Raw genomic sequence first — 56,039 nt, forward strand, 5'->3', positions numbered from 1 at the left:
CCAGCGCGGCGAGCTCCTCGTAGGAGGGCGCGGTCTGGTCGGAGGAGGTCACGGGTTCATCGTTGCAGCCCAGGGGTCCCTCTCGCAGGCGAACCGATCAACTCACCCAAAGACCTGAACAGTCACGTGGCCTTGAGCCTGATGCGAAGGAGGGGGTGGAGCTCCTAGCGCAGCGGCTTGCTGATGCGGCTTCTGTCAAGCATCTGGGTGAACCAAGGGTTGAGGATTCAGGGATTTCCCGAGTCCTGGATCATGCCGAAGGGCGAATTATGGTCTGGTACCAAGAGCATAGGAGGATGTGTGTTGTTCTGATTCTCAGGGTTCAATTCTGGCCGATTGAGAATGACAGTTAGCAGTCAAGGCAGTTCATTGTGCAAGCTCTTCCACTGCTCGGCCGATCTCGAAGACGCCCCTTTCCTCGAAGGGCTTACCGACAATCTGCATTCCCACCGGGAAACCCGACGCCGAACCGGCGGGCACACACAGGACCGGACAGCGGTTGGCTATGTTGAACGGCACGGTCATGTGCGCCTCCCAGTAGTGCTCCAGCTTGCGGTCCACCCCGTCGGGCTGGTCAGTGACCGTCAACCCGTCCAAGTACTCCCCGTCCGCCTCCAGGGCCCGGACCGCGGAGGCCGGGGTCAACAGCGCGTCGACGCCCTGGAGTGCGGCTGACAGCTCCGTCTGGATTCGGTGCTCCGCCGCTATGGTGTCGAACAGGGTGCGGCGCTCGGCGTGCTCACGGGCCACCCGGATAAAGCGGAGCGTGTACTCCTCCGCGGTGTGCTCCCGACCGGCGAGGAGACTGCTCATCCCTTCCGCCAGCAGGTGGCCGAAATGCGCCATGCTGATGTCGCGGATCTGGTCTGTCGTCCAGGGAAGGTCGACGTCGACGATGTCCGCGCCGGCGGCCTCGAGGGAGCTGACAACGTGGTCGACCTGTTCTCGCACGCCGCGTTCGACCGGGTAGTTGCCCAGGGTGGGGGAGTAGGCCAATCGGCGGTCCCGTACAGCGGAGAGTGCCTGTTCTCCGGTCAGTGCCCCGATCTCCGCGGACGGCAGAGTGCTGTGGTCGGAGGAGTGCTGCCCCCGGATGACGTCGGTCAGCAGGGCGGTGTCGGCCACGCTTCTCGCCATGGCGCCGTCACCGCGGTACCAGTCCGCGGCCAGCGGCCCGGCACCCGGAACCGTCCCGTAGGGCCCCTTGTACCCGACATTGCCGGTGAAGGCGGCGGGGATGCGGGTCGATCCCGCGATGTCGGAAGCGGTCGCCAGGGGCGTCATACCGGCCGCCAGGGCCGCTGCCGCACCGCCGGAGGATCCACCGGGTGACAGCTGGCGGTCCCACGGGTTGCGGGTCACGCCCCAGATCTTGGAATGGGTCACGGTCGCACAGGAGAACTCCGGCGACGTCGTCCTGCCGTGGATGATTCCACCGGATCGGCGGATGCGCGCGACGATGGGGTGGTCGTCCTCGGCCACGGCGTCCGCGTAAGCGAGCATTCCCTGGCTGAGGGAGCGGCCCTTCAGCGCGTGCTTCTCCTTGGTGGCGACGGGCAGGCCCATGAGCGGAAGAGCGTGGCCTGCCGGACCACCGGAGGCGCCGGTCTCCCCGCCACGGGCATAGAAGTCGTCCGCGGCGCGCGCCTGATGACGGGCTTGGTCGTCCAACACCTCCATGAAGGCATTGAGCGGCAAATCGTGGCGGGAGTCCGCGGAAATGCGCTCCAACAGGATGTCCAGGTACTCGCTGGGTGCCAGCTCCTTGGCGCGAAACAGCTGCAGCACCTCGGTCGCGGGAAGTGCGGCGAGTTTTTCGTCGGCTGAAACCGGAGGCTCAACCGGCACCTGAGTATCTTCTCCACCGAACCCGTCATTCATGCGGCAGCCGACCCCCGGGTTCCGTCCGGGACAGGTCACCGGTCACCATGCGCGCGGTGACGTTGGTCAGTACCCGGAGCCCGGTGACCAGGTCAGCGTCGTCGGTGAATTCGCGTTCACAGTGCGACACCCCGTCGACGGACGGCACGAAGAGCATCACCGTCGGTGTCACCCGGTTCAACGCCACCGAGTCATGTCCCGCCAGGGTGGCAAGCACCGCGGATTCCTCGCCCTCCTGCCGGGCCGCCTTCTGCCCCAGGTCCACCGCGTCCCGCGGGAACTGCTGGACCGGCCGGATGTCGAAGTCCTCGGCGTCGATCGTCACGTTCCGCCTGCCCGCAAGGCGCTCCATGCGGTCGAGCAGCAGTGCACGGGCCTTGGTGACGTCGGCCTTCTCGTCGGCGCGGATATCCACCACCAGGTCGACCTGGCGCGGTACCACGATGGGTGAGTTCGGTTCGACGTCGAACTTGCCGACCGAGGTCACGATGCTCTCCGGTGTGAATTCGTCGACGAGCTCCTCCACCATGATGACCACGTGTGACGCCGTCACGAGGGCGTCCCTGCGGTCGGACATCAGGGTGGCACCGGTGTGCGACTGCTCCCCGGTGACCCGGACCAGCAGTTTCTGGGTGTGCCAACTGCGGTCCACGACGCCGATGGGGATCCCGGCCCGCTCCAGCCGCCGGCCCTGCTCGATGTGCACCTCCGCGTAGCCTGCCAGCGGCAGGTCCACGGCGCCCCCGCGCCGGTGCGTCTCCGCCAACGCCTCAGAGACAGTCACCCCGGCCGGATCCACGGTTCGCAGCGCGGTCTCGAGGTCCAGCAGTCCCACGAACACCGAGCTTCCCATGATCGAGGGCGGGAAGCGCGCCCCTTCCTCGTTGAACCAGTCGACGACCGCGATGTTGGCCCGGGGCGCCAGGCGTTCGTCCTTCACGGCCCGGTCGAGGGCGTCGGCCGCGTGCAGCGCCGCGACGACGCCGTAGGTCCCGTCGAAGCGGCCTCCCCGCGGCTGGCTGTCCAGGTGCGAGCCGACCAGCACGTACGGCGCCCCGGGGACCCATTCCTTGGTCGCGAAGATATTGCCGATCCCGTCGGTCAGGACACGGAACCCCCGCGCGACGGCTTGCTCCTCGAACCAGTCCCGTACCGCGCCGTGGGGTGCGGTGGCCGCCTGGCGGTCGATTCCGCCGTTCTCCGTCGCGCCGTAGCGCGTGGTGTGGTGGAAGTCGGCGAGGAACCCGTCGGGGTCCAAACCGAAGAGGTCGTGGCTGGTGGGGTTGTTGGTCACGTTGCCTCGATCCGTCATGGGTGGTCGCTCCGCTGGTCCGGCTTCTCACTGGGTTCAAGTGTGTCCGGGTCGTCCTTGGACTCCCATTCCTCGCGGTCGAAGTCCCGCTTTCTGGCGAGCACCTTCCGGAGGATCTTCTCGTCGCGGGGCTTCGTGAACAGGCTGACGGCAACGAAGGTGATGATGTTCAGCAGCAGGGACAGGAGTCCGCCGCCGCCCTCGGAGAACGGCCCGGGTGCCCACTCGGGGAGCGCGGTGAACAGCACCAGCGTGGCGACACCGACGATCAGGCCCGCGGTGGCGCCCACGACGCTGGAACGCCTCCAGAACAGGGCCCCGACCGTCGGAACGACGACCTGTGCGAGGCCCGCGAAGGCCACCAAGCCGATGGTGACGAGCAGACCCGGGATGTAGAGCGCCATCACGTAGGCCAGGGCGGAGAAGCCGAGGATGGCCCAGCGCCCGACCCAGACCCGTTTCCGTTCCGGAAGGTCCTTCTGGATGTAGCGCTCGTGGAAGTCGACCGTGTAGCTGGCCGCCATCGCGTGCACCTGGGAGTTGGCGGTGGACATGGCGGCGCCCGCACCTGCGGCGATGACGAGGAGGGCGAGGATGAGCGGCGCGTGGTCCAGGAGCACCGTCGGGAGGACGTGGTCGGGATCGTCGACGTCGGGGTCGAGCAGCACGGCGGAGTTCCCGATCAGCATCGAACCGATGTAGGCGAAGGCCATGAGGCCCACGAGGAACGGCATCAGGTCGAAGATGCGCGCGCTCTTCGTGGCGTACATCCGGGTCCACATCTGCGGCCCCATCAGCGCGCCGATCGGGGTGATGAGGAACATGGCCACCCACGTCATCCACACACCGTCGCCCAGGACGAGGTGCTCCGGCTGAACCTGTTCGATCTCGTCGAACATCGTGCCCATGCCGCCGACTTCCCCGACGACGAAGACCCCGCGGCGATGAGGCCGAGGAAGATCGCCACACCGTAGAACACGTCGGTCCAGGCGATCGCCCGGACCCCGCCCGCCCAGACGTAGACGATGATGACCAGGTAGAAGAGCAGCGCGCCGAGCCAGAACGGGATCACGCCGTTGGAGGCCACCTCCATGAGGTAGGCGCCGCCGGTGAGCTGGATCTGCAGGTGGGGGAGGGTGAAGACCAGCAGGATGACCGCGATGAACGTGCCCAAGTGCTTGGAGCCGTACAGGCCGACGAAGAAGTCCCGCGGTGTGACGTAGTTTCCGCGTTTGCCGTGGAACCAGACGCGTTTGCCGATCCAGTAGAACATGACGCCGAAGAGGACGTTCCACACCAGGGCCGTCCAGTACAGCGGACCTTCGGTATAGAAGCTCGCGTTGGATCCGAGGAAGGCGAAGGCGCTCCACCAGGTCGCGGTGACGGTGAAGAACACCGCGAACGAACCCATGGACCGCCCCTGGACGAAGTAGTCGTCCGCAGTGGCCGTGGATTTCCGTGACGCCAGCGTGCCGATGATGAGGGGGACCACCAGGAAGCCTGCGATCACCAGCACGCCCAACACGTTCTGTGTGGTCATGGCTTCGGACCCTCCTCACCGGAGTCGGGAGAGTCCTGCTCCTCGAGTTCCTCGGGTCGGGGGCAGGCCCCAGCGGACCTTGTACGCCACGAAGAGCACAGCGCAGAGGGCGGCCCAGATGACCATGTTGAACCCGTAGATGAACGGCATTCCGAGGATTCTGGGTTCGGTCACGTCGTGGTAGAAGAGGATTCCGGGGAACTGCAGAACAGCCAGACCGATGATGATCAGGCTCCACAGGGTGATCGTGACGGGTGTCGGTGTTTTCCTCTTCCTGGTCATGGGCGCGCCTTTCGGTGGGATGCAGATCCAGGATTGTGCCGGGCCGAGGTGCAGAATTCATCAGCGGAGCCGAGAGGGTGATCGAGAAAGCTGCATGGGCCCGTCGGAATATCATGTTCTGCCCGCATCGGCCCCGGAGGTCACCCGTGCCGTGCCGGTGCTACAACTCCGCCCAGGAGGATGGAGGGGGCGGAGCAAGTGTGACGCCATGCTCCCCGACCAGCGGGGGAGGTCACCCTAGCAGGATGTTAGCGGCTTCTGTCCTTCTCTTACGCACTGCAAGGACACGGGTGAACGCGGCTGTGGCAGGGCAGCGAGGGAAATTCGGTGGCGGCTGGAGCAGGAGCTAGGGAGACTAGCGGGCATGGTTTCGATATTGCAGAACGTGGCGGTTGACTGTGCGGATGCCTACGAGCTGGCTCGGTTCTGGAGCAGGGTGACGGGCCGTCCCCTGTATCCGGAGGTCGAGCCGGGTGACTGGGAGACTGAGGTGCTGCTGGCGGAGGGTCCGGTGCTGCACTTCAACCGGGTGCCCGAGACCAAGGAAATCAAGAACCGGATCCATCTGTGTCTGCGCCCTGAGACCTCGCGTGAGCAGGAAGTGGAACGGCTGCTGGGGATCGGTGCCGCCTTTGTCGCCGATTGCCGAAATCCCGATGGCTCCGGATGGGTGGTCCTGGCCGACCCCGAAGGCAACGAATTCTGCGTTCTTCGCAGCGAGTCCGACCGGGCCGCTATGGATTCCTGAAACTCACGCATTATTCCTGCCAGTCCCGTATGGCATACGGCCACCACCGCCGACATCGGTCGCACCGCCAGAGAGTGGCAGTCCACCGGTGCCCCGGTGCGCCCCGATCCCGCCAACGCGCGGGTCTACGCCGAGCGCTTGGACACCTACCGGTTGCTGGCCGAGCGCCTGCGCCCGGTGTTCGGTTGACCGGTGCGCACTGACCCGACCGAAGGGGCAGTCCCCGGGGTGGGGAGAAGCCTCCGACGATGAGCGGTGCTTGATAAGTTACAATACTGTATTGTAAAATCCCAAGTATGGTGCACAACGCTTCCCAGCCCGGCCGCCCTCGGAGTTCGGAGGCCGACCGATCCATCCTCGAGGCCGCTTCGGACCTGATGATCGAGTACGGCATCGCCGGGGTCAGCATCGATCGGGTCGCCAGGCGCGCGGGGGTCACCCGCCCGACCGTCTACCGGCGCTACTCCGGCAAGACGGAACTACTCATCGCGGCGATCCACCGGGCTTTCCGGTACCAACCGGAAGAGCTTCCCGAGCCCCGCGACATCGAAGAGATGCTCCGATGGTGGGCCCATGCGATCGAGGGGCCGGAGAACGCACGCACACGCCAACTGGTGGTGCGCCTCATGTTCGCGATCCGCGACCACCCGGAGTTCGTCGAGACGTTCCACAAGCTCAGCACCGAGCCGCGCAACGCGATGATCCGCTCGGTCCTGAAGCGGGAGAAGGAACACGGACGGTTCCCCGACGACACCGACCTGGAGATCGTCCGCCAGATCCTCACCGGGGCCGTCGCACTCCACCTGACCACCCACCCCGAAGGCAGCACGGTTCGCCAGGCCGAGCAGCACTTCCTGGCCGTGCTGCGTGAGACGCGGTTCCGCCCGCGGGGCCGCGAGCCCCAAGTGCGTGACCGGCCGACCACCGACACCTGAGGCCTCAGCCGCGGTCTTACCGAAAGGAACCGCCATGCCACACGCCACGAGTCCCCGTATCCCGCCACTCGCGCTCGACGAGATGGACGCCGAACAGCGCCGCCTCGCGAGGCTGGGAGCCGACACCGTCATTCAGGTGCTGGCCCGTACGCCGGAGCTGATGCAGGCCTCCTCCGCCCTCGGCGGTTTTCTGCTGGCCCAGGGTAAGTTGCCCGCGCGCCTCCGAGAGCTGGTGATCCTCCGGGTCGCCCTGCGGTGCGACGCTCCCTACGAGTGGGCCAACCACCTTCCCGCCGCGTTGGGCGCGGGCGCCAGCGAAGCCGAGGTCGACGCCCTCTCCGACTCCGCGGCGCGCTGGGCTCCGGCCGATGACGCAGTACTGCGCGCCGTCGACGAGATCTGCGACGACGTGTTCGTCTCCGACAGGACGTGGGCCGACCTGTCCGCCACCCACGATGATCCCGAGGTCATCGAACTGCTGTTCCTGGTCGGCTATTACCGGATGATGGCGGGTTTCCTCAACTCCGCCGGTGTGGCGGTGAAAGCCGACCAGCCCGGTCTGGGTGAGCGGGCAGAAACGACGCGCCCGCCGATCGCGCACGAGGTGCCCGCCGCACACGTCAACAGTGGCAAGACCGGTCCGGACGGGACCTGGAACATCACCTTCGCCCACCCGGCGGGGAACAGGGAACTCGTCCTCACCCTCGACACCACGGGAGGTACCGTGGCCGGCTCCATCCTCGACAACCAGGTGGGGGTCACCGTTCCGATTACGGGCGGCACCGTCGAAGGCAACCAACTCACCTGTACGGCCGAGCTGACCGAGCCGGCACGGGTGGAGATCAGTGTCCAGGGAATGATCGACGGCGACACCGTCACGGGCTCGGTCACCGCTGCCGGTTTGACCTTCTCGTTCTCCGGTACCCGGGCCGCCTGACCGACTGGTGGAAACATGTGACAAGCACTCCCACCGAATGGCCTGTGTCCGACCGATCCGTGCGAGCCCCCGGCCCTCCCCGGGGGGAGTTCACCCGGCGGCTGGAACGGCGGAGCCGTAGCCGACGGAGAACTTCCGGTTGGCCAGACTCGGGTTCTTGGCCCGGACCTCCTTGACGCGCTCCGGGTGCAGGACCGCGGACACCACACCGGGGCTCTCACCGGCGGAGGCCACAAGGTGGCCCATCGGGTCGATGACGGCGCTCCGGCCGGTGCAGGTGGGCCCGGTCTGGCCGCTGGCCAGGACGTAGACGGTGTTCTCGATCGCCCGGGCACGGGTGAGCGTCGTCCAGTGGTCCTCCTTGGCGGGCCCCACGGCCCACGCCGCCGGGACGATCAGCGCCTGCGCGCCGGCGTCGACCAGGAAGCGGGCCATCTCGGGGAAGCGGACGTCGTAGCAGGTCATGACCCCGAAGGTGACCCCGCCCAGGGTGAACGTCACCGCCTCCGGGGTGTGTGCCCTGATCCGGTCCGACTCCCGGTAACCGAAGGCGTCGTAGAGGTGGACCTTGTGGTAGGCGCCCTGGAGGGAGCCGTGCGGGTCGACGACGAAGACGGTGTTCGAAGGCCGCCCCCCGGCAGCGCCCTGGGCCTCCGTCATGCCGACGACGACCGTGATGCCGCTCGCTCTGGCCTGTCGTGCGATCGCTGTCGCGAAGGGACCGTCGATGCTCTCCGCCGCTCCTTCGGCGTCGGCGTCGATGTCGGGATCGGACCACATCGCGTTCTCGGGTAGCACGACCAGGGATGACCCCTGCTGAGCGGCCTGCTCGATCAGGTCGGTGGCCGCGCTGATGTTGGCTGCCTTGTCCGTGGTCGCGTTGAACTGTCCGACGGTGACGATCATGACGATTCTCCCGGTGGGTTGGCTGGCTTCAGCGCAGGGCTCTCTTGAGCCCGAGAAGGCGCTCGATGAGGACGACGAAGACGATGGAGATACAGATGACGACCACGGAGATCGCGGCGATCTGGGGGTCCGTCCGCTGCTCCACGTACCGGAAGATCTCCACCGGCAGCGTGGTCGCCTCCGGACCCACGACGAACAGCGCGATCACCGCCTCGTCGAAGGAGATGATGAAGGCGATCGCCGCTCCCGCGAGGATCCCCGGCGCGGCCAAGGGGAGCGTGATCCTGCGGAAGGTCGTCCACGAGTCCGCTCCCAGGACCCTGGCCGCCTCCTCACACGACATGTCCGCTGAGGAGAGCGCGATCATCGTGGTCCGGATGACGTAGGGGATCGTGATGGCTAGGTGGGCGATCACCAGCCCCGGATAGCTCCCGGTGAGGCCGAACGGCGTCAGCGCGAGGAGGAGCGCCAGGCCCAGGACGACCGTCGGAACCAGGAGTGGTGCCAGGAAGAGGCCGGAGACCAGGTTGTTCCCGCGGAACCGGTGGCGCGCCAGCGCGAGTGACGCGGGTACCCCGATCAGGGTCGCGACCAGCGCGGTGCAAGCGCCCACGATGAGGCTGACCTGCAGCCCCCGCATGAAGTTCTGGTTGTCCGCCAGCGCCGCGTACCACTCGAGCGTGAACCCCTCCGGTGGGAACCCGAGATAGGTCTGGGTGTCGAAGGAGATGACGAAGACGACGATCACCGGCGCGAGGAGGAACAGGTACAGCAGGAAGATGACCGCTCGCCACACGGTGCGGGGGATCCACAGGGGAACCCGCCGGGGCCTCGGTGGGACGGCTCGTTCTCTGGGGCGATCGGGTGTGATCGCGGTATCCGACATGTGTCTTCACCTGCTCCCTCAGTGCTCGAAGCGCCGGACTACGCGAAGGTAGATGCTGGTCAGCAGCGAGAACACCGCCAGAAGGATCATGGACATGGCCGCCGCCATCGGCCAGTTGAGCGTCTGCATGGCGTGGGAGTAGATCTCGGTCGCCAGCACGAAGACCCGTCCTCCGCCCATGAGCGAGGGTGTGACGAACGAGCTGATGGCCAGCACGAAAACCAGGAGCCCGGCGGTGAGGACCGCGGGCAGCGACAGCGGGAACGTGATCCGCCAGAAGGTCTGCCAGCGGTTCGCTCCGAGAGACCCGGCAGCCTGCTCCAGGTCCACGGAGATACTGCCGAAGCCCGCGACCATGACCAGGATGGCGTAGGGCATCAGGATCTCCACCAGCGCGATCACCACACCCGTGAAGTTGTTCGACAGTTGCAGGTGCGTATTCGTCAGGCCGGTTCCCAGAAGGAACTGGTTCACCACCCCGTCGTTGCCCAGGAGCACCATCCACCCGTAGGTCCGGACCACCTGACTGGTCAGCAGGGGCGCGACGGCCAGGGCCAGCAGCAGCCCGCGGAACCTCGACGGTGTCCTGACCAGGAACAGGGCCACGGGATAGGCGAGGACCAGGGTCAGCACGGTGACGAGGACACCCATGTACAGGGTGTTGAACGTGACCTGCCACGTGAAGCTGTCGGTCAGCGCGGCGACATAGGTATCCAGGGTGACGGTCTCGACGATGGCCCCGGCCGCCCCGCCCTCGTTCAGGGACATGCGGGCCACCCACAGCAGCGGGATGACGAAGGAGATCGCCAGACCGAACAGTCCGGGCAGGAGCAGCACCAACGGCACGGAGGCGCGCGGGCGGGCGCGCCTTGGGCGCACATCCTCGATGGTGTCGGCGAGCGCCATGACCGGCTCCTCAGGTCGTGATATCGAGTTTGGCGAGCAGGGCGTCCGCGGCGGACAGGGCCGGGAGCTTCTCCCCGGCGTGGATGCGGCGCAGGAGTTCCGGCTCATTCGCGTCCGAGGACCTGGCGGCGTCGAGCACGGACCGCAGCTGCTCCGGATCGGCGATGATGAGACCGTTGTCGTCGCCGATGACGATGTCACCGGGGCGCACGGCGACGCCGCCGCAGGAGACGGGTACGTTGATGCCCCCCGCGTTGATGCCGTGCAGTTTGGTGGTCAGCACGGAGGTGCCCTTCGCGTAGACCTTGAGCTTGGTCTCGGCGAGCGCCTCGCGGTCGGTGCAGACGCCGTCGACGACCACGCCGTGCGCTCCCGACGCGCTCACGGCGTTGCCCACCACCCCGCCGACCGGCGCGTGCAGCTCGTCCCCGCCGGTGTCCACCACCATCACGTCTCCCGGACCCAGCAGCGAGGTCGCCTTGTGCACGAGCGTCGAGTCCGTGGCGGTGATGCGCACGGTGACGGCGCGCCCCACGAGCATCCCGCTGCCGGCTTGCCGGGAGATCCGGGAGTCACAGAAGCCCTCCTCCAGGAAGTGGCCCAGCGTGGGCGGATCGATGTCTGCTACGGCCTCCGCCAGACCTGTCGGTAGCTTAGGGGCGGAGGTATTGATGACGATGGGCACGGTGCATGTTCCTTTCGTGTGGCACTTGCGCCGAGAACGGTTCTCGCGCAGGATTCGCGGGTGCGGAGGTCTGAGCGTTCCCAGGCCGGACTGTGTCCGGGGAGCTGTTCCGGTACCGGACACGCTGATCCGGACACGCCGGTAATGCGGGCCCGGCGCCCCGGCCGGGGGCGTCAGTGGTTGACGGCCGCTCCGAGGCCCAGGGAGGCGTCGTCGGCCGCCTCGCCGAGGATCAGTGCGTCGAGCGGGTCCCACACGACGTCCACCTCGGCGCCGGTCGCGAAGGTGCTCCCGCCGGTCCCGGTCAGGGACTCGGCAGTGATCTCCCGGTCGCCGACGGCGATGGTGTAGGAGAGGATCTCGCCCCGGTAGGAGCGGTCGGTGACCCGTCCGCGCAGGTGGCTGCCCTCTCCCGAGGCCGGTTCGGAGGTCGCGGTCACGTGGTGCGGGCGTACGAGCACGGTGACGCTCTGACCGGGCGTGAGTCCCGACACCCGGGGGTGCGTGGCCTGAACGGACCCCACACCGGGCACGTCCACGGTGGCGGTCTGCGAGGCCCGCTCGGTGATCTTTCCGGTCAGCAGGTTGGCCCGGCCGATGAAGTCGGCGACGAAGCGGTTGGCGGGCCGCTCGTAGATCTGCTCGGGCGAACCCACCTGCTCGACCTTGCCCTCGCTCATCACGGCGATCACGTCGGCCATCGAGAGTGCCTCGTCCTGGTCGTGCGTGACGAACACGGTGGTCACGCCCAACCGGTGGACGATCGAGCGGATCTCGCTGCGCATCGCGTCCCGGAGCTTGGCGTCCAGGTTCGACAGCGGCTCGTCCAGCAGTAGCGCCGCCGGTTCGACGACCAGGGCACGGGCGAGGGCGACGCGCTGCTGCTGCCCGCCGGAGAGCTCCCTGACCCGGCGGTTGCCGAGGTGTCCGAGCTGCACCATGTCCAAGGCGTTCCGCACGCGCTCCAAGCGCTCCGGTTTGGGAATCTTGCGCATCTCCAACCCGAAGGCCACGTTGCGGGAGACGTCCAGGTGCGGGAACAGGGCGTAGGACTGAAAGACCATGCCCATGCCCCGGCGGTGGACCGGCACCTCGGTGACGTCGGCGCCGTTGACCTCGACCCGGCCGCTCGTGGCCTGGATGAGCCCGGCGATCATCCGGAGCATGGTGGTCTTGCCGCATCCGGAGGGACCGAGCAGGGCGAGCAGCTTGCCCTGCTCCAGGGAGAGGGACACGTTGTCGACCGCGGGGACCGACTGCCCGGGGTAGGTCTTGGTCAGGTCTGCCAGGCGCAGGTGGTCCGCGCGCTGTTCGCGGGTGTCACCGTTGGTCGATGGACCCATCTCAGCCTCCGAGGATTTCGCGGCGCCACACTTCGGTCCACTCTTCGTTGTGCTCGGCGATGTAGTTCCAGTCCACCTCGATCGCCCGCTCCACGCGCTCGGGTGTCTCGGCCGTACGCTCCGCCACTTCCTCGGACAGCTGGACCTCTTCGTTGGTCGGCGCGTAGTACATGGCCTCGCTGAACGACTGCTGTGCCTCGGGGCTCAGGGCGTAGTCGATGAAGGTCTGTGCCGCCAAGGGCGAGTCCGACTCACTCACCAGGTTGATGGAGTTGGTCTGGGCGAGGCTGCCCTCTTCGGGCGTGACGACGCCCAGGTTCGAGTCCGGCTCCTCGGAGAAGTACTGGCCGCGCGCGTTCCAACCGATGCCGATGCTCCCCGTGCCGTCGTTGACCATGGTGTAGGCGTCCGGGCTCGGGGTCCACGACTGCACGGCTGGCGCGAGTTCGGCCAGCCGGGAGATACCGGGGTCGATGGTCTCCTGGTAGTCGGCGCCCTCGAGTTCGCTGAGGAGCACCATGAGGCCGATGCCCTGCAGGTCCGGGGCCGCCTCGATGACCACGTCGCCGCTGTACTCCTCGTTCCAGAGTTCGTCCCAGGAGGTCGGCTCCTGGTCGAGCTCCTCCTGGTTGTAGATGAGCACGAGGTTGTCGTTGGTGACCGGCGGGCCGAAGTTCCCCTCGATCTCCGATTCGGACTCTCCGATGTCCTCCATGTTGGGGACCAGCTCGGGGTCGAGCTCCTCGAAGACCCCCTCGTTGTTCGCGGTGTTGGCGATGGAGATGTCGAAGATGGCGACGTCGTTGGTGGGGTTGGACTGTTCGCTGCGCAGCGTGCCGAGCATTTCCGCGGCCGAGGCGCCGGGCACGTAGTCCACCTCGATGTCGGGGTACTCCTCCATGAAGGGCTCGATGACGGCCTCGGTGTAGTTGTCCTCCACAACGCCCGAGTAGCCCAGGACGGTGATCTGGCCGCTGGTGCTGGAGTCCTCGACCTCCTCCTGCGTTCCGCACGAGGAGAGGATCAGTACTGACAGGCTCGCCGTCGCCGCGCAGGCGTACGGCAAGGACGGCGTTCGCTTCTTGTGCATGACGAATGGATTCCTTTGATCCCTACCCGTCGAAGGGCAGATCGCGCGAGAGTTGGCTGCTGCTCGTCGGGAGCGTGGAGAGTCCGTCCAGGTGGAGGCTGATCTGGCGTTCGTAGGACGTGCGGATGTGGTGGCGCACGGCCTGCTCGGTCCTCTCCGGGTCGCCCGCGTAGAGCGCGTTGATCAGGTCCTCGTGGTGCTGGGCGACGGTCGCCAGGCCGCTGCGCTCGTGGGCGACGTACCAGAGGCGCAGGGAACTGCAGTTGAGCCGGTCGACGGCCTCGGTGAGGAACTTGTTGTTGGATCCCCGGGTGATGGCGATGTGCAGGGCGTGGTCGGCTTCGATGCTTTCGTACACGTCGCCCTCTTCCGTCGCGCGCTGCAACTCCTCGAAGCGCTCCTTGACCATCCGGTGCTGATCGGGTGTGGCACGTGAGGCGGCCAGCACCGCTGCCGGTACCTCCATGACCATGCGGGATTCGTAGAGCCTGTGGACGTCTTCGAGGGACAGGCTGCTGACGTAGGGCGTCCGGTGGGCGGGCCAGCGGATGAACTGCTCCTGAGCGAGGCGCTTGAGTGATTCCCGGATCGGTGTGCGCCCGACCTCGATGATCGCGACGAACTCGGATTCCTCGATGGGCTGGCCAGCCGGAACCTTCCCGGTGACGATCATCTGTCGAAGTACCCGGTAGGCGTAGTCCGCCTTGGTCCTCGAACCACCCGCCATGCCGTCCTGCCTCTACGCCTCGATGTACTCTGAATATATTGAGTGTGTATCGACACCCTGATGTGTGTCAACAGTCACATCGTGGGATTTGGGGGTGTCCGAGTCCCATTGGTGGACAGTGCGGGAGCTTCGAAGCCCGTGGGCCTAGGCTTGCGGGCGTACGGACAGCGCTGACAAGGAGTACTGGATGCCCCCCACGAATCCCTCCGCCGACCGCGAGATCGATACCGAGGTCCCCCACTCCGCGCGGGTGTGGAACTACTGGCTTGGCGGCAAGGACAACTATCCGGCCGACCGAGCGGTGGGGGACCAGGTCAAAGAGGTCTTCCCCGGCATCGTCGAGATCGCCCGCCTCCAGCGGGCCTTCCTGGGGCGCGCCATCACCCACCTCGCGGGGGAGGCGGGCATCCGGCAGTTCCTCGACGTCGGCACGGGCCTGCCCACCGCCGACAACACGCACGAGGTGGCCCAGCGGGTGGCGCCCGACGCGCGCGTGGTGTACGTGGACAACGACCCCTTGGTGCTCACGCACGCGCGCGCTCTGCTGACCAGTACCTCTGAGGGCGTGACCGACTACGTGGACGCCGACCTCCGCGACCCTCAGCGGGTGCTGGCGGAGGCCCGGCGGACACTGGACTTCGGTCGGCCGGTGGCGCTGATCTTGATGGGGATCCTGGGGCACCTGCCCGACCACGAGTCCGCGCGCCGGATCGTCACCGAGTTCATGGCCGCGCTGCCGTCCGGCAGTTATCTCGTGCTGGCCGACGGCACCGACACCGACGAGTCCTCCGTCGAAGCGCACCGGCAGTACAACGAGAATGCTCCGCTGCCCCACAACCTGCGTGCCCCGGAGGAGATCCGGGCGTTCTTCGACGGTCTGGAGCCGGTCGAGCCGGGCATCGTGGCCTGCACCCGCTGGCGCCCGGAGCCCGTGGACGTGGGCGCTGTCCGCGACATCGCCGAGCTGTGCGCGGTGGCCCGCAAGCCATAGCCCCGTCATCCGGGAGGCTCATCGGTCAACTTCACCCGAGCCCTAAAGGGCCAGGCTTGGAGGTAACGCCCAACTGGCTGCTGGGTTGGCTCCGCCGTCCAGGCACACCGCTATGGGGTGCCAGAGGCGCGTGACTCACGCCCCGCGTCCCTCACGCTCTCGCCTCGGCGGGCGATCACCTGGGAAGCGTTCCGGTCTGCGTGGGCAACGACCCCGCACCCCCGGCAGATAAAACGGGCCTGGTCGACCCGGTTGGCCTTCTCGATGTGGTGGCACTGGGCGCATTCCTGGCTGGTGTACGCCGGATCGACGTACACCAGCCGAACGCCGGCGCGACGGGCCTTGTACTCAAGGAACCGGCCGAGCTGGGCGAAGGCCTAGGAGTGGAGCGTGACCCGTTGGGGCTTCTTCAGCCGTACCCTCTGCCGGATGCCGCCCAGGTCTTCCAGGGCAACACCCTTCGAGGTGCGTTCTGCCTCGGTCACGATCTTCTTCGAGACGATGTGGTTGACGTTCGCGGCGTGCCGCGCCTCTTTGCGGGCGCGGGCTTTCAGGCGCCGCTTCGCGCTCTTGGTCCGCTTCTTCTGGAGCTTGGCCCGTAGGTCGAGCTGCCGCTTGCGGTGCCGGTTCAGGCCGCGCCCGGCGGCCCGGTAGCCGGTGGACGTGGTGGCGATGTTCGCGATCCCAAGGTCCACGCCGATAAAGCCATCCGGCTCGTAGGGCTCGGCTTCGGGAACCTCGCAGGTGGCAATCAGAAGCCACATACCGTCACGGTGGACGAGGTCAGACTCGCCCTTGCGGTACTCGGCGAGGATCTTGCGGGCCTGCTCGGAGCAGGAGAACCGCACGCCCCGGATGCGCCCGGATGTGGTCCACATACTGACGGTCTGTTCGTCCACCTGCCAGGAGAGGCACCGGTCGTCATACGGTTGGGCCGCGTGCGGGCGGAAGGCGATCGGTTTCGCCTCGACCTTCCTACGCCGCTTCGAGCCCGGCTTGCCGAGGTTTCCGGCCCGGATGTTCGCCTTGAGCGTCGAGTACGCGTCGGCGACCTTGCGCAGCACATGCAGCGCGGGCTGAGCCGACAGGCCCCGCTCTTTCAGGTCGCGGTAGGCCAAGCCCTGCAACGCCTTGCGGGAGAACTCGCCTCGCTCATGTGCTTGTCCGGACAACCAGTTCGCGGCCTCGTTCGCCGTGTACAGGGTGCGCTCAAGAGCCGACGCCACCTCGGGTGTCGGCATCAAGCGAACCTGCACGACGATCTTCATACGAGCACTTTAGCATCGTGTCCATGTCACCTCGATGGGAACCAAACCCTGATATTCGCAGGGGTCGTAGCGTCGTCTTCACCCTCCATGCGCATCTTGTCTTCGTCCCGAAGTCCCGGCGCGGAGTCTTCACCGACGAGATCCTGACCCGCTGCGAGGAGATCATGAGACAGGTGTGCGCCAAGGCGAACGTGGAGCTGCGCGAGTTCAACGGCGAGCGCGATCACGTCCACCTGCTCATCGATTACCCGCCGCAGGTCAAGCTGTCGACGCTGGTCGGCTCGCTCAAGGGCGTCTCCGCCCACTACCTGCGCAAGGAGTACGCCGACCACATCAAGCGGTACCTGTGGGGCGGACACTTCTGGTCCCCCTCCTACTTCGCTGCGTCGGCAGGTGGCGCACCAATCGCCGTGGTGAAGGAGTACATCGAGAACCAGAAGCGCCCCGGCTGAGATCAACAGTGCAGACCCGTTCTTCGGTACGGGTCACCCCTATCCAGAGAAGCTATTCCTCCCGAGCCCTGAAGGGCCGGGATTCCTGGCTAGATCACGTTGAAAGAGTTGACCTCAACTAATGTTTAGGTCACATGCTGGTGGGCCACCCGGCACACAGCACCGGTGCCGGACGACCACGTCTCGGACGGAGCACACCATGACACGGCAAGACACGATCCTGGTCACCGGAGCCACCGGCAACGTCGGCCGCCACCTCGTCCCCGAGCTGCACGCGAGCGGCGCCCGGGTCCGCGTCCTCACCCGCACCCCCGAGACCGCGAACGCACCCGCCGGGGTTGAGGTCTTCGGCGGTGACCTCTCCGCACCCGAAACCCTCCAGCCCGCTCTCGAGGGCGTGGACACCGTCTTCCTCCTCTGGCCCTGGTACTCCGCCGACGGCGCCGACGAGGCCGTGAAGGCCATCGCCCGGCACGCGCGGCGCGTCGTCTACTTCTCCTCCCTCTCGGTCACCGACGACGCCACCCCCGAGGAGAACGGCGTGTGGGGCCAGATCGAGGCACTGATCCAGGCCTCCGGCCTGGAATGGACCTTCCTGCGCGTGGGCGGACTCGCCGCCAACGCCTTCCAGTGGGCCGACCAGATTCGCTTGGACGGCGTGGTCCGGGCCCCCTACGGCCGAGCCGGACGCACCCTGATCCACGAACGGGACGTCGGGGAGGTGGCAGCGCGGGTCCTGACCGAGCGGGGACACCTCGGCGCCGCCTACGATCTCACCGGGCCCGAGGCCCTCACCCAGGCCGAACAGGTGCGCGTGATCGGGGAGGCGGTCGGACGCCCGGTACGCTGGGAGGAGCAGCCGGTGGCGGAGGCCCGGGCGGAGACCCTCGCTGCCATCGGGGACGAGGCCTTCGTCGACGTGGCACTGCGCTACTGGGAGACCCTGGTCGAGACCCCCGAACCGGTCCGGCCGGGGGTCCGGCAGGTGACCGGAAACCCGGGGCGCACCTTCCGTGCATGGGTGGACAACCACGTGGACGACTTCCGCCCCCTCACGACCGCGCAGCTCGCCTACCGCTACAAGGCAGCCTTCGAAGGCGAGGCGGAGATCGGGGACGCCCTGCGCCTCATGGCGCCGGAGATGGTGCGGGTGGCACCGCTCGAGACCGGCGGCGCACCCGTCGAGGTGCGCGGGACCGACGACATCCTGGCCAACGCCGAGAGGCTGGGGGCGGACTACGAGTTCCACGCCGTGCACATCGAGGGCCCGTTCCTGGCCGAGAACCAGTTCGCCCTGCGCTTCACCTTCGACGAGACCCACCTGCCGACCGGTGTGCGCGGCACGACCACCAAGATCAGCCTCCTCACCGTGCGGGACGGCAGCCTCGTGCGCGAGGAGGTGCACTACTTCGACGAACCGCAGGCCACGTGAGGGTCACTGTCCGCTGCCATGCGGGAGTACCGCTCCGGTGTACCGACCACCGATACTGCGACCACTGTTCCCGGATTAGGATGGGTGGCGTATCCGGAGGGCAGTGACGGAGGGTTCTGTGGCCGACGAGCCGGTGACCGTGTGGGAACGCCGCCGCCGAGGAGAGCGGGGGCCGGCGCCCGAACGCGACCGCGACCAGATCACGGAGGTCGCCGTCACCCTGGCGGACGAGGGCGGCCTGGCGTCCGTGTCGATGCGCCAGGTGGCGTCGCGGCTCGGCACGGGCCCCTCCTCCCTCTACCGCTACGTCGCCACCCGGGACGAACTCCTGGACCTGATGGCGGACAGCGTCGCCGCGGAGATCGACGTGACCGTACCGCTCAGCGGTGACCCGGTAGCAGACCTGAGCGGCTTCGCCCGGCGGTCCAAGGCCGTGCACCTCGCCCACCCCTGGCTGCTGGACCTGCCCCCGGAACCCGGCCGGATCGGCCCCAGGGGTGCCGATCTCGTCGAGTACGCGCTCCAGGCGATGGCCCCCACGACGCTGTCGCAGCGGGCGCGGCTGGAGACCTTCGGGCTGCTGAACGGCCTGGTGACCCTGTTCGCCCGGACCGAGATCAGCCGACGGAATTCACCCACCGACCGGCAGGCCGCACACGCCGCCTTTCTCGCGAAGACGGCCGCGGACGGTCGGCACCCGTACTTGGCCGAAGCCGTGGCAGTGGCACAGGAACCGGAGGACGAGCCCGACGCCGTCTTCGAGCGCATGATCCGCGGTGTCCTCACCGGGCTGGTGCGTTGACACGCACAGGGGAAACACGACGATCCCCGCCCCACAAGGGGTCAGGTCTCCTCGGAGGCGAACGAATCCACCGGATCAGCGACTACTCCCGCTCAACCAGCTGAAGAGCGTAACGGTCCGGTCCCAGCGGCCCCAGGCGATGAAGGCGAACAGGACGATGAGGATGACCGGGGTGAACCAGACCCCGGCGCTGATAACGGTGACCTCGTAGACGAACGCGCCCACCATCAGAGCGATGAAGGCGAGGGCGGTGAAGCCGGAGAGCAGCGGGATCAGCAGGGCGATGGCACCGGCCAGCTCCAGGGCGCCGATGAGGTACATGAACCAGTCCCCGTAGCCGATCGCATCGAAGGTCGGCTCCGCGGACGGGTGGGCGATCAGTTTGGGCAGGGCGCTCGCACCGGCGAAGAACACGGCGAGCAGGACCTGTAGTACCCACAGGGTGATGTTGAGGCCCCGCCCGGGGCCAGCGGTGGCGGTACGGGGCTCGTGCTGCCTGGTCATGGTCGGCTCCTGAAACAGGGGTGGGCAGTTTCCCCGGACTGACTCGGAGCGGCGGGGAGAATCATCGGTCGGGGCTGTCGCACACGTGTGGCGCGGCGGCTGTGCGCCGCCGCGCCACGGGCGAGGTGTTTTGTGTGCCGGGTCAGATGCTCCGGAGGGGAGCCGTCGGCCGTGGTGGAGTTATCCGCTCACGGTCAGGTCGGAGCTCCCGCTGCTTTCGTAGCCCTCGGTCGCGAGGATCATGTAATGGCTGAAGCTGCCCAGTTCCAAGCCGGCGTCGGTCCACGCGTCGAAGTGGTTGCCGCTGGTGATGGTGCCGCCCGTGCGCGGTGACTGGCGGACGCTCCAGTACTGGGGGAAGGTCGCCTCACCCTCGACGGACGGGGCGTCGTAGCGCATCGTGCGGTACATGTCGTACGTACCGCCGTCGCTCTCCATCGTGCCCATGTCGTCCCCTTCGGGACGGTAGGTGCCGAAGTTGTCGACGACGTAGTACTCCACGAGCGGGTCGGACGTCCATCCGTAGAGGCACAGGTAGCCGTTGCCGGACGGGCTGAAGCTGCCGGAGTAGTTGACGCTCCTGCGGCCGCCGGTGCTCCAGCCCTTGCCGCAGACGAAGTTTCCGGTGTCGGTCCAGGAGGTGCTGTAGCTGCCACCGGAGCCCAGGGTCATCGAGACCGAGCCGCCGCCGTCGGTCCAGAACGAGTAGAAGAAGCCGTCGTGGGTGCCGGTCTCGTTCTCGGTGATGGTCTGGGCGTGGGCGGTACCGGGCAGCATCAGCATGGGCGTGACCAGCGCCAACGTGCTGGCGCCGCCGATGAGGGTTCTGCGGCTGATGGAGTGGGCGGGGGTGTGTTCCATGGACTTGTCTCCTCCATGCGGGGCCTGGTGGGGGCCAGGCGGCGTGGCACGCTCAGGAGCCCGCGGGTGGCCGGGGGGTGGTCACCGTGGGTCGGTGTCGTGCGACGCGGCGGGGTAGGCGGGTTGCCGTGGAGGACCATCGTTGAGCGTCCCCATCATGTTGTCAATAATTTCCGGAAGATTCCCGGAAAATTAACCACCATTAAGTGAAGGGCTGTGCAGTTCAGCGCGCTTTCCGGTCGCGAGTGGGTGACACAAAGGTCGGTTTCGATGAGAGTAGCTGGCCTAGTCCGGTTCAGGCTTCCGAAAAGTTTCGGCCTGCGGTCGGTTCGGAGCCGCGCTGGGTGACGGCCTCGCGCTGCGGGGTGCATGGCGTCTCCCGCGGAATCGCGTTCCTTTTTCTTCTGATGTGAGCGCATTTCAGCTGCACAGCGCCACGCCTGAGAAAGGAGGGGCAAAGGGGGCTCTGGGGTCGAGTCGGGGCGGCTTCTGCGGGTATCCAGGCCGCGAAGTTCTCGCGCCCCCGCTCTTGCGAGGAAAGGACACCCATGAGACCTCCCCGTCCCCCATCCCTCCTGAGGAAACTCGGAATCCTCCTGGCCACGGCCCTGCTCCTGTCGGTACTGGCGCCGGTCGGCGCGGTCGCCGACGAACGGTCGGCCGCTTCGGTCAATCTGCGCACCCCCTTCGACTGCGGCCAGGTCTGGAACGCCAATACCCGCACCAACCACAATCCCCAGCTGGCCGTCGACTTCCAGCGTTCGGACGCGCAGGGCCAGAACGTGCGCTCCAGCGCCGCCGGGACCGTGACCACGGTCGAGGACTTGGGCGACGAGAGCTACCTGCCTTATTCGAGAGTGCTCCGGCCTTCAGGCCGGGGGTGAATCGAATCAGAGCTCCCACCCGCTCGTCTGTCGGCAGGGGCGGGCGTTCTGGTTTTGTCGTAGGCGGGTGTGATGATGCCGGGCATGCAGCTCAGGTATGCCTTCCGCGTGTACCCGGACGCCGGCCAGCGCACCGCACTGGCCCACGCGTTCGGGTGCGCCCGCGTGGTCTACAACGACGCCCTGCGCACCCGCGAGACCGCACGCGCCCAGGGCCAGGCCTGCCCCAAGAGCGGCGAGCTGTCCAAACTAGTGATCACCGAGGCCAAGAAGACCGCCGAACGCGCCTGGCTGGGCGAGGTCAGCACCGTAGTCCTGCAGCAGTCCTTGCGTGACCTGGACGCGGCCTGCCGCACCTTCTTCGACGGCCTGGCGGGCAAGCGCCCCAGGATGGGTGCGCCCCGGTTCAAGTCCCGCAAGGACCACCGCCAGTCGGTCCGCTTCACCGCCAACGCCCGGTGGAAGATCACCGACCAGGGCAAACTCGCCCTGCCCAAGATCGGCGAGATCAAGGTGAAGTGGTCGCGCGCCCTGCCCTCGGCCCCCGCCACGGTGACCCTCATCAAGGACTCCGCAGGCCGGTACTTCGCCTCGTTCGTGGTCGAGACCGACGACAAACCTTGGCCCGAAACCACAGACGATGTTGGCATCGATCTGGGGCTGGGCCACTTCGCTGTCCTGTCGGACGGCACCAAGATCGACAACCCCCGGTTCCTGCGCCGGGCCGAGAAGAAGCTGAAGAAGGCCCAGCGGAACCTGTCCCGCAAACAGAAGGGATCGGCCAACCGGGCCAAGGCACGGGTGCAGGTCGCCCGCGGCCACACCAGGGTCGCCGATGAGCGCCGCGAGTTCCACCACCAGTTGTCCACACGCATCATTCGCGAGAACCAAGCGGTGTACGTGGAGGACCTGTGTGTGAAGGGGCTCGGGCGCACCCGGCAGGCTAAGAGCGTGCACGACGCCGGGTGGTCGGCGTTCGTGCACATGCTGGAGTACAAAGCGACCAGGTATGGGCGCACCTTCGCCAGGGTGGGCCGGTTCCTGGCCTCCTCCCAGACGTGCCATGTCTGCTGGGTGGTGGACGGACCCAAACCACTGCATGTGCGCACGTGGACCTGTTCCGGGTGCGACACCGAACACGATCGGGATGTGAACGCGTCCCGGGTCGTGCTCGCCGCTGGACGGAAACTCGCCCGAGGGCGGGAAGCGGAGAGTTGAAACGCCTGCGGAGGCTGGGTGAGACCACCACCCTTTCGGGTGGGGCACCGGCCCGCGAAACAGGAACCAGCGGACGCCGCGAGGCGCACCGCGCCTATGGCCGCGAGGCTGTAGGAATCCTCGGGGTTCCCCCCCGAGGAGGACGTCAAGGCAGGTACATCGTCATCGACCACGGCAGCGGGGTCTCCACCCTCTACGCCCACTCGCAGACCCAGTCGGTCTCGGTCGGTGACTCCGTGAGTACCGGAACCGTCATCGGCACCGTCGGCAGTACCGGTGGCTCGACCGGGCCCCACCTGCACTACGAGCAGATCGTCGACGGCACCGTGGTCCGCGCGGTGCTCAACGGTCTGGAGATCGCCTACTACGGGGACACCACGGTCACCAGCAGCACCAGTTGCTGATCTCTATCCTGCGCTCCTGACCAGGGCCGACGCGGAGTCGGACCTGGTCAGCCGTTGTTCTGGCCGACCTGACGCACAGGAGGGGACAGGCCCCCGGCGTCCACTCCGGGGAGGGAGAGCCGTCCCTCCCCAGGGGGAGGTCCGCGAAGCCCTGACCCGCGCATCCTGGAACAAGGTCGGAGCAGGCCGACGCGGCCCGCCCCTGCGACCGTCGCGGGGGCGGGCCCGAACCCAGGGAGCGAAGCATGGTGGAGGGGATGTCCCGTCAGGTGCGCTGGCCCGCGTACACGATGGCGGCGCTGCTGCTCGGTTACGCCGTGGGAAAGGCCGTCTACGCGGTGCAGGGCCGCCTCGGCTTCCCAGGCGGTCCAGCGGTTCCCGCCGGTGACTACGCGCGGTACGCGGCCCAGAGCCTGGACGTGGCCGCCATGCAGTGGGCCGCGGTCGTGACCGGCCTGATCGCCGCGCTGTTCATGCTGGCCACGGTCACCGGATGGGGGCGCAGAGCGCCCCGGCCGCTGATGCTGGCCCTGCTGGGTGCGGCCCTGCTCGGAATCGGTGCTGGCGCGCTGATCGTCGCCGCGGACGGGTTCCTCGGCATCGGCCCGGGCTGGCAGTGGTACCAGGGGCTGTTCGCGATCGGAGTCCTGGCGCTCCTCGTGGTCACCACGCGCTCCTATGCCCGGGCGACCAGGCCTAGGTTGACCGATCGGTCAGGGGTGCGGGGCTGAGGGTGTGCAGCAATCGGGCGAACCCCTCGTGCTCGCTTTCGGCGAGGAGGCGCAGTGCGTGTTCCTGTGCCTCCGCCACGGAGGGGGACAGCCGGTCGTGGAGGGTGCGGCCGCGCTTGGAGGCTTTGAGGACCACGCGCCTGCGGTCGGCGGGGTCGACACTCCGGTAGGCGAAGGCGTCGCTGACCAGGCGGTCTGCGACCCGGGTAGCGGTCGGGCCGGTCAGGCTGAGCTCCTCGGACAGCGCCGCCATGGGCAGTGGGCCGCGTGCCACCAGGAGTTCCAGCATGCGCCACCGGTCCACGGTCAGTCCCTGCTCGCGCACGCTCGCGGCGGCGCTGGCGTCCAGCCGAGCGACGACCTTGCGGAGGAACAAGGGTTGGAGGCCCTCACCGGAGATCGCCTCACCCATGGTCACCACATCTCGTGTCGCGTACGGTGTCTGGCAAACATCTTCATCCGAGAAGATTTCATCTGGGCGTAAATTTAGCACACCTGATACCGGGGGTAACGCTCTGTAGCGCTTGGGGACGCGGCAACCCAGGAAAGGAGCGCTCATGCTGTGTCACTGTCCCGAACACGGAGAACGGCAGCGTACCGACGACTTTCCTGTGGGCGTGGTCATCCCGCTGCGCGGACCCGCCGGGATCTTCGGCCCCTCCTGCGAGGCCGTCACCGAGACCGCCCTCGAGCAGATCAACTCCGCCGGCGGCCTCCTGGGCAGGCGTCTGCGCCCGGTCGTCATCGACGGCGGTCAACCGGTGCGGGACGTCGCGGCCCAGGTGAGCGCGCTCACGCGTTCCGGGGACATCCACGCGGTGACGGGCTGGCACATCTCGCAGGTCCGCCAGCACCTCGTCCCCGTGGTGCGGGACCACGTCCCCTACGTGTACACGTCCCTGTACGAGGGCGGTGAGAACTCCACCGGTGTCTTCTGCTCCGGGGAGACGCCCCCGGACCAGATCGCTCCCGCCATGCGCTGGATGCGCGACGAACAGGGCGCGCGGGACCTCTTCGTCGTCGGCGACGACTACGTCTGGCCGCGCAGTACCGCGCGCTCGATCCACGCGTACGCGCACGAACTCGGGATGCGGGTAGTGGGGGAGTCGTTCGTCGAGCTCGGCACGGAGGACTTCGGGCCGACGCTGGACCTGGTCCGGGGCAGCGACGCCGACACCGTACTCATGCTCCTGGTCGGGCAAGACGCCGTGGCCTTCAACCGGCTGTTCGCCGCGTACGGCCTCCAAGAGCGCGTCCGCCGCCTCACGCCCCTGATGGAGGAGAACATGCTGCTCGGCAGTGGCGCCGACAGCACCGCGGGCCTCTACGTGGCCGCCGCCTACTTCCGGTCCCTGCCCACCGAGTCGGCGCTCGACCTGTCCGGCGCCTATACGCGCATGCACGGCCCAGACGCGCCACCGCTCAACAACATGGCGGAGTCGTGCTACGAGGGGCTGATGGCGCTCGACGCGCTCGTGCACCGTGCGGGCACCACCCGCCCCGAACTCCTCTCGAAGGTCGGTGACTCCGTCGGCTACGACGGGCCGCGCGGGGCCATGCAGCTCAGGTCGGGCAACGTCCACCAACGCGTGTACATGGCCCGTGCCGAAGGGCTGGGCTTCGAGATCCTCGACCGCCTCTGAGGCCTCCGGCGCCTGCCTGCCACCGAAGATCACCACATGCCCCTTGCCACTTGCTTCTATTTGAATTATTTTCAAATGAAAGGAGTGATCATGGCCACCTACTTGTACCGCTGTCCGGACCGCCACGAGACCGACCTGGCCGCGCCCATGGGGCAGGCACCCGCACAGACCGACTGCGCCTGCGGAAGCCGGGCCCGAAGGGCCTTCACCGCACCGATGGTGCGCGCCGTCCCCCGTGCCCACGCACAGGTGCGCGACGCCGCCGAACAGAGCGCGGACACACCTCCGGTCACCACGGGGCCGTTGCCGGATCCGGCACCGCCGCCGCTCGCCGACCCCCGACACGCGCTCCTGCCGCGGGCCTGAGAGGTCGACGATGAGCGCCGCCGGACTCTTCTACGTCGGAGCCGTGCTGATCATCAACGGCCTCCTCCTGCTGGGCGTCATCTCAGCCAAGGCCGCAGCCCCCCTCAACCTCTTCGTCGGATCCCTCCAGGTGGTCGTGCCAACTGTCCTGCTGGTCCAGGCGCCCGACACCTTCGCCGTCGCCGACGCCGCCCCGATCTACCTGTTCGGGTTCACCTACCTGTGGGTCGGCATCAACGCCGTCACCGGCTGGGACCAGCGCGGCCTGGGCTGGTTCTCGCTCTTCGTCGCCGTCACGGCAGTCACCGTCGCGGCCTACACCGGCCTGATCCGAGGCGACGGCCCCTTCACGGTGATCTGGCTGTACTGGGCCGTGCTCTGGTTCCTCTTCTTCTGCGTGCTGGGCGCCGAGCTCACCCACCTGGCCCGCTTCACCGGCGGGTTCGCGATCGTCACCGGTGTCGTGACGGCCGCGATCCCCGGAGCACTGCTTGCCACCGGCTACTGGCCCACCACCACGGCCGTCACCGTCGCGCTCGCCTGCGTCGGGGCGGTCAGTCTCGCCGGGCTGTGGTTGGCCACCGCCCGCGCCGAACCCGAGGAGGCCGTGTCCGCCGAACCCGTGCGCCCCGCCTGACCTGGTCGGACCTGCTCCGGTCCGCCTGACCCGTCCTACCTGACTTGTTCAGCCCGACCTGTTTCACCCGCCAAGCACCCGGGCCCGAGCGGCCCGCACCCGGAAAGAGAGTCCGTCATGCCCGACGTCATCTTCAGCCACGACCCCTCGAAACCCATGGCCCAGCAGGCCGTCCCCGGACACAACCGGTTCCACCCCGAGGTCCCCGCGGCCGCCAGCGTGCGGCCGGGCCAGGAGTTCCGGATCGAGTGCCGGGAGTGGACCGACGGCCAGATCGGTGACAACGACTCCGCCAACGACGTGCGCGACGTCGACCTGAACCGGTGCCACATGCTCAGCGGACCCGTCAGCGTGGAGGGGGTGGAACCGGGAGACCTGCTCATCGTCGACATCCTCGACCTCGGTCCCATTCCCCAGGAGAAGGGCCCCGTCTGCGGCCAGGGGTGGGGTTACAGCGGCATCTTCGCCAAGGTCAACGGCGGCGGCTTCCTCACCGACTACTACCCTGACGCCTACAAGGCCATCTGGGACTTCCACGGCCAGGCGGCCACCTCCCGCCACGTGCCCGGTGTGGAGTACACGGGCATCACCCACCCCGGCCTGATGGGTGTGGCACCCTCCCACGAACTGCTCGACACCTGGAACCGCCGCGAAAAGGCGCTCATCGACACCGACCCGGAGCGGGTGCCGCCGCTGGCACTGCCGCCCCTGGTGGACCAGACCCTGGCCGGCCACGCCGACGGCGACCTCCTGTCCCGCATCGCCGCCTCGGGCGCGCGGACCGTGCCGCCCCGGGAGAACGGCGGCAACCACGACATCAAGAACTTCACCAGGGGGTCGCGCATCTTCTACCCGGTGCACGTTCCCGGAGCCCTGCTCTCCGTCGGCGACCTGCACTTCAGCCAGGGTGACGGCGAGATCAACTTCTGCGGTGCGATCGAGATGGGCGGCTTCATCGACCTGCGCGTGGACGTGATCAAGAACGGCATGGAGACCTACGGGGTGCATCGCAACCCCGTCTTCCAGCCCGGCCGGGTCGCCCCGCAGTACTCGGAGTTCCTCACCTTCATCGGGATCTCCGTCGACCACCGCGACAACACCAACCTGTACATGGACGCCACCGAGGCCTACCGCAACGCCTGCCTCAACGCCATCGAGTACCTCAAGAAGTGGGGTTACACGGGGGAGCAGGCCTACCTCATCCTCGGCACGTCACCGATCGAGGGGCGGATCGGCGGGGTGGTGGACATCCCGAACGCCTGCTGCGCGCTCTACCTGCCCACCGAGATCTTCGCCGACGACATCCGACCGGGCAAGGCCGGTCCGGTACGCAAGGACCGGGGGCAGGTCGCCGTGACCTCCTGATTCCCGGACCCGGTGGCCCGGGGACGGCTTCGGCCGGCCCCGGGCCGCGCGGGAGCGCGGTGGGCGCCCGGACGGGCGCCGGGGTTCCGCCGAGGTGCCTCAGGGGCGCCGGGGCGGCCGAGTTCCGCAAAGGCCGGGCCACGGGTGACTCTGGGGGACGGCCGCACTACAGTTGGCGCTGTGAAGAAGCCAGTCAACCCCCTACTGGCCACAGTGTCGTGGCTGGGTTACGTCGCCCACCGCTATAAGCCCCTGGCCCTCCTCACCTCAGGGCTGCTGGTCGCCTTCGGCGGCGTCCTGGCCGGCATGAGCGTCTGGTGGGGTGTCCCGCCCATCCTGCTCGGAGTGACGATCCCCGCCCTGGACCTGTACTGGGAGCGCAGGAGCGAGAACAACGAAGCCCTCACCTCGGCCCGGGAGAAGGTCCTCGAGGAGGCCCTCGCCCCACTCCTGGAGCTCGCCGCCACCACGACCTTCCAACCGCGGGACAAACGCAACGAGGTCGCGCAGGGGGCCGCTATGCGGGTGGCGGGTGATCTGCGCTCCGCCTTCAGCGACGTGCCCGATGTACGGGCGGTCGTGTTCGTCATCACGCCCGACGGGAAGAAGATGACGCCCCGTTTCCCCGCGGGGCGCTCGGACCGGCCAGGCGACTTCGAACGCGGAACACAGCGGGGGGACAGCGCGTTCAGAATCATCGACGAACTGCCCGAACGCTTCTACATCATGGAGGACCTGGGCGACAACGGATCCCGCAGCCCCTACTGGGCCGGTACGGGAACCAGCTACCGGACCTTCATCTCCGCGCCGATCCGGTCTACCGAGCACGCCTTCGGAATGGTGACCATCGACGCCCCCGTTCCGGGGAGCCTGGACCACCGGCACGGGTCGACCATCGCATTGTTCGCCGCGGCCCTGGGTATATTGTTGGCGGAAGCGGCACGGCGGGATCCCGATCCCGGAGAATCGAAATGGGTGCCATGGGGAAGATCAAACTGACCAAACCGAGGAAGAGCTACCTCGCCAAGGACTCGGAGAAACCCGAGGAAGGGCTGGAGAAGGCCCTGGCGGAAGTCCGTTCCGAACGCAAGAAGCGGGACAAGGCCCTGTTGCGCGCCGACACGGTCGTACGCCCGGCCTGACCGCGGGCAGACGACGGCCCTGCCCTCGCCACCTTCACTCCGGCCCTTTCTTGGCGGTGCCCGAGTCGCGCCGTCCGCCTCTGGCTGCCCGCACCGCGTTTTTCGCCCTGCCCGGTCCACATCAGGCCCGGTCCGCCACGCGCCGGACCCCTGACTCCTTTCCCGGCCGAGCCGTGACCGGTTCGAGTCCCGACATGACGGGAAGGGCTGGAGAGCAGTGAGTCTCTAAGCGAGGGGGCAGCATGGCCAGTCCGGAACAGGCCCGGTACCCGGAGGGCGTACCCTGCTGGGTCGAGCTCTCCGAACCGCACCCCGAGCACGTGATCGCGTTCTTCGGTGAGGTGCTCGGGTGGCACTTCGAGGACCGTACCCCGGAGGGTGCCCGGAACCGCCACTTCGTGGCGCGACTGCGGGACAGGGAGGGCGACGTAGCCGGAGTCGGCTCGCTGATCGCCGAACCCGCGGCCCCTGTCTGGACCACCTATGTGCGGGTCGACAGCGCCGACGACGCGGCCGAGCGCGTGGATTCCGCCGGCGGGAACGTGCTGAGCGGACCCACCGACATCAAGGGCGTCGCCCGGGTGGCCCTCTGCGCCGACTCCGCGGGGGCCAGGTTCGGGCTCTGGGAGCCGCGCGGCAGCGGCGGTGCCCACTTGGTGAACGAGCCCGGGACGTGGAACTTCAGCACCCTGGTCACCTCTGACCCCGAGGCCGCCGCGACCTTCTACGGCACGGTCTTCGGCTGGCAGACCCAGAACGTGCGGCTCGGGGGAGGGTCCGCTGAGGCGACGATGTTCCGCCTGCCCGAGTACGGCGAGTTCCTTGAAGGGCGGAACCCGGGAACCCGCGACGCACACACGGAGGCGGGCGCCCCCGAAGGTTTCACGGACGCGGTCGGCTGGCTGTCGGCGGTCCCGTACGAGGCCCTCGCGGACACTGTGCCGCAGTGGGGCGTGGAGTTCACCGTGTCCGACGCCGAATCGGTCCTCAACCGGGCGGCCCAGCTCGGCGGTACCGTCGTCACGCCGCTCGCCGATATGGGAGGCATGCGCTACGGCGCCTTCCAGGACGCGCGGGGTGCGGCCATGGGTGTCAACGAGTTCCACCACCCGCCCGATTGACCCGGGTCCGGGCCGCCTCGGAACCCCCGTGCGCCCCGAAAACCTCGTACGGCCCGGGTTGGGCGATGAGTGGGGCGGGGCGCGGTGCGGTGGATCGGACATGCGCGGAGCGTCGTCGGTGTACGGCGGCGGACGGACAGCGATGATCGAAGAGTCATCATCAGGTCACGCTGTGCGTTCGCTGGTCGAGGCCGGTGTCTGCACAGCGGCTCGATCCGTGAGGAGAGACACCGCGCATGCCCTGCAGCCGAACCCGCTCCGGGACCCTCCCCGCCGCCCTCACCTTCGCCCTTGGACTCGCCGCCGCCCCAGCGGTCGCCAGCGCCACTCCAGATGCCTACGCCGACGAACAGCAGGACGCGGTCTGCACGTCGGAGGCCCACCCCGAGCTCGCGGAACGCCTGGGTGAAGAGATCCAGGAACAGGCCGACCAGCGCGACGGCCGGGTCGCCGTGGGGGTCTCCGCCCACGACGGCGACCTCGTCTGCGGGCTCGACCCCGCCGCCGAGTTCGACGCCGCGAGCGTCGGCAAGGTCGTCATCCTCGGCGCGCTCCTGCGCACCGCCATGGACGAGGACCGCGAACTCACCGAACGGGAGGACGAGCTTGCCACGGACATGATCACCGTGTCCGGGAACGACTCCACTGTGGAACTCCGCAACCAGCTGGGTGCCGAACGCATTCAGGGCTTCCTGGATCTGGTGGGCATGGACGACACGATCCTGCACCCCGACGGCTCCGTGGGGCTGATGAAGATCAACACCGCGGACCAGCTCAGCCTGCTGGAGGTGCTGCGCACGGAGAATGACGTGCTCGGCGCGGACCAGCGCGAGTACGCGCGCGGGCTCATGGGCGACGTCATCGAGGAGCAGCGGTGGGGCGTGCCGGTGGGGGCGCCCGACGAAGCTGGGGTGTACCTCAAGAACGGCTGGCTGCCCTACCCGGACACGGATGTCTGGCGGGTCAACAGCGTGGGCGGGTTCCAGGACACGCCCATCGGCGACTACGACCTGGTCGTGCTCACCGACGACAACCCGGGCATGCAGCACGGGGTGGACACCATCGAAGCCGTGGCGGTGGCGGCGCACGCCGTGCTCACGGGTGAGGACGCCCCGGAGCGGGCGCCCCTGACGGAGCTTCCGGAGATCGTCTCCGACGGTTCCGACCGCGCCTGACACCGGGCGTGCCGTCGCGCACCCCGGCTCCGGACGCCCCATCGTTTCCAGTGTCCCCGCACACCGGGAACGATGGGGCGGCGGGTTGTCCACAGCCGGGAAAGCACCGCTTGCCGCCGCGGAAGCCGCTGTTCACACTGGGCTGGGGAGGGTCGGCCGACCCCGCCCTCCATCTCCACCCTTCGAGCAGTAGGGACGGCCATGCAGGAATCGATCTTCGACACGCACGCCTGCCTCGACGCCCTCGTCCTGTACTCCACCAGGGCCGACGAGTGCCGCGAGTTCTACAGCACGCTCGGTCTGGCCTTCGGCGCCGAGCATGCCCCGCTCGGTGGCGGGCCCACCCGTTACTCCTGTCGGCTGCCCCTCGGGCCGCTCATCGAGATCCAGCCCGCGACCGAGGAGCACCGGGCCAGCGACCTGCGCCTCAACTTGGCCCTGGACATCACCGAGACCAACCCGCCGCTCGCGCGCGGCAAACACACCCTCACCGACCCCGACGGCCGCAGGGTGGACGTCACCGTCCTGTAGGCCGGGGCCCGGGTGGCGGTTGTTGAACCGGGGTGCTTGGTAGCGCAAGTTCGCACTGCGTCGTTGCCTCCGGTAGTCCGAACGCATGCCGAGTTTCTTCGTGATCTGGGTGCCGCGGTGGTCCAGCAGGAGGCCGCGCCGGCCCCGGCGCTCACCGGCTTGGGCGGTGAACACGACTAGGCCGGTGTGCTGGGAGCCAGGGCCGGTACCGATCTGGACTGGCGGGATTCCTCCCGCTGAACGCCCGGGCATCCCCGCCCAAGACAGGTGAACCCCGGATGGCGACTCTCCACCGCATTACCGCCCGTGCCGACCACTGCGCCGATAGTGTCGGTCTCCGACACTCAAGGCGCTGCCAACAGGGGAGACACATGACCACGACGATCCGGCGCGCGGTGATCCCCGCCGCGGGGATGGGCTCGCGGCTCCTGCCGCTCACCAAGGCCACCCCCAAGGAGATGCTCCCCGTCGGCGACAAGCCCGTCATCGAACACACCGTCCGCGAACTCGTGGCCTCCGGGATCACCGACATCACGATCGTCGTCTCCGGCGGCAAGTCCCTCATCCAGGACCACTTCCGCCCCGACCCCGCCCTGGTCGAACGCCTGCGGGCCGACGGCAAGCACGACTACGCCGACGCCGTGGCCGAAGTCGGTGAGCTGGCCCGCCGCGGCCACATCACCTATCTGGACCAGCACGGCCCCTACGGGAACGGAACACCGGTCCTCAACGCCGCCCGCGGCGTGCGCGACGAACCGATGCTCGTGCTCTGGCCGGACGACGTCTTCGTCGCCGAGGTCCCCCGCGCCCAGCAGCTCATCAGCGCCTACCAGCGCACCGGTCACCCCGTGCTCGCCCTCATGCCCATGGACCCGGCCGACTCCCGCCGCTACGGGGTGCCCCAGGTCGCCGAAGACCTGGCCGACGGCCTCCTGCGGATCACCGGCCTGGTGGAGAAGCCCAAGCCGGCGGACGCTCCGTCCGCCTACGCCGCGATCGGCGGCTACGTGGTCACCCCCGACATCGTCGACGAGCTCCGCACCCAGACCGAGCGCTGGTACACCCACCGCACCGGCGAGATCTACCTGACCGACGCCATCAACGCCCGCGCCGCCGCCCACCCCGTCTACGGTCAGGTCATCCAGGGCCGGTGGTACGACACCGGCAATCCGGCCGACTATCTGGTCGCCCAGTTCGCCTCCGCTCTGAACCACCCCGAGTACGGCCCGCTCCTGCGCCAACTCGCCCAGAACCCGGACCACCCCGAAGGCCGGGCGGCCACCTGACCGCCGGAGACCGGCGCGGGCAGCCGCGAAGGCCACCCCCGGAAGAGGCAATGCCGCACCGGTCGAACCGCACTCGGGGCCGGAACCGGTCAGCGCCGGGTGTGCCGATTCCCCTGTGGTGCCGGGGCTCTAGGATCTGGGGAGGCCATGACCACGCGGCGCGTTCGCGCGTACACCCCCAGGAGGCCAGCGGTGTCCGACCCCCAGCGGAACGAGTTGACGGACAACTCCGGCACGGCATTGCAGGGGCGGAGCTTCGGCGACGTACACATCGGTGCGCCCAAGCCTCCGCCACCTCCGCGCCAGGCACCCAAGGCCGACCGGAGGTTCACCAACCGCGCCGAGGACCTGGTCCGGTTGGAATCCCTGGCCGGGGACGTGGCGCGGGACCGCCGCGGATGTGTCGCCCTGCTCCTGGGCCAAGCCGACATCGGCAAGAGCGCCACCCTCGCCGAGGCGGCCGACCGGATCTCCGGGTACTTCGCCGACGGGGTACTGCACCGGGACCTCACTCAGTGGCGCGACCGCGAGGGCAACCTCGACGTCGCCGGTGTCCTGCGCGGCCTGCTGTACGACCTGCACGTGCGCGACGCCGACCAGGAGTCCGACGTGCGTGCCCTGACGGGTCGGCTGCGCGGTGTCACCGCCGGGAAGAGCCTCCTCCTGCTCCTGGACGACGTGGCCAGCGACAGCGAACTCGACCAATTCCCCCTGGGCTCGGGGCCGCACCTGGTCCTGGCCGCCTGTGCGCAGGGCTTCGGCGGAGCCGGAGACGCCATCGCCCAGGGCGCTGAGGCCCTCACCCTGCGGGCCCTGGCCGACGAGGACTCGCTCCGGCTGTTCCGCTCGTTCCACGCGGTCGACCAGCGCCTGTCCGACCGCCGCGAGTACGCCAGCGCCACACAGCTCGTCCGGCTGTGCGGTGGCCTCCCCTCGACCATCCGCATGGCCGCCGGGCACGTGAACGCCCAGGACCTCAGCGTGACCGAACTGGTGGCGGCCGTACGGTCCCGCCAGCGCTCGTCGGTCCCTCCGCTGTCGGGGGCGGAGGCCGTCATCGACGTGGCACTGTCCGGCCTGGGCTCCGACGGCCTGCGCCTCCTCGAGTTCTTCTCGGTGTGTCCGGGCCGATCCATCCCCGACGAACTGGGGCGCTCGGCACTGGGAGACAGGGCCCCGGAGGTCATCGCCCGACTCGCCGATGCCAGCCTGCTGCACCCGGCGACCGGCAACGGCAGGGGGATGGTCGAGCTCGTCCGGAGCCGGGTCCGCGAGGGCACCGCGGAACGGTGGCGGTTCGGCGCGGCAGCCGTCCTGCGCTTCTTCACCGTCACCCACCACCTGGCAGACCGGGTCGGCCTCGGCGAACGCCACCGCCTGACCACCGACCTGAACACCGCCGAACTCACCACAGCACCCGCCGACTACCGCCCGCCGTTCACCACGCGGCGCGAGGCCGCCGACTGGCAGGACCAGTACCTGGCACACGTGCCCGAGCTGATGCGGATGGCATACGAGATCGGCAACCCCGTGGCGGTCCTCGTCCTGGCCGACGCAGTGTGGCCGGTCTGCCACGGCAGGCGCCGCCTGGAGATCGGTACCCGGATCTACGAGTTCGCTCTCAAAGTGGCCCGGCAGGCCGACCACCGGAGCGCCGTTGTGCGCTGCGCCGTCTACCTCGCCCGCATCCTCACTGAGCTGGGCTCGGCGGAGCGGGCCGCCGCGCTGGTGGCGGAGGCCGCCGAGGCCGCAGAGGGGACCGAGCTGGACCGCGCGGTGGTCCTGGAGACCGAAGGACTGCTCCGGGAACGTTTTCCCGACCTGCGGGGGAGCTCTCAGGCCACCTCCGGAGAGCTCTTGACCCGTTCCCGGGACATCCACCGACGGCTGGGCCGCCCGCGCGGCGACGCCTTGCAGACGTACCAGCTCGGCAACGGCGCCCGTGACCGCGGCGACCTCGCCACCGCGGAGGCCGAACTCCGGGAGGCCGAGCGGTTGGCCGAGAACCGGCTGTCCGAGCTCTCCCGCGTGCCGGACCGGAGCGATCGGCGCTGGCTGATCGACGACTGGAGGCTGCTGCTCGCCAAGGTACGGCTCTCCCTGGCGCGGGTCCTGATCGACCGGGGCCGCTGCGACCAGGCCGAGGCCGCGGCCGACGGGGCCATGATGGTCTTCGACGAGTTCGCCGAACCGGTCAAGCAGGTCCAGGCCGCGCGACTCCTCGCTCGGATCGCACGGGAGAGGGGAGAGGGTGGCCAGGCGCGGGCGTGGCTGGTCTGGGCCGGCCAGGTCGCCGAGTACTACCACCTCGAAGGGGACGTCCGGAAGATCGCCGCCGAGCTGGCGGAGGTGCCAGGCAAGCGCTGAACGGTTCGTGTCGCCCGGACGTTCCGTGCCACCCGTGCCATCCGCGCGACCCGTACCGATGAGCCCTGGTCAGAGCCCACCTCAACTTCCCAAGAAACCGAATTCCGGCGGGGGGGGAGGCCCGCAGCAGCAGGGTCCGGTCACCCAAGCGGACCCGGACCGTTGTGTGCCATCTGCGCCATGGCAGGCATTGCCGCGCCCAGCCGATGGCGGCCGCCGCCACGACCGAGGCGTCGAGGCGGTCCGGCGACCCGCTCTCGTCGTGCACCCGCATGGCCAGGCCCGAACGGTGCATGAGCAGGGCCGACCGTTCGTCGAGGGAGGCGACCGCCAGGAGGGTCTTCGGGTACGTGCTGACCCGCTCCTTCAACCAAGCGCCCGCGTCCTCCTCCGTGCTGCGGCGCCGGTACGACCATGCGTCCGCCGAGCCCCAACGGGGCATGACGGCGTCCTCGGCGTCCACGACCAAGGGGCGCACAGGTGCGCTGTGTGTGCGCGGCGCGGGCGCACCGGCGGGGAACCGGCGCAGCCGTGCCGCCGCTCCCTGCCCGTCGGGGCCGAGGTCCTCCGGGGGGTCGAACGCCACCCGCCAGGCGGTCACGTCCTCGGGGTGTTCTGGTAGGTCCGGCAAGGGTCGGTAGTGGGCGGCCTGTGGCGGTTCGGTGAGTTCCAGCAGTGTGTACAGCAGGGTGCGCAGGCGGGCCGCGGACTCGTTTCGGTGTTCGATGAGCAGGTCGGCGACGGGGGCCACGGGCATGCGCGCCACCCGGTCCACCTGTTCGGCGATGCGGCCGGGTTCCAGTTTCGGCAGCGCCGAACCGAACTCCAACAGAGGTGAACGGGGGTCCAGGTCCGCGGTCGCGAAGGCGGCGAGGAGAACGGGGCGCCCTAGGGACGCGGCGTAGTAGGTCACCGACCCGACGTCCCCGAGCACGACGTCGGCGGCGACGAGCGCGGCCCGCCACCCCTCGGCCGGTGGGACGAGCACCAACCCGGCCTCGATCTCCTCGTTGAACCACAGCTCCAGCTGGGCCCTGCTGTGGTGGTTCCAGACGTTGGGATGGGCGACCACGGCCACGCGGTACTCGTCCTGCGGAAGCTCGGCGAGGAGCGTCTGCACGACCTCGTGCTGGGAGCCCAACAAGGAGTCCCGGTTCCAGGTGGACGAGACCACGACCAAGCGGCGGCCTCGCACGTTGAGTGCTTCACGGTAGCGTTCACGGCGCCCCAGGGCAGCGACCATCCGGTCGAAAGCCGGGTCCCCGACCACCACGCTCCGCCCCTTGGTTTCGGGGCACGTGTCGTGGAGCCGGTCCGCCTGCTCGCTGTGGGACAGGACGAACCGGTCGGCGATCAGCTGCCCCTCATGCAGGAGTTCGGCGGGGTCCAACCCCGAGGCTTTCGCCAGCGACCCCGGTCGGCCGCCCACCCTGCGGTTGTGTCCGGCGCCGTGCGGCATGAGGACCACGGGGGCGTCGAGCCGGTGGAGGTCGCCCTTGGTGCTGGCGGCCAGGGCCAGGTCGAAGCTGTCCGACTCGGCCACGGCCTTCTCCCATGGGACCGGGTCGATACCCGCGGCCCGGAGCATCGGCGTGACACCGGCCTCGGAGGCCGAACCGGGGGTGACGGTGAAGGTGACCCCGACCCGGTTGTCGGCCAGGAGCGCGGTCACGTCCAAGAGCCTGCCCGCCGCGGGGACACTGCGCACGACGGCCAGCACGCTGCGGTTGGTGGAGAAGGTGGCCCACACATCGGTTCGGCGCTGCACGGTGTAGTTCTCTAAGGTTGCTTCGCCTGGATCGTCCAGGTTCGGCAGGTCAGCCTACGGGAACCGGGCCCCGGTACCGAAACCCGCCCACCGGAGCCGCCCCGGTTCCGGTGGGCGGGAACCTCAGCCGCCGGGGACCAGAACCACCCGTCCGGTCGCCGCCCCCCGCGCCTGGCGGTCCCATCCCTGTGCCGCCTCGGCCAGCGGGATGCGCTCGTGGGGCACGCTCAGACGCCCGGCGGCGGACTCGCGCGCCACGGTCGCCACCGAGTCCGCGCGCTGGTCCGGGGTGAGTGCGTTGTTCGTGTAGCCAAGCAAGCACAGGGACCGGCTGCGCAGGGTGCCCGAGTCCAGGGGTGCCTGCTCGCCGGCGGCCGAACCCAGGTGCACCAGGCGCCCGCCGGGACGCAGGACACGGATCGCGGCCGCGGCCGGGGCGCCGAAGAGCGGGTCCACGACCAGGTCCACGGAGCCCCCAGCGGCCTCGGAGAGCCGCTCGGTGAGGGTCTCCGCGTCGTCGGAGTCCAGCGCCGCCACGGCGTCCGCGCCCGCCTGGGCAGCCCGCTCACGGCCGCCCCGGGACCGCGCCGCCGCGACCACCCGGCCCGCGCCGAGGGTGCGCGCCAGCTGGACCGCGGCCAGCCCTACGACCCCGCTGGCACCGAGGACCAGCACGTCCTCCCCGCGCTCCAGGCCCCCGCGCCAGGTCAGCGCCATGTGGGCCGCCACCGCGGACAGGCCCAGCGCCGCTAAGGCCACGGGGTCGACACCCTCGGGCAGAGCCACCAGGTGCTCCTCGGGTACCAGGGCGAGGTCGGCCATGCTCCCGTCGCCCGGCGCCATCCCGGCCGGGGTGGGGAACCACACGGGCCGCCCGTTCCAGAACCCCACACCCTGCACCCCCGGTACGTAGGGGGTGGCGGGTACCCCGAAGTAGGAGCGCCCGCCCGCGCACAGCAGGTCCAAGGGGGTCACCGGGGCGGCCAGTACCCGCACAACGGCCTGCCCGGCAGCGGGCTCCGGGTCGGAGCGTTCCCGCACGGCGGGGGAGTGCCCGGGGGTGTCGATGCTCGCGGCGATCACAGCCTGCCTCCTTCGCCCGACGGGCTCAGGGGGTCCGCGTCACTTGCGGCACGGACTCCACCCGGGCTACGTCGGAGCTGATCTCTCCCGCCGTGGCCAGGAGCAACGGCAGGTGGTGCTGGGTGAGGTGTTCCAGGGACGTCTCGGCGGCGTGGGTGTTGACGTTGACCGCGGCGAACACCCTGCCCTGGCCGTCCCGCAGCGGCGCCGCCACGGACCGGATCCCCAAGGCCAGATCCTCGTCGGTGAGCGCCCACCCCCGGGCGCCGACTTCGCGCAGCGCGGCGCAGCGCTCCTCCGGATCGGGCTGCCACCGGGGAACCAGCCCCGAACGGGTGGGTTCGGACAGGACCCGCTCGACCTCGTCCGGTGTCATGGCGGACAGCAGCACCTTGCCCAGGGAGGTCTGCAGAGCGGGGAAGCGCGTTCCGATCTGCACGGCCAGGGTGACGATCTTGGGCACCGCCACCCGGGCCACGTAGACGATGTCCGGACCGTCCAGTTGCGCGATGGAACACGACTCCCCGGTGCGTTCGGAGAGCCCTTCCAAGTGCGGTCGGGCGATCTCCCACAGGCCGGTCGAGCGCACGTAGGCCATACCCAGCTCCAGCACGCGGGGTGTGAGTGTGAAGCCCGCGTTGCCGGAGCGCACGTACCCCAACTCCCGCAGGGTGATGAGGACCCGTCGTGCGGTGGGCCGGGCCAGGTCGGCCTCTTTGGCGACCTCGGCCAGTGTCATCGTCGGCCGGTGCGGTTGGAAGGCCCGGATCACGTCCAAGCCCCGTGCCAGGGCCTCGATGAAGTCGGGACCGGCGCCCTCGCGCGGCATGGTCTCTCCGTTCGGTGTCGGGGAAGCGCCAGCATACCGAGGGACCATCCGGTGGACAGCCATCCCGGCGGGGCGCGCACCCCTCACCCGCCATGGGTACTCGCGTCGCGGTACTCGGTGTAGGTGTAGGTGTAGGGGTTGTCCATCACCTTGGATTCGGGGATGTCCGGGTTCATGCCCGCCTCCCACTCCTCGTCGCCGATGGTCGAGCGCAGGTGCTCGATCGTGGCGTCCACGTTCCGCCGCACCGAGGCCAGGTCGGTGTCCACGAGCCGGTGTTCGTGCTTGACCACCCGGCCGTTCACCAGAACCGTGTGCACGTCGCCCCGCTGGGCCTGGAAGACCACGTGGCCGTAGGGGTGCAGGATCGGGAACGACACCGGCGAGGCGTCGTTGCGGATCAGTACGAGGTCGGCCTTGGCCCCGGGCGTGACGCGGCCCAGGTCGTCGCGGCCCAGAGCGGACGCGCCGCCGAGGGTGGCCCACTCCACGACCTGTGCCGCGCGCAGCGCCGAGTGGGTGACGGTGTTCCCGGCCAGGTGCGCCTCCAGGTGTTCACGGGAGCGGTCGGCGCTCAGGGTCGCGCGCATGGCGCTGAACAGGTCGCCGCTCCACCACACGCTCGTGTCCATCGACAGCGAAACCGGGATCCCGTGTTTGCGGAGTACCCAGGTGGGCGGGTAGCCCTGTCCGGCACTCTGCTCGCTCTCCGTGGACACCGAGACCGAACCTCCGGTCGCGGCGATGCGCTGGTAGGAGTCCTCCGAAAGGGAGGCGGCGTGCACGTAGACGGTCTCCGGACCCATGAAGCCGTTCTCGTGCATGAGCTTGATGCTGTTGTCGCCGGTGGCGCCCCACACCCCCGCGTGGGTGGTCACGGGGAGCCCGAGCTCGCGGGCCGCTTCGAAGGCGGGCTTCTCAGGGAAGTCCGGGTCGCCGGTGACGTCGAAGGCGATCTGCAGGTCCAGCATGTGGTCGTCGCGGTGGCGTTCGACGAAGGCACGGAACTCGGGCGCGGCGGTCCACTCCGCGGGCGCCTGGTGGATGTTGCCGTAGGCGAGCACGTGCCGACCGGGGACCGATCCCAGCGCCTCGACGGCGGCTTCGGCGTGTTCCGTGGTCTGGAGCCCGTGCGACCAGTCCACGACCGTGGTCACCCCGGCCTCCAGCGCCTCGAGGGCGGCGAGGGTGTTGCCGGCGTGGATGTCCTCGGGACGGAAGTGCTTGCCGTGCGCGAGGTAGTTCCAGACGAAGTACTGGGTCAGGGTCCAGTCGGCCCCGTAGCCGCGCATGGCGGTCTGCCACATGTGGCGGTGGGTGTCGACCATGCCGGGCATGACGATGCCTCCGGCCGCGTCGATCTCCGCGGTTCCCTGCGGCACGTCCAGGTCCACCCCCACCGCGGACACGTGGTCGTCGACGACTAGCACGTCCGTGTCGTGGAGGACGGAGCGTTCGGCGTCCATGGTCAGGACGGTGCCGCCGCGCAGCACCACCGGTCGGTCTGAGGGGAAATCGCTGTTCCGGTTCATGGGGGACTCCTCGATGTCGACGTTGTACCGGCCGGTTCGCAGCGCCATTGTACCTTTTCCGGACGAAGGTCCGCTTAGCGGTCACCAGTAGAGACTTCCCTTGTCGCTCAGATTGGAAGTCCTGTCAAGGCGGGCAACCCAAGGTTTTTCCCCGCACTGGTGAAGTTTTGTCTAGGGGGTTGACTCGGTGTGGCCTCAAGTACAGAATCGCTGGTGCGGACATTTGTCCGTTAAGCGGACACGGAGGGGGAGGAATGACGGGGGACCCAGACGCACGGGTCACGGCACCGGGCGGACCACCGGTCGCGGCACCGAGCGGGGCAGCGGGGCGGACACCGCCCGGAGGCGCGGAGAGCGCGGCCTCGGGCGGTCCGCTGTCAGGCCTGCTGATCGCGGACTTCTCCCGGATCCTGGCCGGCCCCTACGCCACCATGCTGCTGGCCGACCTGGGGGCCGAGGTCGTCAAGGTCGAAGGGCCGTCCGGGGACGACACGCGGTCCTGGAAGCCGCCCGTACGCGGTGACACGTCCACCTACTACCTGGGCGTGAACCGCAATAAGCGCTCGGTCGTGCTGGACCTGAAACAGGAGGAGGACGGCCGGGCCGCGCGCGAACTCGCCAGGCGCGCCGACGTGGTGATCGAGAACTTCCGGCCCGGCGGGCTGGCCCGCTACGGACTCGACCACGACAGCGTCCGGGCCACCAACGACGGCATCGTCTACTGCTCCATCACGGGCTTCGGCACCGGTGCCGGACGGGACGTCCCCGGCTACGACCTCATGGTCCAAGCGGTCTCCGGGCTGATGAGCCTCACCGGGGACCCGGACGGGCCGCCCTACCGGGCAGGCATCTCGGTGTTCGACGTCATGGCGGGCAACCACGCCGTCATCGGTATCCTCGCGGCGCTGCGGCACCGCGACGCCACGGGGGAGGGCCAGCTGGTGGAGGTCAACCTGCTGTCCTCCGCTCTGACCGGGCTGGTCAACCACAGCTCGGCCCACGTGGCGGGCGACACCGTCCCCACCCGGATGGGCAACGCCCACCCCAGCGTGTTCCCCTACGAACCGCTGCCCACGGCCGACGACGACCTCATCGTCACCGCCGCCAACGACCGCCAGTTCCGTGCCCTGTGCGCAGTGCTCGGCATCGCCGAGACCGCCGACGACCCGCGCTTCGCCACCAACGCGGCACGGACCGCCAACCGCGGCGAACTCCGGCCCCTCCTGGTCGAGAGGCTGTCGAAACGGGGCGCACTGGAGTGGTTCGAGCTGCTGGTGGAGTCCGGGGTCCCCTGCGGCCCGATCCAGACCATCGACAAGGGGTTCGCGATGGCTGAACGCTTCGGGCTGGAGCCGGTCGTACGGGTCGGTGAGGGCGACAGTGAGGTACCCACCACACGCAACCCGATCCGCTTCTCCGCGACCCCCGCCTCCTACCGGCTGCCCCCACCCGGGCTGGACGAGCACGGGGACGGGCTGAGGGCCTGGCTGGCCGACTCCGAGGGGGAGGGGTAGCCGTGAGCGAGCGCACCGAGAACGAGCGCACCGAGTACCCCACCGCCCTGGGCGCGGCCGACCCCACCACCATCACCCTCCTCGGCCAGGACCTCGCCGAGGACGTCATGGGCAAGGTCGGGTTCGGTGAACTCGCCTTCTGGCTCGCCGCCCAACGCCGCCCCGAGCCCGGGGAGACCCGAGTCTTCGAGGCGGTCTTGGCGGCCCTGGCCGACCACGGCTTCACCCCCACCGCGATCGTCACCCGGCTGACCTACCTGTCCGCGCCCGACTCCATCCAGGGGGCGCTCGCGGCGGGGCTCCTCGGCGGCGGATCCCGGTTCCTCGGCGTCACCGAGGACACCGGTCGATTCTTGGACGAGGTGCTGCGCTCCCTGGATGGCCACCTCCCTGAGGGGGAACAGGGCTGGGACGAGGTCGCACTGCGGACCGTCCGCGCCGAACGCGAGGCCCGCAGGCTGGTCCCGGGGCTCGGGCACCACGTGCACAAACAGGGCGATCCGCGTACCCCGGCGCTGATGCGCATCGCCCGGGAGGAAGGGCAGTTCGGCCCCCACCTGGAGCTCTTCGAGGCGATCGGCCGCGTCCACCCCGAGGTTCTCGGCAAGAAGCTGCCGCTCAACGGCGCGGGTGTGTGCGGCGCGGCCCTGGCCGACCTCGGCCTGCCCATCGAACTGCTGCGCGGTTTCGCCCTCCTGGCCCGCACCGCGGGGCTGGTGGGGCAGCTGGCCGAAGAGATGCGCTCACCCGTGGCGAACGACGTCTTCCTGTCCGTCGACCGCAACAACAGGCCGATCGGACCCACCCCGCACACCCCCGACGAGACCTGATCCGGAGGACGATCCCCATGGCGTTCGTGACCGAGGAGAACCTGACCGACCTGGCCGAGGAGCGCTGGGGGAGCGCCCACGACCCCCGCACCGGGCAGCTGCTCACCGCGCTCGTCCGCCACCTGCACGACTTCGCCCGCGAGGTCGACCTCACCGAGGCGGAGTGGATGGCCGCCGTCGAGTGGCTGACCGCCACCGGACGCGCCTGCGACGACAAGCGGCAGGAATTCATCCTGGCTTCGGACGTGCTCGGTCTGAGTACGCTCGTCGTCCAGCTGAACAACCGGTTCTCCTCCGGCGCCACCCCCGCCACCGTGCTGGGACCCTTCCACATCGACGGGTCACCGCCCGCCGAGTTCGGCCACGACATGGCCCAGGGGATCGAGGGCACACCCCTGTACGTCACCGGCCGTGTCGTCGACACCGACGGGCAGCCCGTACCCGGGGCGGTCCTGGACGTGTGGCAGGCCGACGCCGAAGGGGCCTACGAGGCCCAGCTGGAAGTCGACGAGGCGCGGCTGCGCGCCAAGTACCGGGCCCGGCAGGACGGGACCTACTGCCTGCGCACCATCGCGCCGACGGGCTACACGATCCCCTTGGACGGGCCGGTCGGCGACCTGGTCAAGCGCACCGAGATCAGCCCCTACCGTCCCGCCCATATCCACTTCCTCATCGAGGAACCCGGCTACGCCCGGCTCATCACGCACCTGTTCCGCGAGGGGACGGACTTCCTCTCCACCGACGTGGTCTTCGGGACCAAGGACGCCCTGGTCGTGCCCTTCACCGAGCACCCCGCGGGCCCGGCCCCGGACGGCGGCGAGTCCGCGGAGCCTTACCTGCGCGCCGAGTACGACTTCGTCTTGGACAGCCGGGAACCTCAGCGCGGAAGCCGCACACCCGGCGTGCCCGGCCCCCGGTAGGCTCTGCTCCCTCACGTACCGGGGGCTAGCGGAAGGGAACCTGGGTGATCGTCCTCGTCAACGGCCCGTTCGGAGGCGGCAAGACCACCACCGCCGAACTCCTCGTGAAGCAGGTGCCGAACAGCCGCCTCTTCGACCCGGAGCTGGTCGGGCTGGTCCTCCGGCACTTCCTGGCCGACCACCCCGGTGACTTCCAGGACCTGCCGCCGTGGCGGGCCCTCTTCCACGCTGCGGCGGCCGAGATCCACGCCTTCACCGGGCAGACCCTCATCGCCCCGATGAGTATTCTGCGCCGCGACTACGCCGAGGAGATCCTGGACGGCCTGCGCGCCCGGGGCCTGGAGGTCCGGCGAGTGGTCCTCCACCCTGACCGGGAGGTGCTGGAGAGCCGCATCGCCGGGGACGACCTCGTCCCGGACGACCCCGAGCGCTCGGCCTCGGCGACCGCGTTCCGCCGTGCCAAGAGCGAGCCCTACTACCGGGCCCACCGGGAATGGCTCGCGGACTGGGCGGACCTGGTCATCGACACCAGCGAGCTGAGCCCGCCGCAGGTCGCGGAGGGCGTGCTCCGAGGACTCCCGGAACTCGCCCCGAACCCGTGATCCGTGTGCGGCTTAGGCTGGGAGCATGCTCTCATCGGCGCAACTCGCCGTTTTCGTCCCCGCCGCGCTGGCCGTGGCGGTCTCCCCGGGCGCCAACAACCTGCTCGCGTTCCGCAACGGCCTGCGGCAGGGCCTCCGTCCAGCCGCCTTAGCGCTCACTGGACGCTTCGCCGCGTTCTCCATCATGCTCGGCGTGGTCATCACCGGCCTGGGGGCGCTCCTGCACACCTCCCAGACGGCCTTCGAGGTCCTGCGGGTCGCCGGGGCGGCCGTCATGATCGGCCTGGGCGTGTGGGTGGTGTGGTCGGCACGCGCCACACCAGCACCTGGGGGACACTCCGCAGATCAGGGGAGCGAACGTACGAGCGGCCTGGCGGCATGGAAACTGGCGGCCCAGGAGTTCGTGACCGCGGCCGCCAACCCCAAGGCGCTGCTGCTGTTCACCGCCTTCCTGCCGCCGTTCGTCTCCGCCCAGCCCGAGGCGGCCGCGGTCGGAGCGCAGCTGGTCGCGCTGGGCGTGCTCTACATCGTGTGCGAGGCGGTCACGGCGCTGGGGTGGGCGGCCGCCGGGCGGGTGCTGGCCGGGCGCAAGCTGCGGCCGGTGACTCTGCGCCGGTTGGACCAGGCGTCAGGTGGTGCGCTGATCGCCTTCGGCGGGGGCCTGGCACTGGCGGACCTGTCCCGTCGTTGAGGGCTGCGCGAGAGTGAGCGCGGTCGCTGGTGAGCGTCTGGAGCAAGGTTCGGGCCCGCGTCGGCTGAGGGCCGTCATGGGAGACTGTCCGGGTGCGGATCGGGATTCTGGGACCACTCGAGGTGTGTTCAGACGACGGCGACCTCGCCGACGTGCCTGGCGCTCGTTTGCGCGCGCTGCTGGCCGCCCTGGCGCTCGAACCGGGCCGGGTGGTCGCCAAGCCGACACTGGTGGACTGGATCTGGGGTGAGCACCCGCCCTCCGGAGCGGACAACGCTTTGCAGCGCCTGGTGTCCCGGCTGCGCAGGGCGCTGCCGGAGCGGACGGTCGAGGCTCGGGACGGCGGCTACCGGCTGAGGGTGGACCCCGATGCCGTCGACGCCGCGCGGTTCGAGCGCCTCGTCGACCGGGCCCGCAGGGAAGCGGGCCCGGGGCGGGTCCGCCTGCTGCGGGAGGCCCTCGCGCTGTGGCGCGGTCCGGCTCTGGCGGACGTGGGCCTGCGGGAGAGCGCGGCCTTGGACGCGGCGGTGACCCGGTTGGAGCGGCTGCGGCTGACAGCTATGGAGGACCGGTTCGACGAGCAGATCACCCTGGGGCACGGCGCCGATCTGGTCGCGGAGCTGACCGGCCTGGTAGCCGCGGATCCGCTGCGCGAGCGGCTGGTCGCCGCGCTCATGCGCGCCCTTTCCGCGGTCGGTCGGGACACGGAGGCGCTGCTCGTGTACCAGCGCACGAGGGAGGCCTTGGCCGAGGAGTTGGGCGCCGATCCCTCACCGGAGCTGTCCGCGTTGCACGTCGCACTGCTACGGGGCGGGCACGGGCAGCGTGCCGAGCGCCGCAAGTCCAACCTGCGGGCTGAGCTGACCAGCTATGTCGGCAAGGAGGCCGATGTTGCCGCGGTGCGCGCGCTCACCGAAGAGCACCGGCTCACCACCTTGATCGGTCCGGGTGGCTCGGGCAAGACCCGGCTGGCCACGGAAACCGGGCGCACCAAGCTTGTTGACCTGCAGGACGGGGTCTGGCTGGTGGAGCTCGCGGCCATCGACACGGCCGGTGACGTGGCGCAGGCGGCGCTCTCCGGGATGGGTCTGCGGGACGCACTGCTCGGCGGGCCACCGAACTCGGAGCTGACGGACCGGGTCATCGCCGCGGTCCGCGAACGTGAGGCGTTGCTGATCCTGGACAACTGCGAGCACGTGATCGATGCTGCGGCGGCCTTCGCTCAGCGGGTGCTCGGGGAGTGCCCTCGGCTGCGGATCCTGGCCACCAGTAGGGAAGCACTCGGTCTCATCGGCGAGGCGCTGTGGCCGGTCGAGCCGCTGGCCCTGCCGGAAGGGGACACCGACCTCGGCGAGATCGAGTCCACGCCCGCCGTTCGGCTGCTGCGGGACCGGGCCGGTGCGGTGCGCGTTGACCTCGCGGTCGACTTCCACACGGCCTCGACGATGGTGCGTATCTGCCGGGAGTTGGACGGAATGCCCCTGGCGATCGAACTGGCCGCGGCCCGACTGCGCACCATGTCCCTCGACCAGCTCGCCGACCGACTCCACGACCGGTTCCGCCTGCTGGACAGCGGTAGCCGGAGCGCACTGCCTCGGCACCGGACGCTGCGCGCGGTGGTCGACTGGAGCTGGGAGCTGCTCAGCGAGTCTGAGCGGACGGTGCTGCGCAGGCTCGCGGTGTTCTCGGGCGGGGTGGGCCTGGAAGCCGCCGAGCGGGTCTGCGCCGACGCCGGAGCCGGGCAGGCAGACGGGGTCGGACAGGAACAGGTACTCGACCTGCTCACTGCGCTGACTGAGAAGTCGCTCCTGCGCGCTGAGGGCAACGGTGCGCCGCGCTACCGGATGCTGGGAACCATCAAGGAGTACGCCGCGGACCGGCTCTCCGATGCCGGAGAAGCGGATCTGGCACGCCGTACCCACCTCGCCCATTTCACCGAACTCGTCGAGACCGCCGAACCCCGGCTCCGCCGCGCCGAACAACTGGAGTGGCTCGCCCTGCTCGAGGCCGAGCACGACAACATCGTTTCCGCGATGCGCGGCGCACTCGCCGCCGGAGATGCCCATGCGGCCATGCGGCTCGCGGGCGGCGCCGGCTGGTACTGGTGGCTGAGCGGACACAAGGTCGAAGGCTTCGAACTGATCGTCGCGGCGACGGAAACCCCCGGCCACGTGCCCGACGAGATCCGGGCCATGGTGTACGCGCTGGGCGTGATGTTCGTGAACGCCGGGCGGGGCGGTGAACGCCAGGCGGCGGAGTGGATCAGCGAGGCGCACCGGTTCAGTCAGCTCAGTCGGAACAGCGACCGGCGCCACCCGCTTCTGGGCCTGGTGGATCCGCTGGAGCGCATGCTGCGGGCACCGGACACGTTCCTGTCGGCGTATGAGGCACTGCTGGACGACGACGAGCCGTGGGTCCGTGCCCTGGCCCGTCTGCACCTCGGCAAGTCGCGCATCATGCTCGGCCAGGGTGGGCGCGACGCGGACACCCACCTCGAAAGGGCGCTCGTGGAGTTCCGTTCGCTCGGCGACCGGTTCGGGATCGCGTTCGCCCAGACCGAACTGGCGGACCGGATTGCCGTGCGCGGCGAGTTCGCGGCCGCGTGCGAGCACTACGAACAGGCGGTCGAGGTCGTCACCGAGATGGGTGCCCTCGACGATGTCATCCGCATGCGGGCGCGACTGGCTCAGCTGTACTGGCTGTTGGGCGACAAGGACGCCTGCGAGGCGGCCATCGCCGAGGCGCGGCGCCGCGCGGAACGGGTCACCTGGCCGCACACGCTGGCTGAGCTGGCTCTGGCGGCTGCCGAACTCGCCCGCTGGAGCGGCGACGACGAAGAGGCCCACCGGCAGCTCGGCGTCGCAACGGCCCTGCTGGGTGACGACGCGGAGTGGTCCAACACGCGGGCGGAGGTGCAGGACCTGCTCGGCTACCTGGCCGACGATCCGGATGAGGCCCGTGAGCACCGCGTGGCGGCGTGGCAGTCGGTCTCCGCCGAGGCGGTGAACGCACCCCTGTACGCGCAGGTGATCGTCGGGGTCGCGGATCTCGCGCTCCTACTCGAACAGTATGAGCTGGCCGCGCGGCTGCTCGCGGCCAGTGTCGGCGTGCGCGGGCTGCCGAACCGTTCCCACCCGGACGTGGCCCGGATCGAGCAGGCCGCACGCGGCCACCTGGGCGACGTGCGGTTCGCCGCAGCGGAGCGGGAAGGCGCCGAGGAGGACTGGCCCGAGCTGGTGAAGACCACGCTCGCCCTCTGACCGGTGCACCCAGGCGCTGACGCGATCGGTCATTCGCGAGCAGCGGCGGTGGGGGTGGAACGCCGTGTCACGGGTGTGACAGGCCGCGTCAGCAGCCCACGGTTGCGCCGACCTCGCCGACAGAACCCCTCTCGACGAGAGCGAACACGCCCTCCCGAGCGCCTCGATCGGCACATCCATCACCGCCATGGCAGTCCTCAGACTCGCCGAGGACGGCGTCGTCGCTTGCACGAGGACGTCAACACCTACCTGCCCGCGGACATGCGCGTCCCCGGTGGGGCGGTCATCCTGCACCACCTGCTCACCCCTACAGCGGGGTTCGGGGAGGTGGCCGAGTACGTCGCCTCGCTCACCAGCCTGAGCTGCCTGGTCTGGGCCGGGCTGGTGGTGTACGCGCTTCTCGACCTCAACCGCCTCCACGAGTGGATGATCTTCAGCGAGTCGCCGACGCTCCTCCTGCCGTTGACCACCGCCGTACCGCTGACCGCGCTCACCCTGGCCGCGGCCGTGACCGCGTGGGTCCGCGGCTGGTGGGGGCCGGTCGTCCGCATCCACTACTCGCTCCTGCCCCTGGCCGCGATTGCTGTCATCGCCGTGGGCGCGACCTACGGGTTCGTGTGGAGCCCGGGGTGACCGGTTCTCGGGAGAACGCCGCGCCAGCGGTCGTGTCAGGGGTGTGACAGGTCGGCGTCAGAGCGGGCGCCGAAGGTGGTCGCACGAGTGGTTCGGCGATTGCTGACCAGGGCCCGCGAACTCTTGAGCCAGGGCAGTCGCACACGGGGAACGAACGGATGGGGTACGGGAAGTGACAGAGACAGACATCGATCAGGCGGCCGTCGTGCGGCTGACCGACGTGCGCAAGGTGTACGGCCGCCGCGACAACGCGGTCGCCGCGCTCGACGGGGTGGGGACCGGTTTCCACCGCGGTACGTTCACCGCGGTCATGGGGCCGTCGGGCTCAGGGAAGAGCACCCTCCTGCAGTGCGCGGCCGGACTCGACCGCACCACGTCGGGCTCGGTCCGCCTCGACGGCCAGGACCTCGGCGACCTCAACGAGAAGCAGCTGACCATGCTGCGGCGCGAACGCATCGGGTTCGTCTTCCAGGCGTTCAACCTGCTCCCGGCCCTGACAGCGGAACAGAACGTAGCGCTTCCCCTGGAGCTGGCCGGGCGCCGTCCCGGACCCGGCCGGGTCGCCGAGATCCTGGAACAGGTCGGCCTCGCCGAACGGGGACGGCACCGCCCGGCCGAGCTGTCCGGGGGCCAGCAGCAGCGCGTGGCCATCGCCCGCGCGCTGGTCACCGAACCGGCCGTCGTCTTCGCCGACGAACCCACGGGCGCTCTCGACACCCGCTCCGCCCGCAATCTGCTGGGGCTGCTGCGCGAGGCCGTCCAAGCGGCCGGGCAGACCATCGTGATGGTCACACACGACCCGGTCGCGGCCGCCTACGCCGACCGGGTCGTGTTCCTGGCCGACGGCCGACTGGCGGGCGAGTTGCACGCCCCGACCGCCGAAGCCGTGGCCGAGCGGATGACTCACTTGGGCGCTTGGGCCGACGACTCCGCGACCGCGCCGATCGGGGGTGGCCGGCGATGATCCGGCTCGCGTTTCGGACCCTGCGCCACCGCAAGGGCGGCTTCGTCGCGGCCTTCCTCACGATGTTCCTCGGCGCGGCCATCGTCATGGCCTGCGGCGGGCTCATGGAGTCCGGTATCCGCGCGGACGCGCCACCACAACAGCTGACCGGTGCCGACATCGTCGTTGCGGGCAACCAGGGCCATCACGTCCCCGAGTTCCACCACACGGAGACCCTGACCGAGCGGGTACGCGTCGACGCCGCACTGGTGGACACCGTCGCCGCGCTGCCCGGTGTCCAGGACACCACCGACCACGTCTTCGACTATCCGGCACCTGAGGGCACCGTCGACGCCATCGCAGTGGTGGCCGAGAACGGGACCGGCGTCGACCAGCTCCGTGAACGCATCGAGGCCGCGTTGCCGGACACCGCCGTGACGCTCACCGGTGACGAGCGGGGGTACGCCGAAAACCCCGAAGTGCTGTTCACCGCGGACGGCCTGATCGTGCTGCCCAGCTTGTTCGGCTCGTGGGCGATCATGATCGCGGTATTCGGGGTGGCCTCGATGCTGGCGCTCTCGATCCAACAGCGCCACCGCGAGCTGGCCCTGCTGCGCGCGGTCGGAAGCACGCCCGGCCAACTGCGCAAGCTGGTACTCGGCGAGACGGTGATCCTGTCCGCCCTCGCCACCGGGCTGGCGATCTTGCCCGGCCGATGGCTCGGGGAGCTCTTCCTTCACCAGATGGTCAGCAGCGGCATCATCATCGAAGGCATCGAGTTCCGCATGGGCTGGATCCCGATGGCCATCGCGATCGGCTCGGCCCTGCTGGCGGCGATCGGCGGCGCACTGGTCGCCGGGGCTAGGGCGGCCAAGACGCGGCCCACCGAGGCCCTGGCCGATTCCGGACTGCCCGAGCGCCGGCCCATCGGCCTATGGCGCGTCCTCCTCGGTCTGGCCCTGCTGGCAGGTGCCATCGCACTGATGGTGGTGACGATGACCGTTTTCAGGGGTCTCAACGCCTCCACCACCGGCTCCCCGGGGATGGTTCTGATGGCGATCGCACTGGCGGTGCTCAGTCCGGTTCTGGTCCGGCCGCTCGCCGAGTTGCTCCGGCCGCTGGGTGCGCTGACCGGCCAGTCCGGTCGGCTGGCGATGCTCAATGTACGGGCCGGGATCGACCGCACCGCCGCGGTGGCGATGCCGGTCATCCTGCTCACCGGAATCACCACCGGGTTGGTGTACGGGCACCTCTCGGGGGTGAAGGCCGCCCAGGAGGAGTTCATCGACGGCCTCACCGCCGAGGTGCTGATCACGGCCGACGACGGCATCGATCCAGAGCTGGTCGAGCGGGTCGATGCGCTCCCGGGCGTAGCCGCCGCTTCCGGGTACGTCGACAGCACCGGGTTCCTGGAGGAGCCGAGGGACGACCCGGAGAACTGGGAGGAGGAGACGGACCGCTGGGCCGGCTGGCACCTGGAGGGCGCGACCGCGGACGGGGCTGAGGCGGTTGTCCCCGGAGCCGTCACCCAGGGCACCCTGAACGACCTGCACGGCGCGGCCGTGGCCCTGGACGCCGGGAACGCCGCAGAGGTCGGGGTGGGGCTGGGAGACCCGATCACGGTACGGATGGGTGACAACGCCGTCCTCGAAGCCGAGGTGGTCGCCCTGTTCGACGCCGCGGCCGACGACGACACCCTGCTGCTGCCCGCTGATGTGCTCGCCACGCACACCACGGAGGGCCGTGTCACGGAGATGCTGGTGGCCGGTGACGGCAGTTCCAGCGCCGGACGAATGGTGGCCGACATCCAGGAGCAGCTCGCCGGAGAGGACGGGTTGACGGTGGTCGACAGCGAGGCGATGGTCGCCGAGCTGGCCTGGGGGCACGACGTCGAGTTCTTCGCCATTTACGCGATCGTCGCCATGATCGTCGGCTACAGCGCGATTTCGGGCGTCAACGCGCTGGCCTCCAGCACCAACGCACGCAGCCGCGAGTTCGGGTTGCAACGCCTCACCGGATCCACCCGCGGGCAGGTGCTGCGGATGCTGGCCGTCGAAGGACTCTTGGTGGCGGTGATCGGCGTGGTGCTCGGCACGATCTCCGCGTTCGTGACACTCGGGGCCTACACCGTCGGTCGTGCCGACACCCTCTATCCGACCGGGTCACCGCTGATCTACATCGGCGTGGTGGGCTTCGCGGTCACGTTGACTCTGCTGGCCTCACTGGTGCCCGGCTGGCGGGCGACCAGGCGCCCGCCGGTCGAGGCCGCGGTGGCCCCGTAGCCGAGCGCGGGGCACCCGGTGGGGTGGGCGGGACCGGAAGGCACCGCCCACCCCCTGTTTCTGTCGCACGGCTTCTTCGTGCCCGGCGTCCTAGTGCACGGCGGGTGCGTTCGTCGCCGCACCCTCCGGGGGCGTCGACTTCCGGACGAAGAAGGTCGCGAAGAACCCGAGGGTCGCGACGATCGCGCCCACGGAGAAGGCGACCTGGATGCCGCCCATCTCCGCGGCGACGGCTTCGACGCCCTCGGTCATGCGACTCGCCGCGGTAGCGGACATCACCGCGACGAACGCCGCGGTGCCCGCGGCCCCGGCCACCTGTTGCACGGTGCCGACCACGGCGCTGCCGTGCGAGTACAGCTCGGAGCGCAGTGATCCCAGGGCGCCGGTGAGCAGCGGGGTGAACATCAGACCCAGACCAGCGCTGAGCACCATGTGCGCGGCCACGATGTGCCACACCGGGGTCTCCGTGCCGAAGAGGGACATCGACCACATCACCGCGGCCACGAGGGTGGCGCCCGGTGTGACCAGGGGCCTTGGCCCGAAACGGTCGTACAAGCGGCCCACGAACGGAGCCAGGAGCCCCATCAGCAGACCGCCGGGAAGCAGGGTCAGCCCCGTCACGAGGGTGTCGTGGCCGAGGACGTTCTGCATGTACAGCGGCAGCAGGATGACCAGGCCGAACAGCGACATGAAGCTGGTCAGGACCAGGGTGATCGAGATCGAGAACTGCTTGGACGAGAACACCCGCAGGTCGAGCAGAGCCCGGTCCTCGCGCTGGAGCCGGATCTGGCGCCACACGAAGAACACGAGTGCCACGGCGCCCACGACGATCGCCGCCCACGGCGGGACGGCCGCGTCGGGGTCGGCCGCCTTGCCCAGGCTGGAGAAGCCGTAGACGAGACCGCCGAAGGCCAAGGCCGACACGATCACGGAGAGCACGTCGATCCTGGCGGCGCGCGGCTCGGTCACGTTGCGGATGAAGGCCGTGCCGAGCGCCAGCCCGAGGAGGGCGATCGGCAGGACGAGCCCGAACAGCCAGCGCCAGTCCAGGACGCTCAGGACCAAGCCGGACAGGGTCGGGCCGATGGCGGGGGCCACGGCGATGACGACGGAGATGTTGCCCATGACCCGTCCCCGGCGGTCGGCCGGGATGAGGTTCAGGACGGTGGTCATGAGCAGCGGCATCATGATGGCGGTGCCCGAGGCCTGCACGATCCGGCCGGTCAGCAGGATCGCGAAGTTCGGCGCCAGGAAGCAGATGAGGGTGCCGAGGCTGAACAGGCTCATCGCGGTGATGAATACCTGGCGCAGGTGGAACCTCTGCAACAGGAAGCCGGTCACCGGGATGACCACGGCCATCACCAGCATGAAGGCCGAGGTCAGCCACTGGCCGGTGGAGACGGAGATGCCCAGGTCACGGTTGAGTGCGGGCAGGGCCACACCCATGATCGTCTCGTTCAGGATGACCACGAAGGCCGAGACCAGGAGTAGTGGGATGACGAGGCGGCTGGCGCGCGGGTCGGCGCCCCCGGCCGGTGCGGCCTCGTCCGTGGGTGTTGCGGTGGGTTGCCTGGTCACGTACTTCCTTGTGCGATTGAGAGTGGCCTGGGCCGTGGGGGAGTGGTGGCGGCGGGGCCGGAGCGGGTCCGTTGGGTCCCGAAACAGGACCAACCCGCCTGCTCATGGCAGTATTCCGGCCCGGCAGAGCCGGAGGAAAGCGGTTTTCTGCCGGAAAAGCACCACCAAGCCAGTTTAGGTGACGGAACGTCCCGTCTCGCCCGGGTTTGCGCCTGGCAGAACCGCCAACGTGCGCTTCGTCACGCACTGCGCTCTTCCCTGGCGCTCCCGTGGCCGAGGGCACATCGGAGGCCGTGATGCCAGCGGGCGAACTGGTGGCCAGGGGCGGGGTGCCGGGTCCGGGCTTGATCGCCGAATAGAAATCTACGACGTAAAGGAGACCATTCCAGTCAATCCCTGATGGATTCCAAGGACATTCACGACCAGCAGTTCGACATCGGCCGGGCCCTGGGATGCCGTGTGCGCTTGGCGCTGCGGCACACACTCGCGGTCGGCGACGCATCGGTCGGCGAGCTGGTCGACAGCACCGGCTCCGCCCAACCCAACGTCTCCAACCACCTGGCCGTGCTGCGCGAGGCCGGTCTGGTGGCCGCTGAACGGGTCGGCCGCGTGATGCGGTACCGACTGGCCTCGCCACAGGTGAGAGAGTTGGTGAAAGCGCTCGACGCCGTGACCGACGCCAACCGCTGAACGCCTAGGGTCCCCGCAGCCGCGTCCGGGACCCGAAAGGCTCCGGTCCACCCGCCCTCCAGGGGCACCCGGTACCAGCGCGTTCGTCAGAAGGGGGAGCATCGGGAAAAATGGCACCCATGGACTTCACCGATCCCCTGCCGACCACTACCAGCGCGGACGAAGGCGAACGCGCCGCCCGGGTGGCCCTGCTGCCCGTGGGCAGCCTCGAACAGCACGGCCCGCACTTGCCGCTGACCACGGACACCGTCGTCGCCTCCGCGTTGGCCCACGCCCTCGCCGACGCCCACCCCTCGACACGCGTGCTGCCGCCGATCACCTTCGGCTGCTCCCACGAACACGAGGCCTGGCCCGGCACGGTCAGCGTTTCGGCACCGACCCTGCACGCGATGGCCTCCGACATCGCCGACTCCCTGCGCCGGGCGGGCACCCGGAAGCTGGTTCTGGTGAACGGCCACGGCGGCAATCACGTCCTGGCCAACCTCGTCCAGGCCTCCCGCGGTGACATGGCGCTCTTCCCCGGGCCGCACGACTGGGAGGCCGCCCGCAAGGCGTCGGGGATGAACACCACCAACGACCGCGACATGCACGCGGGCGAACTGGAGACCTCCGTGCTGCTGCACGTACGTCCCGACCTCGTCCGCCCCGGCTACGAGGAGGCCGACCACCTGGCCGACCGGCGCGACCACATGCTCACCAGCGGCCTGGCCCGCTACACCCGTTCCGGGGTCGTGGGCCAACCCTCACGCGCCACCGCGGCGGAGGGCCGCGACCTCCTGGCGTTCCTGGTCAAGGCCTTCGCCGGGTACCTCGCGGTGCTCGACCCGCAGTAGCCGCCACACCAGGACCAGGCTTCCGGGAAGCGCGGCGACCAGGGCGAGGAGCCCGTACACCACGGACGCGGTCAGACCCGCCTCAGACCCCAGACCGGCCACCCCGAAAGCCAGGGCCGTCACCGCCTCACGCGGTCCCCAGCCGCCCACGTTCGCCGGGATGCTCATGGCCACCAGTGCCAGTACCAACAAGGGCAGCAGGGCCAGAACGGGCGCGGTGACCCCCGCCGCCCGGGCCGCCACGAGGAACAGCGTCACGTGTCCGCCCAATGCGGCCGCCGAGAGCAGTAGGACCCCTGGGCCGGTCTCCGCCGTGAACAGGCCGGCCCGGGTGTCGGCCACCGTCGCCGACAGCGCCCGCCACCAGCGCGCACCGCGCCGCCGCCCCACGGCCCAGCCGACCGCCACCCCCAGGGCCACCACGGCCAGCACGGCCAGCGACGCCGAGACCGCGAGCAGGCCCGGACCCAGCAGCGCCGCGGGCAGGGTGAACAACAGGGCCGCACCGGTCAGGGCGAGCACCACCTGTCCGGCCATCCTCTCCAGCACCACCGCGCGCACACCCCGGGCCACGTCGCCCGCGTAGCGCCCGTGGCTGAACGCCCGGTGTACGTCACCCAAGAACCCGGCGGGAAGGACGGCGTTGAGGAAGACCGAGCGGTAGTAGTCGCCCACCGCACGCACCCAGGGCAG

53 protein-coding genes and 3 pseudogenes (1 of these 56 running past the window's edge) are annotated in these 56,039 nt (G+C 69.4%); 33 read left to right on the forward strand and 23 right to left on the reverse strand.

All coding sequences use genetic code 11. The annotated features are described in order from the left end of the window. Positions 1–366: 366 nt before the first annotated feature. Genes ACYVDG_RS25095 through ACYVDG_RS25115 form a run of 5 tightly spaced genes read right to left on the reverse strand, consistent with a single transcriptional unit; the run spans position 367 to position 5,015 of the window. On the reverse strand, positions 367–1,848 hold the full coding sequence (locus ACYVDG_RS25095; RefSeq protein WP_460758493.1) for an amidase: 1,482 nt from the start codon (positions 1,846–1,848) through the stop codon (positions 367–369). A gap of 25 nt (positions 1,849–1,873) precedes the next feature. Further along, positions 1,874–3,193 (reverse strand): M20 family metallo-hydrolase, encoded by a 1,320-nt coding sequence (locus ACYVDG_RS25100; RefSeq protein WP_460758496.1) that lies wholly within the window; start codon positions 3,191–3,193, stop codon positions 1,874–1,876. Then, on the reverse strand, positions 3,190–4,101 hold the full coding sequence (locus ACYVDG_RS25105; protein WP_460758500.1) for a sodium:solute symporter family protein: 912 nt from the start codon (positions 4,099–4,101) through the stop codon (positions 3,190–3,192). Before ACYVDG_RS25105 ends, ACYVDG_RS25100 begins: the two co-directional genes overlap by 4 nt. Continuing rightward, a complete protein-coding gene (locus ACYVDG_RS25110; RefSeq protein ID WP_460758503.1) occupies positions 4,029–4,733 on the reverse strand; it encodes a sodium:solute symporter family transporter in 705 nt (234 codons plus the stop codon). Before ACYVDG_RS25110 ends, ACYVDG_RS25105 begins: the two co-directional genes overlap by 73 nt. Positions 4,734–4,748: 15 nt before the next feature. Further along, positions 4,749–5,015 (reverse strand): hypothetical protein, encoded by a 267-nt coding sequence (locus tag ACYVDG_RS25115; protein ID WP_460758507.1) that lies wholly within the window; start codon positions 5,013–5,015, stop codon positions 4,749–4,751. A gap of 364 nt (positions 5,016–5,379) precedes the next feature. Here ACYVDG_RS25115 and ACYVDG_RS25120 point away from each other — a divergent pair, with 364 nt between their 5' ends. From ACYVDG_RS25120 to ACYVDG_RS25130, 3 genes are all read left to right on the forward strand, one after another. Beyond that, positions 5,380–5,763 carry a VOC family protein gene (locus ACYVDG_RS25120; RefSeq protein WP_460758512.1) on the forward strand — a complete coding sequence of 128 codons (384 nt, stop codon included), beginning with the start codon at positions 5,380–5,382 and terminating at the stop codon, positions 5,761–5,763. Positions 5,764–6,059: 296 nt separating this feature from the next. After that, complete coding sequence (locus ACYVDG_RS25125) at positions 6,060–6,698, forward strand: TetR/AcrR family transcriptional regulator (protein WP_460758515.1); 639 nt, start codon at positions 6,060–6,062, stop codon at positions 6,696–6,698. Positions 6,699–6,732: 34 nt separating this feature from the next. Continuing rightward, a complete protein-coding gene (locus ACYVDG_RS25130; RefSeq protein ID WP_460758520.1) occupies positions 6,733–7,635 on the forward strand; it encodes a carboxymuconolactone decarboxylase family protein in 903 nt (300 codons plus the stop codon). 90 nt (positions 7,636–7,725) lie between these two features. On the opposite strand, the gene ACYVDG_RS25135 is transcribed toward ACYVDG_RS25130, so the two are convergent. The 7 genes from ACYVDG_RS25135 to ACYVDG_RS25165 all read right to left on the reverse strand — a co-directional run bounded on the left by ACYVDG_RS25135 (position 7,726) and on the right by ACYVDG_RS25165 (position 14,178). Further along, complete coding sequence (locus ACYVDG_RS25135; RefSeq protein WP_460758523.1) at positions 7,726–8,541, reverse strand: carbon-nitrogen hydrolase family protein; 816 nt, start codon at positions 8,539–8,541, stop codon at positions 7,726–7,728. Positions 8,542–8,569: 28 nt separating this feature from the next. Then, complete coding sequence (locus tag ACYVDG_RS25140) at positions 8,570–9,337, reverse strand: ABC transporter permease (protein ID WP_460758526.1); 768 nt, start codon at positions 9,335–9,337, stop codon at positions 8,570–8,572. Between the two features lie 108 nt (positions 9,338–9,445). Continuing rightward, positions 9,446–10,333: an ABC transporter permease gene (locus tag ACYVDG_RS25145; RefSeq protein ID WP_460758529.1), complete on the reverse strand. Its 888-nt coding sequence runs from the start codon at positions 10,331–10,333 to the stop codon at positions 9,446–9,448. Between the two features lie 10 nt (positions 10,334–10,343). Next, positions 10,344–11,018, reverse strand: coding sequence for an RraA family protein (locus tag ACYVDG_RS25150; protein ID WP_460758532.1), 675 nt, complete (start codon positions 11,016–11,018; stop codon positions 10,344–10,346). 173 nt (positions 11,019–11,191) lie between these two features. Next, positions 11,192–12,361 carry an ABC transporter ATP-binding protein gene (locus ACYVDG_RS25155; protein WP_460758535.1) on the reverse strand — a complete coding sequence of 390 codons (1,170 nt, stop codon included), beginning with the start codon at positions 12,359–12,361 and terminating at the stop codon, positions 11,192–11,194. 1 nt (position 12,362) lies between these two features. Next, complete coding sequence (locus ACYVDG_RS25160; RefSeq protein WP_460758537.1) at positions 12,363–13,451, reverse strand: ABC transporter substrate-binding protein; 1,089 nt, start codon at positions 13,449–13,451, stop codon at positions 12,363–12,365. 22 nt (positions 13,452–13,473) lie between these two features. Then, complete coding sequence (locus tag ACYVDG_RS25165) at positions 13,474–14,178, reverse strand: GntR family transcriptional regulator (RefSeq protein WP_460758539.1); 705 nt, start codon at positions 14,176–14,178, stop codon at positions 13,474–13,476. A gap of 187 nt (positions 14,179–14,365) precedes the next feature. Between ACYVDG_RS25165 and ACYVDG_RS25170 the strand changes: the two genes are divergently transcribed. After that, positions 14,366–15,169 carry an SAM-dependent methyltransferase gene (locus tag ACYVDG_RS25170; RefSeq protein ID WP_460758541.1) on the forward strand — a complete coding sequence of 268 codons (804 nt, stop codon included), beginning with the start codon at positions 14,366–14,368 and terminating at the stop codon, positions 15,167–15,169. A gap of 110 nt (positions 15,170–15,279) precedes the next feature. Here ACYVDG_RS25170 and ACYVDG_RS25175 read toward each other — a convergent pair. After that, positions 15,280–16,437: pseudogene (locus ACYVDG_RS25175) on the reverse strand (RNA-guided endonuclease InsQ/TnpB family protein). 23 nt (positions 16,438–16,460) lie between these two features. Between ACYVDG_RS25175 and tnpA the strand changes: the two are divergent. The 3 genes from tnpA (at position 16,461) to ACYVDG_RS25190 (ending at position 19,123) form a co-directional block, all read left to right on the forward strand. Further along, a complete protein-coding gene (gene tnpA, locus ACYVDG_RS25180) occupies positions 16,461–16,889 on the forward strand; it encodes an IS200/IS605 family transposase (RefSeq protein ID WP_460758543.1) in 429 nt (142 codons plus the stop codon). Between the two features lie 199 nt (positions 16,890–17,088). Beyond that, the gene (locus ACYVDG_RS25185) at positions 17,089–18,321 is read left to right on the forward strand and encodes an NAD(P)H-binding protein (RefSeq protein WP_460758545.1); all 1,233 of its coding nucleotides are present in this window, start codon (positions 17,089–17,091) and stop codon (positions 18,319–18,321) included. Positions 18,322–18,424: 103 nt separating this feature from the next. Next, entirely contained in the window at positions 18,425–19,123 is a 699-nt protein-coding gene (locus ACYVDG_RS25190; RefSeq protein ID WP_460758549.1) for a TetR/AcrR family transcriptional regulator, read from the forward strand. A gap of 75 nt (positions 19,124–19,198) precedes the next feature. Here ACYVDG_RS25190 and ACYVDG_RS25195 read toward each other — a convergent pair whose 3' ends face one another. Further along, positions 19,199–19,627: a DoxX family protein gene (locus tag ACYVDG_RS25195; protein ID WP_460758553.1), complete on the reverse strand. Its 429-nt coding sequence runs from the start codon at positions 19,625–19,627 to the stop codon at positions 19,199–19,201. A 180-nt stretch (positions 19,628–19,807) separates the two neighbouring features. After that, the gene (locus ACYVDG_RS25200; protein ID WP_460758555.1) at positions 19,808–20,488 is read right to left on the reverse strand and encodes a glycoside hydrolase family 11 protein; all 681 of its coding nucleotides are present in this window, start codon (positions 20,486–20,488) and stop codon (positions 19,808–19,810) included. 548 nt (positions 20,489–21,036) lie between these two features. On the opposite strand from ACYVDG_RS25200, the gene ACYVDG_RS25205 reads away from it, so the two are divergent. From ACYVDG_RS25205 to ACYVDG_RS25220, 4 genes are all read left to right on the forward strand, one after another. Further along, complete coding sequence (locus ACYVDG_RS25205; RefSeq protein ID WP_460758557.1) at positions 21,037–21,372, forward strand: hypothetical protein; 336 nt, start codon at positions 21,037–21,039, stop codon at positions 21,370–21,372. Positions 21,373–21,456: 84 nt separating this feature from the next. Next, complete coding sequence (locus ACYVDG_RS25210) at positions 21,457–22,590, forward strand: RNA-guided endonuclease InsQ/TnpB family protein (protein WP_460758560.1); 1,134 nt, start codon at positions 21,457–21,459, stop codon at positions 22,588–22,590. Then, positions 22,587–22,994 (forward strand): M23 family metallopeptidase, encoded by a 408-nt coding sequence (locus tag ACYVDG_RS25215; protein ID WP_460758562.1) that lies wholly within the window; start codon positions 22,587–22,589, stop codon positions 22,992–22,994. The genes ACYVDG_RS25210 and ACYVDG_RS25215 overlap by 4 nt, the downstream gene beginning before the upstream one ends. A gap of 245 nt (positions 22,995–23,239) precedes the next feature. After that, positions 23,240–23,725, forward strand: a complete 486-nt coding sequence (locus ACYVDG_RS25220) for a hypothetical protein (protein ID WP_460758564.1) — start codon at positions 23,240–23,242, stop codon at positions 23,723–23,725. Here the strand turns inward: ACYVDG_RS25220 and ACYVDG_RS25225 are convergent. Next, positions 23,691–24,137 (reverse strand): MarR family winged helix-turn-helix transcriptional regulator, encoded by a 447-nt coding sequence (locus tag ACYVDG_RS25225; RefSeq protein WP_460758567.1) that lies wholly within the window; start codon positions 24,135–24,137, stop codon positions 23,691–23,693. The two genes, ACYVDG_RS25220 and ACYVDG_RS25225, sit on opposite strands and share 35 nt — an antisense overlap. Before the next feature lie 145 nt (positions 24,138–24,282). Here ACYVDG_RS25225 and ACYVDG_RS25230 point away from each other — a divergent pair, with 145 nt between their 5' ends. From ACYVDG_RS25230 to ACYVDG_RS25270, 9 genes are all read left to right on the forward strand, one after another. After that, a complete protein-coding gene (locus ACYVDG_RS25230) occupies positions 24,283–25,368 on the forward strand; it encodes a substrate-binding domain-containing protein (protein ID WP_460758570.1) in 1,086 nt (361 codons plus the stop codon). A 90-nt stretch (positions 25,369–25,458) separates the two neighbouring features. Beyond that, positions 25,459–25,734, forward strand: coding sequence for a transcriptional regulator (locus ACYVDG_RS25235; protein ID WP_460758574.1), 276 nt, complete (start codon positions 25,459–25,461; stop codon positions 25,732–25,734). Positions 25,735–25,744: 10 nt separating this feature from the next. After that, positions 25,745–26,371: an AmiS/UreI family transporter gene (locus ACYVDG_RS25240; RefSeq protein WP_460758577.1), complete on the forward strand. Its 627-nt coding sequence runs from the start codon at positions 25,745–25,747 to the stop codon at positions 26,369–26,371. A gap of 117 nt (positions 26,372–26,488) precedes the next feature. Beyond that, complete coding sequence (gene fmdA / locus ACYVDG_RS25245; RefSeq protein ID WP_460758581.1) at positions 26,489–27,736, forward strand: formamidase; 1,248 nt, start codon at positions 26,489–26,491, stop codon at positions 27,734–27,736. Positions 27,737–27,916: 180 nt separating this feature from the next. Beyond that, positions 27,917–28,735 carry a hypothetical protein gene (locus ACYVDG_RS25250; protein WP_460758583.1) on the forward strand — a complete coding sequence of 273 codons (819 nt, stop codon included), beginning with the start codon at positions 27,917–27,919 and terminating at the stop codon, positions 28,733–28,735. Further along, a complete protein-coding gene (locus tag ACYVDG_RS25255; protein WP_460758586.1) occupies positions 28,717–28,878 on the forward strand; it encodes a hypothetical protein in 162 nt (53 codons plus the stop codon). The genes ACYVDG_RS25250 and ACYVDG_RS25255 overlap by 19 nt, the downstream gene beginning before the upstream one ends. A 242-nt stretch (positions 28,879–29,120) precedes the next feature. Next, positions 29,121–29,999: a VOC family protein gene (locus tag ACYVDG_RS25260; protein WP_460758589.1), complete on the forward strand. Its 879-nt coding sequence runs from the start codon at positions 29,121–29,123 to the stop codon at positions 29,997–29,999. Positions 30,000–30,235: 236 nt separating this feature from the next. Next, on the forward strand, positions 30,236–31,174 hold the full coding sequence (locus ACYVDG_RS25265) for a serine hydrolase (protein ID WP_460758592.1): 939 nt from the start codon (positions 30,236–30,238) through the stop codon (positions 31,172–31,174). Positions 31,175–31,375: 201 nt separating this feature from the next. Beyond that, positions 31,376–31,705 carry a hypothetical protein gene (locus ACYVDG_RS25270; RefSeq protein ID WP_460758596.1) on the forward strand — a complete coding sequence of 110 codons (330 nt, stop codon included), beginning with the start codon at positions 31,376–31,378 and terminating at the stop codon, positions 31,703–31,705. 24 nt (positions 31,706–31,729) lie between these two features. Here ACYVDG_RS25270 and ACYVDG_RS25275 read toward each other — a convergent pair. After that, a pseudogene (locus ACYVDG_RS25275) lies at positions 31,730–31,957 on the reverse strand (RRXRR domain-containing protein); the annotation flags it as partial. A gap of 119 nt (positions 31,958–32,076) precedes the next feature. On the opposite strand from ACYVDG_RS25275, the gene ACYVDG_RS25280 reads away from it, so the two are divergent. Together ACYVDG_RS25280 and ACYVDG_RS25285 are read left to right on the forward strand one after the other, a co-directional pair. Continuing rightward, the gene (locus ACYVDG_RS25280; protein ID WP_460758598.1) at positions 32,077–32,991 is read left to right on the forward strand and encodes a UTP--glucose-1-phosphate uridylyltransferase; all 915 of its coding nucleotides are present in this window, start codon (positions 32,077–32,079) and stop codon (positions 32,989–32,991) included. Between the two features lie 147 nt (positions 32,992–33,138). Beyond that, positions 33,139–33,951: pseudogene (locus tag ACYVDG_RS25285) on the forward strand (NB-ARC domain-containing protein); the annotation flags it as partial. Positions 33,952–35,185: 1,234 nt separating this feature from the next. Here the strand turns inward: ACYVDG_RS25285 and ACYVDG_RS25290 are convergent. The 4 genes from ACYVDG_RS25290 to ACYVDG_RS25305 form a co-directional block, all read right to left on the reverse strand. Beyond that, positions 35,186–37,126, reverse strand: a complete 1,941-nt coding sequence (locus ACYVDG_RS25290; RefSeq protein WP_460758601.1) for a translation initiation factor IF-2 — start codon at positions 37,124–37,126, stop codon at positions 35,186–35,188. A 123-nt stretch (positions 37,127–37,249) separates the two neighbouring features. Continuing rightward, on the reverse strand, positions 37,250–38,209 hold the full coding sequence (locus ACYVDG_RS25295; RefSeq protein ID WP_460758604.1) for a quinone oxidoreductase family protein: 960 nt from the start codon (positions 38,207–38,209) through the stop codon (positions 37,250–37,252). A 25-nt stretch (positions 38,210–38,234) separates the two neighbouring features. Further along, complete coding sequence (locus tag ACYVDG_RS25300) at positions 38,235–39,038, reverse strand: IclR family transcriptional regulator domain-containing protein (protein ID WP_460758607.1); 804 nt, start codon at positions 39,036–39,038, stop codon at positions 38,235–38,237. Between the two features lie 83 nt (positions 39,039–39,121). Continuing rightward, positions 39,122–40,570 carry an amidohydrolase family protein gene (locus ACYVDG_RS25305; RefSeq protein ID WP_460758692.1) on the reverse strand — a complete coding sequence of 483 codons (1,449 nt, stop codon included), beginning with the start codon at positions 40,568–40,570 and terminating at the stop codon, positions 39,122–39,124. 254 nt (positions 40,571–40,824) lie between these two features. On the opposite strand from ACYVDG_RS25305, the gene ACYVDG_RS25310 reads away from it, so the two are divergent. From ACYVDG_RS25310 to ACYVDG_RS25350, 9 genes are all read left to right on the forward strand, one after another. Beyond that, positions 40,825–42,084 carry a CaiB/BaiF CoA transferase family protein gene (locus ACYVDG_RS25310; protein WP_460758609.1) on the forward strand — a complete coding sequence of 420 codons (1,260 nt, stop codon included), beginning with the start codon at positions 40,825–40,827 and terminating at the stop codon, positions 42,082–42,084. A 2-nt stretch (positions 42,085–42,086) separates the two neighbouring features. Further along, the gene (locus ACYVDG_RS25315) at positions 42,087–42,914 is read left to right on the forward strand and encodes a citryl-CoA lyase (protein ID WP_460758612.1); all 828 of its coding nucleotides are present in this window, start codon (positions 42,087–42,089) and stop codon (positions 42,912–42,914) included. 17 nt (positions 42,915–42,931) lie between these two features. Continuing rightward, positions 42,932–43,834 carry a dioxygenase family protein gene (locus ACYVDG_RS25320; RefSeq protein WP_460758615.1) on the forward strand — a complete coding sequence of 301 codons (903 nt, stop codon included), beginning with the start codon at positions 42,932–42,934 and terminating at the stop codon, positions 43,832–43,834. Between the two features lie 44 nt (positions 43,835–43,878). After that, entirely contained in the window at positions 43,879–44,436 is a 558-nt protein-coding gene (locus ACYVDG_RS25325) for an AAA family ATPase (protein ID WP_460758617.1), read from the forward strand. A gap of 25 nt (positions 44,437–44,461) precedes the next feature. After that, on the forward strand, positions 44,462–45,127 hold the full coding sequence (locus ACYVDG_RS25330; protein ID WP_460758619.1) for a LysE family translocator: 666 nt from the start codon (positions 44,462–44,464) through the stop codon (positions 45,125–45,127). Between the two features lie 92 nt (positions 45,128–45,219). Beyond that, positions 45,220–48,387, forward strand: coding sequence for a BTAD domain-containing putative transcriptional regulator (locus ACYVDG_RS25335; protein WP_460758622.1), 3,168 nt, complete (start codon positions 45,220–45,222; stop codon positions 48,385–48,387). Between the two features lie 225 nt (positions 48,388–48,612). After that, the gene (locus ACYVDG_RS25340) at positions 48,613–49,020 is read left to right on the forward strand and encodes a hypothetical protein (protein WP_460758624.1); all 408 of its coding nucleotides are present in this window, start codon (positions 48,613–48,615) and stop codon (positions 49,018–49,020) included. Positions 49,021–49,192: 172 nt separating this feature from the next. Then, positions 49,193–49,984, forward strand: coding sequence for an ABC transporter ATP-binding protein (locus ACYVDG_RS25345; protein WP_460758627.1), 792 nt, complete (start codon positions 49,193–49,195; stop codon positions 49,982–49,984). After that, positions 49,981–52,245, forward strand: coding sequence for an FtsX-like permease family protein (locus ACYVDG_RS25350; protein ID WP_460758629.1), 2,265 nt, complete (start codon positions 49,981–49,983; stop codon positions 52,243–52,245). The genes ACYVDG_RS25345 and ACYVDG_RS25350 overlap by 4 nt, the downstream gene beginning before the upstream one ends. Before the next feature lie 90 nt (positions 52,246–52,335). Here ACYVDG_RS25350 and ACYVDG_RS25355 read toward each other — a convergent pair whose 3' ends face one another. Next, a complete protein-coding gene (locus tag ACYVDG_RS25355) occupies positions 52,336–53,823 on the reverse strand; it encodes an MDR family MFS transporter (RefSeq protein WP_460758632.1) in 1,488 nt (495 codons plus the stop codon). Between the two features lie 399 nt (positions 53,824–54,222). On the opposite strand from ACYVDG_RS25355, the gene ACYVDG_RS25360 reads away from it, so the two are divergent. Both ACYVDG_RS25360 and ACYVDG_RS25365 read left to right on the forward strand, forming a co-directional pair. Further along, on the forward strand, positions 54,223–54,513 hold the full coding sequence (locus ACYVDG_RS25360; RefSeq protein ID WP_460758635.1) for an ArsR/SmtB family transcription factor: 291 nt from the start codon (positions 54,223–54,225) through the stop codon (positions 54,511–54,513). A gap of 119 nt (positions 54,514–54,632) precedes the next feature. Then, entirely contained in the window at positions 54,633–55,346 is a 714-nt protein-coding gene (locus tag ACYVDG_RS25365) for a creatininase family protein (protein ID WP_460758638.1), read from the forward strand. Here ACYVDG_RS25365 and ACYVDG_RS25370 read toward each other — a convergent pair. Beyond that, positions 55,257–56,039 carry the 3' portion of a lysylphosphatidylglycerol synthase transmembrane domain-containing protein gene (locus ACYVDG_RS25370; protein WP_460758641.1) on the reverse strand. It continues 204 nt past the right edge of the window, so the window shows 783 of its 987 coding nt (coding positions 205–987); its start codon lies off the right edge, out of view; its stop codon occupies positions 55,257–55,259. The genes ACYVDG_RS25365 and ACYVDG_RS25370 overlap by 90 nt on opposite strands.

It is taken from the genome of Nocardiopsis oceani (assembly GCF_054777395.1).

Excerpts from the sequence above, each read along its gene's own strand:
- ACYVDG_RS25100 (WP_460758496.1), bottom strand. The coding sequence starts at position 3,193 with ATGACGGATCGAGGCAACGTGACCAACAACCCCACCAGCCACGACCTC.
- ACYVDG_RS25105 (WP_460758500.1), bottom strand. The coding sequence starts at position 4,101 with ATGGGCACGATGTTCGACGAGATCGAACAGGTTCAGCCGGAGCACCTC.
- ACYVDG_RS25110 (WP_460758503.1), bottom strand. The coding sequence starts at position 4,733 with ATGACCACACAGAACGTGTTGGGCGTGCTGGTGATCGCAGGCTTCCTG.
- ACYVDG_RS25115 (WP_460758507.1), bottom strand. The coding sequence starts at position 5,015 with ATGACCAGGAAGAGGAAAACACCGACACCCGTCACGATCACCCTGTGG.
- ACYVDG_RS25120 (WP_460758512.1), top strand. The coding sequence starts at position 5,380 with ATGGTTTCGATATTGCAGAACGTGGCGGTTGACTGTGCGGATGCCTAC.
- ACYVDG_RS25125 (WP_460758515.1), top strand. The coding sequence starts at position 6,060 with ATGGTGCACAACGCTTCCCAGCCCGGCCGCCCTCGGAGTTCGGAGGCC.
- ACYVDG_RS25130 (WP_460758520.1), top strand. The coding sequence starts at position 6,733 with ATGCCACACGCCACGAGTCCCCGTATCCCGCCACTCGCGCTCGACGAG.
- ACYVDG_RS25135 (WP_460758523.1), bottom strand. The coding sequence starts at position 8,541 with ATGATCGTCACCGTCGGACAGTTCAACGCGACCACGGACAAGGCAGCC.
- ACYVDG_RS25145 (WP_460758529.1), bottom strand. The coding sequence starts at position 10,333 with ATGGCGCTCGCCGACACCATCGAGGATGTGCGCCCAAGGCGCGCCCGC.
- ACYVDG_RS25155 (WP_460758535.1), bottom strand. The coding sequence starts at position 12,361 with ATGGGTCCATCGACCAACGGTGACACCCGCGAACAGCGCGCGGACCAC.
- ACYVDG_RS25160 (WP_460758537.1), bottom strand. The coding sequence starts at position 13,451 with ATGCACAAGAAGCGAACGCCGTCCTTGCCGTACGCCTGCGCGGCGACG.
- ACYVDG_RS25165 (WP_460758539.1), bottom strand. The coding sequence starts at position 14,178 with ATGGCGGGTGGTTCGAGGACCAAGGCGGACTACGCCTACCGGGTACTT.
- ACYVDG_RS25170 (WP_460758541.1), top strand. The coding sequence starts at position 14,366 with ATGCCCCCCACGAATCCCTCCGCCGACCGCGAGATCGATACCGAGGTC.
- tnpA (WP_460758543.1), top strand. The coding sequence starts at position 16,461 with ATGTCACCTCGATGGGAACCAAACCCTGATATTCGCAGGGGTCGTAGC.
- ACYVDG_RS25185 (WP_460758545.1), top strand. The coding sequence starts at position 17,089 with ATGACACGGCAAGACACGATCCTGGTCACCGGAGCCACCGGCAACGTC.
- ACYVDG_RS25195 (WP_460758553.1), bottom strand. The coding sequence starts at position 19,627 with ATGACCAGGCAGCACGAGCCCCGTACCGCCACCGCTGGCCCCGGGCGG.
- ACYVDG_RS25200 (WP_460758555.1), bottom strand. The coding sequence starts at position 20,488 with ATGGAACACACCCCCGCCCACTCCATCAGCCGCAGAACCCTCATCGGC.
- ACYVDG_RS25205 (WP_460758557.1), top strand. The coding sequence starts at position 21,037 with ATGAGACCTCCCCGTCCCCCATCCCTCCTGAGGAAACTCGGAATCCTC.
- ACYVDG_RS25210 (WP_460758560.1), top strand. The coding sequence starts at position 21,457 with ATGCAGCTCAGGTATGCCTTCCGCGTGTACCCGGACGCCGGCCAGCGC.
- ACYVDG_RS25220 (WP_460758564.1), top strand. The coding sequence starts at position 23,240 with ATGGTGGAGGGGATGTCCCGTCAGGTGCGCTGGCCCGCGTACACGATG.
- ACYVDG_RS25225 (WP_460758567.1), bottom strand. The coding sequence starts at position 24,137 with ATGGGTGAGGCGATCTCCGGTGAGGGCCTCCAACCCTTGTTCCTCCGC.
- ACYVDG_RS25230 (WP_460758570.1), top strand. The coding sequence starts at position 24,283 with ATGCTGTGTCACTGTCCCGAACACGGAGAACGGCAGCGTACCGACGAC.
- ACYVDG_RS25235 (WP_460758574.1), top strand. The coding sequence starts at position 25,459 with ATGGCCACCTACTTGTACCGCTGTCCGGACCGCCACGAGACCGACCTG.
- ACYVDG_RS25240 (WP_460758577.1), top strand. The coding sequence starts at position 25,745 with ATGAGCGCCGCCGGACTCTTCTACGTCGGAGCCGTGCTGATCATCAAC.
- fmdA (WP_460758581.1), top strand. The coding sequence starts at position 26,489 with ATGCCCGACGTCATCTTCAGCCACGACCCCTCGAAACCCATGGCCCAG.
- ACYVDG_RS25255 (WP_460758586.1), top strand. The coding sequence starts at position 28,717 with ATGGGGAAGATCAAACTGACCAAACCGAGGAAGAGCTACCTCGCCAAG.
- ACYVDG_RS25260 (WP_460758589.1), top strand. The coding sequence starts at position 29,121 with ATGGCCAGTCCGGAACAGGCCCGGTACCCGGAGGGCGTACCCTGCTGG.
- ACYVDG_RS25265 (WP_460758592.1), top strand. The coding sequence starts at position 30,236 with ATGCCCTGCAGCCGAACCCGCTCCGGGACCCTCCCCGCCGCCCTCACC.
- ACYVDG_RS25270 (WP_460758596.1), top strand. The coding sequence starts at position 31,376 with ATGCAGGAATCGATCTTCGACACGCACGCCTGCCTCGACGCCCTCGTC.
- ACYVDG_RS25280 (WP_460758598.1), top strand. The coding sequence starts at position 32,077 with ATGACCACGACGATCCGGCGCGCGGTGATCCCCGCCGCGGGGATGGGC.
- ACYVDG_RS25300 (WP_460758607.1), bottom strand. The coding sequence starts at position 39,038 with ATGCCGCGCGAGGGCGCCGGTCCCGACTTCATCGAGGCCCTGGCACGG.
- ACYVDG_RS25305 (WP_460758692.1), bottom strand. The coding sequence starts at position 40,570 with ATGAACCGGAACAGCGATTTCCCCTCAGACCGACCGGTGGTGCTGCGC.
- ACYVDG_RS25310 (WP_460758609.1), top strand. The coding sequence starts at position 40,825 with ATGACGGGGGACCCAGACGCACGGGTCACGGCACCGGGCGGACCACCG.
- ACYVDG_RS25320 (WP_460758615.1), top strand. The coding sequence starts at position 42,932 with ATGGCGTTCGTGACCGAGGAGAACCTGACCGACCTGGCCGAGGAGCGC.
- ACYVDG_RS25330 (WP_460758619.1), top strand. The coding sequence starts at position 44,462 with ATGCTCTCATCGGCGCAACTCGCCGTTTTCGTCCCCGCCGCGCTGGCC.
- ACYVDG_RS25350 (WP_460758629.1), top strand. The coding sequence starts at position 49,981 with ATGATCCGGCTCGCGTTTCGGACCCTGCGCCACCGCAAGGGCGGCTTC.
- ACYVDG_RS25360 (WP_460758635.1), top strand. The coding sequence starts at position 54,223 with ATGGATTCCAAGGACATTCACGACCAGCAGTTCGACATCGGCCGGGCC.
- ACYVDG_RS25365 (WP_460758638.1), top strand. The coding sequence starts at position 54,633 with ATGGACTTCACCGATCCCCTGCCGACCACTACCAGCGCGGACGAAGGC.